Genomic DNA, 57,294 nt, shown 5'->3' with positions numbered 1-57,294 from the left:
TCAGTGTTCCGCGAAGGTGACCAGGGCGACCAGCTGTACTTCATCGTTTCAGGCAAGATCAAGCTGGGACGTACGTCTGCTGATGGCCGTGAAAACCTGATCGCCGTGCTCGGCCCAGGCGAGCTGTTCGGCGAAATGGCACTATTCGACCCGCACCCACGCAATGCCACGGCCACTGCGGTATCCGAGACCCGGCTCGCTGGCCTGCGTCACGAGAACCTGCGCCGTGCGATCCTGAATTCTCCGGAAGTCTCCATCCAGTTGCTTCAGGCCCTGGCTGCACGCCTGCGCCGCACCAATGAGTCGCTGGCTGACCTTGTCTTCTCGGACGTTCCAGGCCGCGTGGCCAAGGCGCTGTTGGATCTGGCCGACCGTTTCGGTCGTCCAGCAACCGACGGCATCCTGGTAGCCCACGAACTGACCCAGGAAGAACTGGCCCAGTTGGTTGGCGCTTCACGCGAAACCGTAAACAAGGCCCTGGCCGAGTTCGTCCAGCGTGGCTGGCTGCGTCTGGAAGCACGCGCCGTGGTCATCCTGGACATCCAGCGTTTGCGTCAGCGCTCGCGCTAGTACCCCACGAGAACAAGGGACCCGGTCACCGTGCGGTGACCGGGTCCCTTGTTTTCTCTGGCACCTTGCCTCATAGCCGCCGGGTGAAGTCGGCGTCGTCCTCACTGGAAACGATTTCCAACAGATAGCGTCCGTCGCGTTCGAGCAGGTTGGGGTGCTGCAGGCCCAGGTTACGTACCCTGGACAGGTAGGCGATTGCCCCGTTGGCCTGTGCCATCCGTTCCAGGATCAGCTCCACCGCCGGGGTGGTGATCTGGCTCAGCCGCAGGCCCACGGTGTCATGTTGCCCCACCAACTCGCCCAGCCATTGGCTCTGGCGCTTGCCGATCACTTCGCGTGCCGATAGCCAGGCCGCCCATCGCCCCTTGGATCGCAGCAGGCTGGCATGCTGGCCCTGTGGCACGGCGGCACTGAAATACCAGGTGTCGAACCGGCGCAACGCAAAGTTGGGGCTGAGCCAATGGGCAATGGGCCGCAAGAGGTCGGTGCGCACGCCCAGACCACGACGGGCCAGGAAGGTGCTGAATCCGATATCCTGGCCGGCGATCGACTCGCGCATCGACATCCATTCCTGGTCGTCGTTGATTTCGGCCACGGATTGTTCGTCGGTACCGGCCAACAGGATTCCGGTTTCCTCAAAAAGCTCGCGAATCGCGCAAATAATGTAGGAGCGGACCATTTTCTGGTCCAGGATGCCCAGTTTTCGGGCCCACACCCGCAGCGACGGGCCGAACCAGCGCACGTCGGTGCCGTCCTCGTGTTCCATGCTTCCCCCGGGGAAGGCGACGCTGCCCAGGGGCGAGTCTCCCGGCCGGTAGCCAAGATAGGTCTGCACTCCGGCGGCGTCCTCACGCACCAGGCACACCGAGGCGGCACGCATGGCGCTGCGCGGGTCCCTGCTACCGAAGGCCACCCAATTCTCGGCCGCGGAAACCTGAGCCGGTGGTAGTTCAAAGACCCGCCGGTGCACGCCGATGGACGGGTGTGCGGAAAGCTTTCCGCCCACCCGTCCATCACGCGTGGGAAACCGGTTACTCAAACTCGGCGATAACCTCGACCTCAACCGGTGCGTTCAGCGGAAGCGAGGCGACCCCCACGGCGGAGCGGGCGTGCAGCCCGGCATCGCCAAGAACCTCGCCGAAGAATTCCGAGGCACCGTTGATCACGGCAGGCTGACCGGTGAAGGCCGGGTCCGAGGATACGAATCCGACGACCTTGACGATCCGCTTGATCCGGTCCAGATCACCGATTTCGGCCTTGATCGCCGCCAATGCGTTCAGTGCACACACCTGCGCCTGCTTGGCCGCATCCTCGGCGGACACCTCGGCGCCAACCTTTCCGACAGCTGTGAGTTCACCCTGAATTAGCGGTAGCTGCCCCGAGGTGTAGACGTAGTTCCCGGTGGTGATCGCCGGCAGATAGGCCGCCACCGGCTTGGCCACCTGTGGCAGGGTGAAGCCCAGCTCGCTCAGGCGGGCTTCAACACGCGAAGAATTCGCTTCTTGCATGGGGTTTTGCTCCTTAATCAGTTAGCCCTTCGGGCGCTTGAGGTAGGCGACTGGCGAGGTCCCGTTCGGGCCGGGAACGACGGCGACCAGCTCCCAGCCGTCATCTCCCCACTGGTCCAGAATCTGCTTGGTCGCATGGATAACAAGTGGCAATGTTGCGTACTCCCATTTAGTCATACTCGATACGTTATCGCGTCCTTGTAAACTAGTAGGCATGGCAGCTAAGAAGTCCCCCTTTTTTGATACAGCTACCACCCTTGGCAAAATCGTTGCATTCCTCGGAATCAGTGCCTTGTGTGGTGTGCTCGCAGCAGGGATGCTCATCCCCGTCGCAGCGATGGCTAAATCCGGTATGACCACTGGAAACAACATCCTCAACGCGCTCCCTGCGTCCTTTGACAAGCTCCCGATCCCGCAGCCTTCCACGGTGCTGGATAGCAAGGGAAAGGTCATTGCGACGTTCTATGAGCAGAACCGCGATCCGGTGAAACTTGAGGACATCTCCCCGTACATGCGCAAGGCGATCGTGTCGGTGGAAGATGAGCGCTTCTACGAGCACAGCGGTGTCGACCCGCGCGGCATCGCCCGTGCCGCTATGTCAAATATCACCTCGACCTCCCGTCAGGGTGCTTCCACGTTGACCCAGCAGTATGTGAACAATCTGCTGATCAACAACCAGGAACTGACCGGCTCGGAGGACAGCACGGTTCCCGGTAACAAGGACTACGCGGACAAGATCCGCGAGATCCGCTATTCGGTGGCTATCGAAAATGAGATGACCAAGGACGAGATCCTGGAAGGCTACCTGAACCTGGTGCTCTTCTCGGGCCGTGAGTATGGCGTGCAGGCTGCCGCGCAGCGCTTCTACTCCGTTGATGCCAAGGACCTCAACCTGCAGCAGTCGGCCATGCTGGCCGGCATGGTGCAGCTGCCGAATGTGTACAACCCGCTCACCAACCCCGAGCGTTCCAAGGATCGTCGCGATAAGGTGCTGGGCAATATGCTGCGCGCCGGGGCCATCACCCGCGAGGAATACGACGAGGCCGTGGCCTCGGACCTTGAAACCGATCCGAGCGTGGCCCAGTCCGGTTGTATCGCGGCCGGGGACAGCGGTCATTTCTGCGACTACGTGTCCCGTCTGATCACCAGCGATGAGGCCTTCGGCAAGACCAAGGAAGACCGCACCAACTTGCTGTACCGTGGCGGCCTGACCATTAAGACCACCCTGGATTCCAGCGCACAGAAGGTCGCTGCCAAGGAAGCCCGCAAGATGGTCGATCCGAGTGATGACTCCAACTTGGGTACCGCCATCGTCTCGGTGGAACCGGGCACGGGCAACATCCTGGCCATGGCGCAGAACAAGTATTACAACCCCGAAGTGTCTGATGAGAACTCCGAGTTTAATTTCTCGGTATCCCGTGCCTTGGGCGGTTCCGGCGGCTTCCAGGGCGGATCCACCCTGAAGCCGTACACCACACTGGCGTGGCTGCACGAGGGCCACAACATGTGGGACAAGGTAGATACTAGCCTGCGCGCGTACAGCACCAGCTATAACTGGAAAGCCTCGTGTCTGCCCGGCGGCTCCACTCGAGTCGGCTCTCCTTGGACACCGCAAAATGCGGTCAAATACCCCAACTCGATGACCGTGGCCGATGGCCTGTACTGGTCGGTAAACTCCGCCACAATTCGCGAAGCATCGCAGGTGGATCTGTGCACCATCACCGATTACCTGACCAAGCTCGGAGTTTTGAACCACGAGCCATACAAGAATGAGGACGGGGAGACAGTCTACGAGCCCCGCCCGATTTCCCCACAGTATCCTTCGTTCGTGATCGGTGGTTCGGGCCAGATCACCCCGCTGTCCCAGGCAGCGGCCTTTGCGGCATTCGCCAACAAGGGAAAATACTGCGAGCCTCGGGCCCTGACATCGGTCACCGATGCGGACGGCACCGAATACAAGGTCAAGGGCGAGTCCTGCGAACAGGTCATCGATGAACAGATCGTTGCCGACATGAACGGTACCCTGCAGAAGATCGCCACCCAACGTGTTTCCAAGGGCCGGGTTCCCGGACCGATCGCGGGTAAGACCGGTACCAACAACAAGGCAACCTCGACGTGGTTCGTTGGCTACACCACGGGCATGTCCACCGCCGCATGGGTCGGCCGCCACAAGGACCAGGGCCTTGATGTCCGGAATACCACCGTCAATGGCCAACGCTACGGCTGGGTGGACTCGGCCACGTTCGCCGCACCGCTGTGGACCAACTACATGTCCCAGGTCGCCGGCAACTACGAACGCGAGTCGTTCGGCAATGCGCGTTCGGCTCCGAAGCCCAAGCCGTCGCCAAAGCCGCAGGAATCCGACGATTCGGATGACTCATCGCCGTCCAGCTCTCCGAGCGCGTCGGCCAACCCCCAGGAATCGGACAACGATTCCGGTGGGAACAGCTCCGAACGACCGGAGGCTGACCAGCAGGGTTCGCCGTCGGACGAGGACGAAGACTAAACTGAAGGCCGTGGTCACCAGCTGGTGGCCACGGCCCTCGTGTATCCGGCGGCATCGGAATTTTGATTGACACGCTTCTGCGTCGAAAGGACGTTGACGGTCCCCTTATGGCATCACACAGCGATTTCTCCCAGGCCCTGGCCAAGACTGCCCGCAACACCGCACTGTTGGCCGGTTCAGCCTTGGCGCTGGGCACCGCCATGATCGGCTACGGCATGTACGAGACGCAGAAGTTCACGCTACGCCGTGAAACCCTGCCGCTGTTGCCCGCTGGTGCGGATGACATCCGCATCCTGCACCTGTCGGATATCCATATGGTCCCCGGCCAGCAGCTCAAACGCCGTTGGCTGCAGGGGCTCGCGGCCCTGCAACCGGATTTCGTCATCAACACCGGAGACAACCTCAGCCACCCCCGAGGCGTTCCCGCCTTGGTCGAGGCCCTTGAACCGCTCATGGCCTACCCCGGGGCTTTTGTTCCCGGATCCAACTGCTACTTCGCGCCACAGCTGAAGAACCCTTTGCGCTACCTGCAAAGGAACCGCTCCACGCCACGCAATTCCCCACGTAATGCACTCCCCCATGAGCAGATGCACCAGGCCTTCGGTGCAGCCGGCTGGGTCAACATGACCAACCGCAACCTGTCCGTTCCGCTTAAAGGCATCAGGCTCGATCTGAGCGGGGTGGATGACGCGCATATCGATCGCGACAGCTTCGCCGGCTGGCCTTCGGGCTCGGCCAGCGCGTTGCGCTCACCCCATGTCAAGATCGCGCTGGCCCATGCCCCCTACCAGCGGGTACTCGATGAATTCACCCGGACCGGGGCGGATGTCATCTTTGCCGGCCACACCCACGGCGGACAGGTATGCATCCCTGGATACGGTGCCCTGGTCACCAACTGCGACCTGCCCACCTGGCGGGCCAGCGGCCTGACCAATTGGGAACTGGATGGACGCAGCGTTCCGCTGAACGTCTCGGCCGGGATCGGCAATTCCCGTTTCGTCCCGATTCGTATTGCCTGCCGGCCCGAAGCCATCCTGGTGACCCTCACCGCCAAGGACGAATAATCCCGGAGCACAGCGTCCACCTGCTCCAACGCCAAAGGCCGGCACTGTTCGCGGTGCCGGCCTTTGGCATCGGCCGGGCCGGTGCACCGGGATCGCCAGCCACACCCCGAATGATTGATATTAGTCAACCACTCCGCTACCCTATAGTGAGGTCACATCAGCATTTGGGGAGAATCACGAGGTTGGAATCACCGTGCCGGCAATGAAAAGCATGAGGGGCACAGCCCCGGACACCTCACTCAGAACCACCCTGCGGCGACTAGGGCCCTTCGTCCGGCCGATCCTCCCCCGGTTGTTGGTCGGCTTCCTCTGCGCCCTCAGCGCCGGCCTGGTCGCCCTGGCCATCCCCCAAGTGCTGTCCTGGCTGGTCAACACCGTCATCGCCCGGGACGGCGCCAGCACGCAAGTCTGGATGGCCGCCGGCATTCTGACCGCACTTGGCTTCCTTGAGGCATTGCTCTTCTTCCTGCGCCGGCAGTTCGTACTGGCCCCGGCCGCGCGGCTCGAAACCCAGATGCGCATCCGTTTCTACACCCATTTGCAGCATCTTCCCATGGCCTTCCACGAACGCTGGGGGTCTGGCCAACTGCTGTCCCGCTCCATGTCGGACCTCTCGCTGTTGCGTCGCTGGCTGGCCTTTGGGGCCATGATGCTGGTGGTCGATACGGTCACCGTGGTCGTGGGAATCGGCCTGATGGTCTACCACAGTCCTTGGCTGGCCCTGCTCTACCTGATCGGTGCCATCCCGATCAGCTTCCGTGCCTTCAAGTTCCGCAACAACTTCCGTGCGGTCAGCCGCCTGAGCCAGGACCAGGCCGGCGACCTGGCCACGGCGGTGGAGGAATCGGTCCACGGTATCCGTGTCATCAAGGCCTTCGGCCGTGGCCCGCACGTGTACGAGGGCTTCAAGAACCAGGCCGAGGCCCTGCGCACCACCGAGCTGTCCAAGGCACGCACCCTCTCCGGGTTCCTGACCACCGTGGTGGCCGTTCCCGAGACCTTCCTGGGCATGGGGCTGGTCCTGGGTCTGGCGCTTTGCGCCAACGGTTCACTGACCGTCGGCTCACTGGTGGCGTATTTCGCCACCGCAGCGGTTTTGGCCCGTCCCGTGGAAGGCATGGGCATGCTGCTGGGCATGACCCTGACCACCAAGACCGCCCTGGATCGCCACTTCGAGGTGATGGACGCGAAGAACCATCTCACCAGCCCACAGAACCCTGGAACCCCGCCGGGCCCGGCAGGAACCGTGGAGCTGCGTCATGTGCGTTTCACCTACCCCGATGAGACCGGCAATGCCCGCCCGGTCCTGGCCGATATCAACCTCAGCCTGCGTCCAGGCGAAACCATGGCCCTGGTGGGGATGACCGGTTGCGGCAAGTCCACCCTGTTGAACCTGATCCCGCGGCTGCACGATGTCAATGGCGGCTCGGTACTGGTTGACGGCCTGGATGTGCGCGAATGGGATCTGGAGGCGCTGCGCACCGCCATGGCGGTGGCCTTTGAGGACACCACCTTGTTCTCCACCTCGGTACGCGACAACGTGCTGCTCGGTGCGGATGAGGAACTGGACCAGGGCAGGCGTGATGCCCTGCTGGAATCGGCCCTGGATGTTGCCCAGGCGCAGTTCGCCCACGAGCTGCCCGATGGGGTGGACACGCTGATCGGCGAGGAAGGGCTCTCGCTGTCCGGTGGCCAACGCCAACGGCTGGCTTTGGCCCGTGCTATCGCCGCCCAGCCGCGCATCCTGATCATGGATGACCCGCTCTCCGCACTGGATGTGCGTACCGAGGAGGCTGTCACCGCGAAACTGCGCACCGTGCTGGAAGGCACCACAACCCTGGTGGTGGCCCACCGTCCCTCGACGGTGATGCTGGCCGACCGGGTGGCCCTGATGCGTGATGGACGGATCGAATCCGTGGGACGGCATTCGGACCTGTTGGCCACCAGTGAGCACTACCGATATGTCATCGCGTCCCTGGAGGACGAGGACGCTGAAATGGATGCGGAGATCCGGCCATGAAGAAATCCACTGCATCGGTTCACCACGGGGTAGCCAACGAGGATGCGATCACCCTCTCCGGTGTCGAACGCACCGCGGTGCGCCGGCGCTCCTTCCAGCTGCTGGCCGCATTGGCAGGACCCCAGAAGAAGACCCTGGCGCTGACCGTCGCGTTGGTGCTGGCATCGAACGCGGCACGGGTGGCGCTGCCGGTGATCATCGCCTTCGCGATCGACAGCAGCCTGCCCCAGGTGCGCGAAGGCAACTGGGGTGCACTCGGGGTCGTGGGGATCGGCTACATCGTCTGCGCCGTTCTCGGTGGCATCCTGCTGGGCTGGTATATCCGTACCGCTGCCCGGATCTCCCAGGCCATGCTCCTTGACCTGCGCCAGCAGGTGTTCCGGCATACCCAGCGGCTGAGCCTGGAATTCCACGAGAACTACACCTCTGGACGGATCATCTCGCGGCAGACCTCGGATCTGGAGACGCTGCGCGAACTGCTCGACCAGGGCATCAGCGAACTGGCCTCGGCCGTGGTCTTCGTGGTGTTCACCCTGGCCACGATCTTCCTCTTGGATTGGCGCAGTGGCCTGGTGGTGTGCGCCGCTTTCATCCCGGTGATCCTGATCTTCCGCTGGTACCAGTCGCGCTCGGAGGTGCTGTACCGCGAATCCCGGGTGGTCTCCGCCAAGGTGATCTCCAGTTTCGTGGAAACCATGACCGGGATGCGTGCGGTCAAGGCCTTCCGCCGCGAGGCGGCCAACGACCGTTCCTACACCACCGTGGCGGAGGACTACCGCGACAATACCGTCAAGGCATTGAACCTCAACGGCATCCTGCAGCCGGGCCTGATGTTGATCGGCAACCTCACGGTAGCCACGGTGCTGGCCTACGGCGGGTTCCGGATACTTGATGGCACCCTGGCCGTGGGTGTGCTGGTGGCCCTGCTGCTGGCCTCCAAGCGGGTCTTCCAGCCGATGGAAGGCATTGCGATGTTCTATTCCTCATTGCAGTCCGCCACCGCGGCCCTGGAGAAGATCTCCGGGCTGTTGGCCGAGGAACCGAGCCTGCGTGAACCCCGGCAGCCGCGAAGCATCGAAAAGGTCGCCGGGCATATCGAGTTCACCGATGCCGTCTTCGGCTACGGCAACGGGCCGGTGGTCATGGACAAGTTCAACCTGGATATCCCGGCAGGACAAACCGTGGCGGTGGTCGGCCAGACCGGTGCCGGTAAATCCACCCTGGCCAAGCTCATCGCCCGCTTCTACGACCTGCGTGAGGGTTCGCTCACCCTGGATTCGGTCCCGGTAAACCAGCTGGCCAACACCGAGTTGCGCCGCCACGTGGTGATGGTGACCCAGGAGGCGTTCCTTTTCTCCGGTTCGGTGGCCGAGAACATCGCCTTGGGCCGACCCGGGGCCAGTGACGAGGACATCGAGGCGGCAGCCCGGGCCGTGGGAGCCCACGAGTTCATCCTGAAACTGCCCGAAGGCTACGACACCGATGTGAACAAGCGTGGCGGCCGGGTTTCGGCCGGCCAACGCCAGCTGATCTCCTTCGCCCGGGCCTTCCTGGCCGATCCGGCCGTGCTGATCCTGGACGAGGCCACCAGTTCACTGGACATTCCCTCGGAACGTGCGGTGCAGGCCGGGCTGCAGAAGCTCTTGGGCAACCGGACCGCGCTGATTATCGCGCACCGGCTGTCCACCGTCCGGATCGCGGACCGGGTGCTGGTGGTCCATGACGGGAAGATCGTGGAAGACGGCAGCCCCGAGGAGCTGATAGCTTCCGAGGGCCGTTTCGCCTCGCTGCACAAGGCCTGGCGCGACTCGTTGGTCTAGGCACAGCACAAAGCCTCGCACCGGGAAGCGTATTCCTGGTGCGAGGCTTTTTCATCTGCCGGTAACTAGGCGTTGAAGACCTGTCCGGTCAACCGTTCGTAGGCCTCGATATAGCGTGCCCGGGTCTTGGAGACGATCTGCTCGGGCAGCGCCGGCGGCTCGTCACCGGAGTTCTTGTCCCAACCCGATGCGGCGGAGGTCAGCCAGTCGCGCACGAACTGCTTGTCGAAACTGGCCTGCGCCTTGCCCGGTGCGTAGTCCTCCGCGTCCCAGAATCTCGAGGAGTCGGGGGTCAGCACCTCATCGCCCAGGGTGATCACCCCGGTGGCCGGGTCGGCCCCGAATTCCACCTTGGTATCGGCCAGGATGATCCCGCGCTGCCGGGCGATCAGTTCGGCCTGTTCGTAGAGGGCCACGGTCTGCTCACGCAGGGCCTCGGCCACCTCCTGGCCCACCCGCTCGACCGTCTGCGCGAAGGAGATGTTCTCATCATGTTCACCCACCTCGGCCTTGGCCGAAGGGGTGAACAGGGCCGGGGTCAGCTTGGACCCGTCGACCAGGCCTTCAGGTAGCGGCAGCTCGCACACGGTGCTCGAGGCCTTGTACTCAACCAGCCCGGAACCGGTCAGGTAGCCGCGGGCGATGCACTCGATCGGGTACATGTCCAGCTTCTTGCAGACCATGGCCCGCCCGGCCACCTCGGCCGGCACATCGGTGGAAATCACGTGGTTGGCGAAGTCCGAGAGCTGCCCGAACCACCACAGGCTCAACTGCGTGAGCACCTTGCCCTTGTCCGGGATCTGTGTGGTCAGCACGTAGTCGAAGGCGCTGATCCGGTCCGAGGCGACCACCAGCACCCGGTCGGTATCCTCGAAGCTGTGCCCGGCCGGGATATACAGGTCGCGGACCTTGCCCGAGTAGAAGTGGTCCCAGCCGTCCAGGGTGGTTACTTCGGTTTGGAAGCCGGCCATATCAGTTGCTCTCCTGGTTCACTACGATCTCGCCGCGTTCGGCCTTCAAACCAATGTCGCTGCGCGACTGGGCCCCGGGCCAGGAAATCTTGGCTACCCCCTCGTAGGCTGCCCTGCGGGCCGCCGCGAGGTCATCGCCCAGCGCCACCACGGCAAGGACGCGGCCGCCGGCCACGGTGATATTGCCTTCGGCGTCGGTTGCGGTCCCGGCGTGGGCCACATGGACGTTCTCGATGGCGTTGGCTTCATCCAGGCCCTGGATGGTGGCTCCCTTGACCGGGGCGTCCGGATAGTTCTCGGCGGCGATCACCACGTCCACGGCGGTCTGCGGATGCCAGTGCAGCTGTTCGGCGTCATCCAGCTCCCCCTTGGCGGCGGCCAGCAGCAGGGAACCCAACGGGGTCTTGAGCCGGGCCAGCACGGCCTGGGTTTCCGGATCGCCGAAGCGCGCGTTGAACTCGATGACACGGATGCCGCGGCGGGTGATGGCCAGGCCGCAGTAGAGCACACCGGTGAACGGGGTACCGCGCTTTTCCATTTCACGCAGGGTCGGGTAGGCCACGCGTTCCATGACCTGTTCGGTGAACCCCTCGGGTAGCCATGGAAGCGGCGAGTAGGCTCCCATGCCGCCGGTGTTCGGTCCCTGGTCGTTGTCGAAGATGCGCTTGAAGTCCTGCGCCGGGGACAATGGCACCGCGTGCTTGCCGTCGCAGATGACGAAGAGCGAGACTTCCGGGCCATCCAGGAACTCCTCGATGACCACGGTTCCGCCGGCCTCGAAGCAGAGCTCGGCATGGGCCAGCGCCTCGGCACGGTCATTGGTGACCACCACGCCCTTGCCCGCTGCCAGCCCGTCATCCTTGACCACGTGCGGCGCCCCGAAGGCGTCCAGCGCCGCGGCGGCTTCCTCGGTATTGGTCGCCACCCGTGCCATGGCGGTGGGCACCTCGGCCTCGGCCATGATCTCCTTGGCGAAGGCCTTGGATGCTTCGAGCTGGGCTGCGGCCCGGGTGGGGCCGAAGACCGGGATGCCCGCGGCGATCAGCGCGTCGGCCACACCGGCTGCCAGGGGCGCCTCGGGGCCCACGACGACCAGCTCGCTGGCCAGTTCCCGCGCCAGGGCCACCACTGCCTCGGGGTCCTGTGCGTCGATGGGGTGGACCGGTACATCACGGGCGATTCCGGCGTTGCCGGGGGCGCAATGAACCTCTTCCACATAGGGGTCTGCAGCTAGTGCACGGACAATTGCATGCTCGCGGCCGCCGGGGCCAATAACCAGTACCTTCACAGGCCAAGAGTTTACCGGACGGGACACCACGGTGACCGGTGTGTGACCCCACCATGAATCCCTCGGCTCGATTGGTGGCCGGCGCTGCGCCGCTTGGGCTTGCGGACCGGACCTCAGGCCACCACGAGCGCGCCACCGGGCGGGAAAGCGCCATGGTGCCGCTACCGGCGGGATCCGACCGGGCCATCATTCCCCTTCGGGGCATCGGGAACCCCTGCGCCATCCTCCGTTCCCCGCACGAAGGTTCAGCAGATGCCCAGTGCGGATTCCGCCGGACAGTAAATGTGATTAACCAAACGCGGCCCTGCCGGCACCCGCGCACTGGGCGTCCGGTTCCTTCGAAGAATATGGGCGCAGCGCCCCCTCGGGTCGGTGCCTCCGGCTATACACTGGATGGCTGGCAGAGTTGGCGGAACCCGCAGGAGGTACAGCGTGGCTATCAAGCGCAAAATCGACCCAGTGGCCGGTGCATCGGCACTTCGGCAGTGGAGTGATGAAGCCGCCACGGGAACCGTCCCCGCGCGTCAGGTACGGGCCACCGCAGTGCGCTTTGCGTTGGAGGAGCTCGCGGAACGCGCCGAAGGCAATTCGGTGGAGGTGCGTGTACCGCCCTTCGGTGTGACCCAATGCATCGCCGGACCCCGGCATACCCGTGGAACTCCGCCAAATGTCGTGGAAATGCCCGATGACATCTTCTTGTCCCTAGTCACCGGGAAGATCTCCTGGGACCAGGCAATAACCGACGGCGCCTTGCAGGCCTCCGGGCTAAGGGCCGACTTGTCTGCGCATCTGCCGCTCTTTGAGTAGGCTTAACCCCATGGAGCAAAACCCCTCTCGTCCCCACGTCTCCCCGCAAGGCGGCGGGCAGCCGTTCGAAGTTGATGTCCACTCCTCCCCCAAGCTCTGGCCGATGCTGATCACCGGCGGTGTGACCGGGGCGCTGGCTGGCGCTGTCATCGCCCTGTTGGGTGAGCCCTCGGCCAACTACACCGTCGCCGCCACCCTGGGCTTCTTTGCAGCCATGTGCGCCGCCATCGGGCTAGCCGTGGCCGCCGTGGTCTATCTGGTGATCGACAGGGTCACCGCCAAACGCACCACCCGCAAGGTCGCCGTACCCCTACCCGAGTCCGGGCAACCGGGTCGCGGCACCATCACCGAGGGCGAATAACCCGAGAACTACCGACCATTTCCGGATGTTCTTTCATCTCCGGGATGGCCGTAACGAACCACACTTTTGGCCGACGACGGCCCGGATACATGAGAGAATATTGACATGGCGCGTGGCGATGGAAAACTGAATCATGACCTTCTTCCCAACGAGAAGGGACCCCAGGACGAATGCGGCGTATTCGGTGTCTGGGCACCGGGCGAAGAGGTCGCCAAACTGACCTACTACGGCCTGTACTCCCTGCAGCACCGCGGTCAGGAGTCAGCGGGTATCGCAACCAGCGATGGTGAGCGGATCAACGTCTACAAGGACATGGGTCTGGTCTCCCAGGTCTTTGACGAGAACACCCTGAATTCCATGTCCGGCCACCTGGCCATTGGCCACTGCCGCTACTCGACCACCGGGTCCAGCCACTGGGCCAATGCCCAGCCGACCCTGGGTCCCACCAAATCCGGGACCGTGGCGCTGGCCCACAACGGCAACCTGACCAACTCCGCCGACCTGGCCGAACTGGTCCGCGCCAAGATCGACGCCGAGGGCGGCAAGGTCACCGGCGAGCTCGCCCAGGGCAACACCACCGATACCGCCCTGGTCACCTCGCTGCTCAACGGCAACGAAGGGCTGACCCTGGAGGAAACCGCCATGGGTCTGCTGCCGAAGATCGAAGGTGCCTTCTGCTTCGTCTTCATGGATGAGAACACCTTGTATGCCGCACGTGACCCGCACGGCGTACGACCACTGGTCCTGGGACGCCTGGACCGTGGCTGGGTGGTGGCTTCCGAACAGCCCGCCCTGGCCACCGTTGGCGCCTCCTTCATCCGCGAAATCGAACCGGGCGAACTCATCGCCATCGACGAGGCCGGGGTCCGCTCCCAGCGTTTCGCCGAATCGACCCCGGCAGGCTGCGTTTTCGAGTACGTCTACCTGGCCCGTCCCGATGCATCCATTGCCGGCCGCTCGGTCTACGAGGCCCGGGTGGAAATGGGTCGCCAGCTGGCCCGCGAAAACAGCTCCGAGACCGACATCGTCATCCCCGTACCCGAGTCCGGAACTCCTGCGGCCATCGGCTACGCCGAGGAATCGGGTGTGCCCTTCACCCACGGGTTCGTGAAGAACTCCTATGTGGGCCGTACCTTCATCCAGCCCAGCCAGACCCTGCGCCAGCTGGGTATCAAGCTCAAGCTCAACGCCCTGGAGACCGTTCTGAAGGGCAAGCGCGTCGCGGTGGTTGACGACTCGATCGTGCGCGGCAACACCCAGCGCGCCGTGGTGCGGATGCTGCGTGAAGCCGGTGCCGCCGAGGTCCATGTGAAGATCTCCTCCCCACCGGTGAAATGGCCGTGCTTCTACGGCATCGACTTCGCCACCCGGGCCGAGCTGATCGCCAACGGTGCCGCCGTGGATGAGATCGCCAAGTCCATCGGTGCCGATTCCCTGGCCTATATCTCGGAGGACGGGATGATCGAGGCCACCAACCAGCCCCGGGCCAAGCTGTGCACCGCTTGTTTCACCGGTGAGTACCCGATTCCGCTGCCGGATACCGGACGCCGCGGCAAGAACCTGCTTGAACAGGCCAACCAGTCCGGCTGCGAGCCGGGACCGGACGCCGATCTCGAGATCACCCTCTAGGCCAAGCGCCCTGACTTCCCCACAAATCCGCGCCGGAATCCGTGCGCGGGTGTTCACGACAGAAAAGGACCCATCTGCCATGAGCGGCACGCAAGAGCAGCCAACCTCCATCACCTATGCCGGTGCCGGCGTCGACGTCGAGGCCGGTGACCGTGCCGTCGAGTTGATGAAGGGTGCGATCAAGGCCACCCATACCGATGGGGTCATCGGCGGGGTCGGCGGTTTCGCCGGCCTGTTCGACGTCTCCTTCCTCACCGGGTACAAGAAGCCCTACCTGGCCACTTCCACCGACGGTGTGGGGACCAAGGTCGCGATCGCCCAGAAGCTGGACATCCACCACACCATCGGCCAGGACCTGGTCGGCATGGTGGTTGACGACATCGTCGTGGTGGGTGCCAAGCCGCTGTTCATGACCGACTACATCGCCTGCGGCAAGGTTGTTCCCGAGCGGATCGCCGATATCGTGCGTGGCATCGCCGAGGGCTGCAAGCTGGCCGGCACCGCGCTGGTGGGCGGGGAAACCGCCGAACACCCGGGCCTGCTGGCCGAGGACGAATACGATGTGGCCGGCGCCGCCACCGGTGTCATCGAAGCCGACCAGCTGCTGGGTCCGGATCGGGTGAAGGCCGGCGACGTGGTCATCGGCATGGCCTCCTCCGGCATCCACTCCAACGGATATTCGCTGGTGCGCCGGGTGATCGCGCACGCCAAGTGGGAGCTGGAACGCCAGGTGGCCGAGTTCGGCCGCACCCTGGGTGAGGAACTGCTTGAACCCACCCGCATCTACACCTCCGCTTGCCTTGACCTGGTCAACGAGCTGAACCAGGACGGGACCTTCGGTGTGCACGGTTTCAGCCACGTCACCGGTGGCGGCCTGGCCGCCAACCTGGCCCGGGTGCTGCCCCAGGGGCTGATGGCCACCGTGGACCGCTCCACCTGGTCGCTACCTGCGGTGTTCCAGACCATCGGCGAGTTGGGCAATGTGCCGCAGGCCGATCTGGAACGCACCCTGAACCTGGGGGTGGGCATGGTGGCCGTGGTGGATGCCGCCGTGGCGGACCGCGCCGTGCAGCTGCTGAACGCGCAGAACATGGGTGCCTGGGTCATGGGCGGTATCCAGGATCTGGATCCTTCCGCATCCTCCGCCGGTCTGGACTTCGTGCAGGGCGCCAAGGGCGTGGACGGTGGCGCGGTTCTGCTCACCGGCAACTACGCTTCCTAGACCCGCAGAACACTTACCGATGCGCCGCTCCGCTTGGGGCGGCGCATCGCCTTTAACCACTGGTTTATCCTCTCGTATCGTTTGCACGCAGAAGAACCAGTGGCGCCGCTGGCAGCCGGGAACAGGCAAGAGGCAACCGGTCTATGGGTAATTCCACCCATAGGCCGGCGCACATGGGCGATCCTCCCGATGCGCAGGGTGCATCCGTAACCGTAACGTGAATATCCCAACGGTTCGGGCCAGCCCGCAATGCGGCCCGGCTGCCGGTCCGTCGGTACACCATTTGCACATTCGGAGGCAATCATGATTCCTGCGAACCAGCCGGATCCCTACCCGAGCGGACCCAGTGAGATCGACACGTTGATCATTGGCGGCGGCCAGGCGGGACTGTCCTGCGCCAGGCAGCTGCAGCAGAAGGACTGCCCCTGCCTCGTGCTGGAGGCAGCAGCCCACATAGGTGACCAATGGCGGCACCAATACGACTCCTTGCGGTTATTCACCAGCAACCGGGTCAACGGCCTGCCCGGCATGAGGTTCCCCGGCCCGCCCGCCGGCTTCGCCAGCAAGGATGAGGTGTCCGATTTCCTACAGGCCTATGCCGATAAGCACGCGCTGCCCGTGCAGTGCGCTACCCGGGTCACTGCGGTTTGCCGACATCCCTCTGGCTTCCGGGTCCAGAGTACGGCCGGTGAGTTCCTGGCCCGGAACATCATCGTGGCGACGTCCCCCTTCGGCGGGCGGCCAGCCCTACCGGCAGCTGCCGACCAGCTGGACCAATCGATCCTGCAACTGCATTCAAGCCAGTACCGGCGGCCGGGACAGCTACGTCCTGGACCGGTTCTGGTGGTCGGCGCCGGCCACTCGGGATGTGATATCGCTCGTGAGCTCGCCCTCTCGCACCCGACGTTCCTCTGTGGCCGCGACACCGGTGAAGTCCCGGTGCCTTTCGATAGACAGGTCGTCCATCTGGTGATTCCGCTGGTCATGTTTTCCCATGCCCACCTGCATACGCGCAGGACCAGCCGTGGCCGGGCCGAACGCCTGAACGTCCTGGCCCATGGTGCGCCGCGGCTGCGGGTCAAGCGCCGGGACTTGCTCGATGCCGGGGTCATCTGGAATGAGCACCGATTCGACCGGGTACGCCATGGACAACCGGTTCTGGCCGATGGAACCGAGTTGAGCGTATCCAATGTGGTCTGGGCCACCGGATTCCGGCATGACTACTCATGGCTTGACCTGCCGGTCTTCGACCAACGAGGATGGCCACGCGAGTACCGCGGGGTATCCACCGATGTTCCCGGACTGTACTTCTGCGGGTTGGCCTACCAGTACTCCATGGCCTCGATGAACTTCTACGGCGTCGGTCCGGATTCGCGCTACATCGCCCGACGGATCGCCGCAGGGGTGCGGCAGCAGACGGGGAGCAGGACGATTGTCTAATTGCACTATGTCGGCGTACTCTCGAAGTGGAGGCGTTGGCCATGGATGCAGCCACAATCGAAGATCCCGGGGATCGAATACCCGGGGCCCTGTCACCGGACCAGCTGCTGTCGCAAGGTACGGCGGCGTACCTTGCTGGTGATCCTCGGCTGGCGGTACCCATGCTATATCGGGCCTTTATCACCTACATCGATTCGGGTCATCGGGCATCAGGGTTTCAGGCCGCCTTCCGGTTGGCCATGGTCTACGGCACGACTGGACAGCTTTCCTTGTTTAACGGCTGGTTGGCCAGGTCGCGGAACCTGCTGGCTGAATTCTCCAGGGAGAACGGTTCGGATCCGACAGAGCTGGAGATCGCTGCCGGATATGTGAAAGTCATGGAAATCCATCGGCTCCTGGCAAACAGCGGCTTTTCCACGGTGGCCGAACCTGCTGGCCAAGTCCTGGCTATCGGGCGACAACACCATTGCCCTGACCTGCTGGCCCTGGGCTTGGTGGCCCTGGGACGGGCGAGGATTTATGGCGGGCAGGTAGGTCCCGGTCTGGACATGCTTGATGAGGGCATGGCGCTGGTACTTGCCGGTGAGTGCACCGAGATTCCCAATGGATTGGCCTGGTGCGCTGCCATCGAGGCCTGCCAGGAGATAGGGGCCATCGAGCGAGTCGCGGAATGGACCAGGGCGTTGGCCGATTGGCGGGGATCACACCCGAAGATGACCGCCTTCGGTGGTGAATGTTCCTTACATACCGGACAGCTGTTGGCACTACATGGTGCCTGGCGTGAAGCCATCGCCGAATTCAATGCGGCCCGCACCCGATTCGAGCACAATGCCCAGGTTTACGCCGCCGGCGCGGCCGAGCGCGAGCGTGGAGATCTGCTGCGGATCCAGGGCAAGCACACCGCGGCAGAGAGCGCCTACCAATCGGCGGCCGAATACGGCTGTGATCCGCAGCCCGGTCTGGCCTTGCTGTGGTTCCAGTCGGGTTCGCTACGCCCGGCGGTCGCTGCCCTGGAGCGTTGCCTTGCCGAGCACACCTTGCAGGCGCAGCGGGCGGTGTACCTGCCAGCGGCTATTCTCCTGAACCTGGAACACGGAGATCGCCCCAGGGCCCAGGAACTGATTGCGGAACTGGACGCGCTGGCGGAGCTCACCGGTTGCCCTACCGCGCACGCCGAAGCGGCTGCGGTCCACGCAATGGTGGCGCTGAGGAACAATGACCCGTCCGCTGCCCTCGCCTACGCGCGGAAGGCCGGGCAGATCTGGACCGAACTGGACTCGCCCTACCGTTCGGCCCAGGCAAGGGTGCTGCTGGGAAAGGCTCTCGGGGAGCTTGGTGATACGGAATCCGCCCACGCTGAGCTGTCCGCCGCACGGACGGCGTTCACGGCCCTGGGCGCGTCACCGGATGAGGGTGGGGTCCAGCGCCTGCTCCAGAGCCTGGCCGCCCCTCCAGGGCGCCCCGCACCCTGCGGCTTGACGGCGCGCGAGGTACAGGTCCTGCGATTGGTCTCCGCCGGTAACAGCAACCGGCAAATCGCCACGGCCTTGTTCCTCAGTGAGAAAACCGTGGCCCGGCATCTGAGCAACATCTTCGGCAAGGTCAACGTCGGCTCCCGCACCGCTGCCGCGGCGTGGGCCCATGAACACCGGCTCCAGCAATACCTTGAATAGCCGGCCGGAAACCGCCTACACCAGCTGCGCCAGCGCCTCGGTCAGGGGCACCCGCCAACGCCAGGTCGCTTTTTCCTCCCCGCGTACGTGCCCGTTGGTCACCAGGGCCACCGGTAACTCACGCTTCACGAAATCCAGCAGGATCCGGTAGCCGCTCATGACCGCCAAGGAGGACCCCATCACCAACAACGCGGTGGAATTCGCTTCGAGTTGCGCGATCCGTTCCTTGCGTTCAGCCGGGACACTTTCGCCGAAATACACCACATCCGGTTTCAATGCCACCGACCCGCACCGCAGGCAAGGCACCATCACGAAATCCTTGACCAGGTGCGCGGGCAGGTCCACATCCCCGTCGGGATTCACCGCCGCCGGCTCAAGCTCCACGCGCTCGACATAGCCTGGATTCGCGGCCAGTAGCCGCTGGTCCAGTGCCCGGCGGTCCTCGCTGTTTCCGCAGTCCAGGCAATTCACGATCGACAAGTTCCCGTGCACCGGCACCACGGCACGTGACCCGGCTGCCTGGTGCAAACCATCCACGTTCTGGGTCACGATCCCGCTGATGCGCCCCTCGTTTTCCCAACGAACCAGCCGGTGGTGGATGGCGTTGGGTTCGGCGCTGAACATCTGACGCCAACCGATGAAGCTGCGGGCCCAGTACCGCTGCCGGGCATCCGGGCGATACCGGAATTCCTGATAGGTCATCGGGCGGTGCCGCTGCAGTGATCCATTGGGGCCGCGGTAATCCGGAATTCCGGAGTCGGTGGACACCCCTGCACCGGTGACCACCAGCACATTGCCGGTATCCAGCAGGTGCTGTACCCCGGCCCGGGCCTCATCCGGGTCATGTGGTTCGGCACTTTGTTCCACGATCCGCTGCATGGAACGGATCGCCGAATGATGTGCCATCTGGATCGATAACGAATGGTGGTCTTCCACTAATGGCCTTTCGCGCTGGCTTCCGGACACGACAAATGCCGCAACGAGCTAGGGCTAAATTTAGCCTAGTTGTTGCGGCTTGTCCTGTGATGTGTACTGAAGGGTCAGACTTTTCCGATACGGAGAGATGCCGGGTTCATCACCACCCGAAACCCGACGGTCTAATGCTTACCGTCGCCCTCCGGGTCATCGGAATATTTCTTGGCCAGATCTTCGTACTCCGAATAATCTTCTTCGTACGCCGATTCGACTGGCTCAGGTGCATGAGTGTATCGCTCGGTGCGTACACCGAGTTCACGCTCTAGTGCGGTCAGATCGGTTGCGGGCGAGTAGTACTTGATGTCTCGCGCCTGACGCTGTGCTTTAGCCTTTTGACGGCCGCGCCCCATGGCGTGACCCCCTCTTTTCAGTAGAGTCGGGAGGTGGTCCACCGCTAAACGGCGAAGGCCCCCGAATATGTGATCAGTTCTTTCGTAATTCAAGGTTAACACGATTCCACGGCGAGCGCTCATCGCAACACGTGCCCGAACCGCTAGACTGACGGCAAGCCCTATGAACAATTGCCCGCAACCCAAATCCATGTGAAGGAGTTCACATCGGTGGCCGATAGCAATCTCCCCTCGCCGCAGGCGGCCTTGCCGCCGTTGAAGCCCGAGCCGGAGCCGGAGAAGAGGCGTACCGGCCAGTGGATTCTGCTTGCAATAGCCTTCCTGGCCTTGGCGGCGGCAGCGGTGTTCATCGTCCTGCGTTTCATCGCACCAGCCCCGGGGCCGGTGGGTGCCGAGGTTGAACGCAATCCGAACCCGGGGCTGGACGGGGTCATTGCCCAGGGGATGGCCCCGGAGCACCTGGAAGTGGGCGAATGCCTGCGCGGCTTCACCTCTCCCCTGGATCCGCAGACCGTGGTCACCTGCGAGTCGGCCCACAATGCCCAGCTGATCGGCACCTTCGAGTTGGAAGGCGAGGAATTCCCCGGGGCCGATACCTTGCTCAATGAGGCCGAAAACCTGTGCAAATCCATCTCGTTGGATCCCAGCTCTCCACTGGACTCCAGCTGGACCTACCATTTCTCACGGCCCAGCCAGGGCACCTGGTCCCAGGGTGACCGCCTGGTTTCCTGTTTCCTCTCGCTGAGCGACGGGAATATCCGTGGCTCGTTGCTGCTACCGCCCGAGGAAAGCTGATATCGCAGGGAAGGGGCCGCACCACCTGGTGCGGCCCCTTCCCTTGTTAACCGACCCCCTGCGTGGTTATGCCGGGGCAACCGTCAGCTGGTTGCCCTCGACGTCCAGGCCCACCTTGACGGTGTTGCCGTCCTGGATGGTCCCGGCGAGGATCTCGCGGGCCAGCCGGTCGCCGATCTCACGCTGCACCAACCGGCGCAGCGGACGGGCACCGTAGGCCGGATCGTAGCCGGAGATGGCCAGCCAGTCGCAGGCCGCGTCATCCACGTCCAGGGTCAGCCGGCGTTCGGCCAGCCGGGTGGAGAGCGAGTCGATCTGCAGCTGAACGATATGGGCCAGTTGCTGCACACTCAGCGCATCAAACAGGATCACCTCATCCAGCCGGTTCAGGAACTCCGGCTTGAACGAGGAATTGACCACGTTCATCACCGCGTCGTGTTTCGCAGCGGGTTCCAGGTTCTGGTCCACCAGGAACTGGCTGCCCAGGTTCGAGGTGAGGATCAGGATGGTGTTCCTGAAGTCCACGGTGCGCCCCTGCCCGTCGGTGAGCCGCCCGTCATCAAGCACCTGCAACAGGATGTCGAAGACCTCGGGGTGGGCCTTTTCCACCTCGTCCAGCAGGATCACCGAGTAGGGGCGGCGGCGTACCGCCTCGGTCAGCTGGCCGCCCTCCTCGTAGCCCACGTACCCCGGAGGGGCACCGACCAGACGGGAGACCGCATGCTTCTCCGAGTACTCGGACATGTCGATGCGCACCATCGCGCGTGGGTCATCGAACAGGAAGTCCGCCAGGGACTTGGCCAGCTCGGTCTTGCCCACGCCGGTGGGACCCAGGAACAGGAACGACCCGGTGGGACGGTCCGGATCGGCGATCCCGGCCCGGGAACGGCGCACCGCGTCGGAAACAGCGGCCACGGCCTTCTCCTGGCCGATCAGCCGCTGGCCGATGACGCTTTCCATCTCCAGCAGCTTCTGACTTTCACCCTGCAGCATCCGCCCGGCCGGGATCCCGGTCCAGGCGGAGATCACCTCGGCGATGTCATCCGCGGTCACCTGTTCGGCCACCATCAACTCGCGCTCCCCCTCAGTGGCCTCGGCCGCGGCGGCGGCCTCCAGTTCCTGTTGCAGGCCCGGGATCTGTCCGTACAGCAACCGGGAGGCGTTCTCCAGGTCACCTTCGCGCTGGTACTTCTCGGCCTGGCTGCGCAGGTCGTCCAATTGCGCCTTGAGGTCACCCACCCGGTTCAGACCGGCCTTCTCGGCCTCCCAGCGCGAGTTCAGTGCGTCGAGCTGCTCCCTCTTGTCGGCCATGTCCTTACGCAGCGCCTCGAGCCGTTCCACCGAAGCGGGGTCGGTCTCGGTGGACAGGGCCAGTTCCTCCATGGTCAGCCGGTCCACATCGCGGCGCAGCTCATCGATTTCCTCGGGGGCCGAGTCGATTTCCATACGCAGCCGGCTGGCGGCCTCATCCACCAGGTCAATGGCCTTGTCAGGCAGCTGACGCCCGGAGATGTACCGGTTGGAAAGCGCCGCGGCGGCCACCAGCGCGCTGTCGGCGATCGCCACCTTGTGGTGCGCCTCGTAGCGTTCCTTCAGGCCGCGCAGGATCGCGATGGTGTCATCCACACTCGGCTCACCCACATAGACCTGGGCGAACCGGCGTTCCAGGGCCGGGTCCTTTTCGATGTTCTCGCGGTACTCGTCCAGCGTCGTTGCACCGATCAGCCGCAGTTCCCCACGGGCCAGCATCGGCTTGAGCATATTGCCGGCATCCATCGCGCCTTCGGAGGCACCGGCGCCGACCACGGTGTGGATCTCGTCGATGAAGGTGACCACCTGTCCGTCGGAGGCCTTGATCTCTTCCAGCACGGCCTTCAGCCGTTCCTCGAACTCGCCGCGGTACTTGGCCCCGGCCACCATGGCACCCAGATCCAACGAGATCAGCGTCTTGCCGCGCAGGGATTCGGGTACATCCCCGGCCACCATGCGCTGGGCCAGTCCTTCGACCACGGCGGTCTTGCCAACGCCCGGTTCGCCGATGAGCACCGGGTTGTTCTTGGTACGGCGCGAGAGCACCTGTACCACGCGACGGATTTCCTTGTCCCGGCCGATCACCGGGTCCAGTTTTCCGGCGCGGGCCAGCGCCGTCATGTCGGTGCCGAACTTCTCCAGCGACTGGAAGGTCCCCTCGGGGTCGGGACTATCCACCTTGCGGTCCCCCCGGATCGAGGGCAAGGTGGCGGCCAGCAACTCACGGGTCGCCCCGGCCTCACGCATGGCCTCACCGGCCTTGGTCACATCCGAGGCCAGGGCGATGGCCAGGTGCTCGGTGGACACGTAGCTGTCCCCCAACTCGGTGGCCAGCTCCTGGGCGGCATTCACCGTTTGGAGCAACTGGCGGGAAAACTGGGCCTGGGCCACGGATGAGCCCGAGCCTGTGGGCAGGTTCTTGATGACGGAGCTGGCCTTGACCGACAGCCCGTCCACATCGATGCCGGCGGTCTTCAGCAGCGCGACAGCCACCGAATCACGTTGGTCCAGCAGCGCTTTGAGCAGGTGGGCCGGTTCGATCTGCGGGTTGCCTGCGGTAGAGGCATTCATGCCGGCAGCAGACAGTGCTTCCTGGCTCTTGGTCGTGAGTTTGGTATCCACGCGAGTCCTCTCTCTGAATCAAACACCTTGTAAACTTGAGTGTACTTAACTCAACTTCAATTTGGGGGTAACTATTCCGAACTTCACAAGAATTTTTCGCAGGATTTGCCGGCCCGTTAAACGCCGCATCGCGTGTACCCCGTTGGGAAGTACACGCGATGCGGTTGTCCACCGGCTACCGGCTACCGGCTACCGGCTACGCATGGTGCCGATGTAGTAGTCGGAGGGGACAATCACCTTGCCCAGCGGCATCAGCGACACCGGGATCATCTTCAGGTTCGCGATCCCCAGCGGGATGCCCACGATCGATACGAACATCGGGATAGCGGTCACCACATGTCCGATGGCGATCCAGATCCCGGCGACCACCAGCCAGATCACATTGCCCAGCGTGGAGAAGGCACCCACCGGACCGCGGTCAACCACGGTGCGGCCGAATGGCCAAAGCGCATATCCGGCAATCCTGAACGAGGCGATCCCGAAGGGAATCGTGATGATCAGGATGCAGCAGATGATGCCGGCAAGGATGTAGCCCAGGGCCAACCACAGCCCACCGAAAACCAGCCAAATAATGTTGAGCACCGCACGCAAGAGATTCATGTTCCCATCCTTGCGCATCCCGGGCACATCACACCATCCGGGAAGACCCTGAAAGTTCCCCCGTCCACCCGCGTTCACAGCGACGGTTCTCACCCCGGACCGACCCGGCAACGCACCCGAAGCTCGGCTAGGATAAAACATCATGAGCGACAGTAGCGTGAGCCCCGATCCAACCACCGACCCCGATTACCGCGACCCGGAACTGTACCGAAACGAACCGGTATCTTTCGTCCGTCGCGGCAACCGCCTGCAGGGTCGGCGGGCCAAGGCGTGGGAACGCAACGCGGATCGCTACATCATCGAACCGGACCGCAAGCGTGCCGACACCTCGGTGGCCGAGGACCAGCATCTTGATCTGTACTCGACATTCGGGCGCCAGGCCCCGCTCATCGTGGAAATCGGCACAGGGCTTGGCGAATGCATCGCCAATGCCGCCAAGGAGGACCCCGCCAGCAACTACCTGGCCGTGGAGGTCTACCGCCCGGGCCTGGCCCAGCTGATGCTGAAGGTCGAGTCCTTCGGTTTGGAGAACGTCCGCGCGATCCAGGCCAATGCCCCCGAGGTGCTGGATGTCATGTTGGAAGAGGGCAGCGCCGATGAGATCTGGATCTTCTTCTCCGATCCGTGGCATAAGACCCGCCACCACAAGCGCCGCCTGATCAAGGCCGGCTTCCTGGACAAGGTGGCCCGTGCCCTCAAACCGGGCGGCACGCTGCGGTTGGCCACCGACTGGTCGAACTATGCCGAGCAGATGCGCGAATTGCTTGAATCGCACGAGTCCTTCGAGAACCAGTACCCGGGGCATCTGGCCGGCGAGGAAAGCAACCTGACCCGAGTGCGCCGCGGTGGCCTGGAAAACCATGAGAAGGAACCGGACTTCGTGGATGAGACCGGAGGCTGGGCGCCACGTTTCGATCGCCGGATCCTGACCAGTTTCGAGGGCAAGGCGTTGAAGGCCGGGCGGCTTGTCTTCGACCTGGCCTACACCCGCATAGCCTAGTTCCGGTTCGGAGCCAACGGGGACGGCACACAGGTCCCCAGGTGCGGACGGTGACTCCGTGATCCAAGTGGGGTGGTCTTGGAAATTGCGCGTGTTCGCGCTCCTCCGGGTGGATGTCGGTGGGCTCCCCGAACACGCGGCCCAGCGTGGGCGCACCCGAGCGCTCCAAGACCACCGATGAACGACCTGTCACGTCATCCGGAATCGGCCACGAACCGGGGCCATTCATTGGGGTAAGGGTCGGGTCCACCGGGAGCGGCTCCAGCGCCGTGGTTTCGGCAGGCAGCGAAGGGAATCCGGGCGTTGGGTAGGCATCCGAACTGAAACCCGTCACCCGCCCTTTCTGCTGGATCGATGCTGACGGGTTCGAAGCAGCTGGATCCCGACCAATAGGGCGCTCATCACGAGCATCAGGTGGAGTGAGGAATCGTTGCTCGCCTTGACCAGCCAGCCCTGCCACCCCGGAAGTGCGCCGTCGGCAACGCTGAGCAGGGAGTCCCCACCCTGGATATTGGCGAAGGTGTAGATCAGCAATGCAACGGTACAGGCCAGGAAGCTGCTACTGATCGCGATCCGCTCCGGCACGGGGCGGTGGCGCGGCGCAGAGGCCACGGCGTAGGCGGCCAGCAGTGCTCCCCCTACGATTGCGGACATTTGCCAGTACGGAATGCTCGGTGGTTGCACCCCGACGACGATGTTGTCCAGGTCGAGGACTGCCCCGGCGCGGGCAGCCAGCGCCTGCACGGAAAGCAGGCCAACCGCAGCCGTGTAGCCTAACGACACCCCGATTCCTGCCAAGACATATAACCCGACTCTCAGGTAGCGCATCACGGATCCCCGTCGCCTCATGGAACAAGTGGTTTCTGCCCGATGTACCCAATCGGCCCAGCGCGGGCCCCGCTCCAGGATGGCGCAGGGCCCACGAACGGCTGTTTCTCGGCCTCTGCCCGGGCCATCCGCCGGCTGGTTCCAAGAGCAGCAACTGCACGTTCGCAGTACGGCACACCTGGAGTTCGTCGGCACACAAACCATCCCCGTGGAATGCCGCACCGCATTCCGGATCGGTTCCCGGGTGTCCGCCACCCGTTAACCGGTGCTACACGTAATGTACAAGTATGGATTTTTCTTCGTGCCCGACACTGGAAGCCGGAGGCGTCCGGCTTGAGCAGCTTTCCCTGTCGCATGCCCCGGATCTGCGCGCGGTGATGGACAAGGACCGGCTGGATCGGGTGTGGTTCGCCAAGACCCCCTCGGCAGCCGGCATGGAAGCCGAGATCGAGCGTCGCCTGGGACTGCAGGGCGCGGGGACCATGGCACCCTTCGCCATCATCAGCCAGGACACCGGGCGTGCGGTGGGGGCAACCACCTACATGAATATCGATCCGGTGAACCGACGCCTGGAGATCGGTTCCACGTTCCTGGCCGTTGCCGCCCAGGGTACCGGGATCAACCCTGCGGCAAAGTACCTGCTGCTCACCCGGGCGTTCGAGGAGCTGGAATGCATCGCCGTCGAATTCCGCACCCATTGGCATAACCAGGCCTCACGCGAAGCCATCTCCCGGCTGGGAGCGAAACAGGATGGGGTGCTTCGCAACCACATGTTTGATCCGGTGAGCGGGACCTTGCGTGACACCGTGGTGTTCTCGATCCTGCCCCACGAATGGCCCGCGGTGCGGACCCAGTTGCTGGCCCGGCTCGAACGCCACGGACGGGCGGTTTAGCGCCCGATCGCGCGTTGCATGGTGAAGATCCCGAACGCCGTTTCACGGCGCACCGGGCGCATGCCGCGGGCCAAGCTGACCACATCCCCGGCCGTGGTCCCGGCGGCGAAGACCCGGGTTTGGTTGTTGCGCAGTTGCTGCACCTCGCTGGACAGGAGCTGGACCTCTCCACGAAGACGGTCGACCTCGGCCTGCAATTGCAGTATCCGGCGGATGCCCTCCAGCGATACGCCTTCCTTACTCAACTGCTGCACCTGACGCAGGAGCTGGACGTCCCGCTGCGAATACCTGCGTTGTTTCCCCGCCTGACGGCTGGGGGAAACCAACCCCATGCGGTCATATTGGCGCAGTGTCTGCGGGTGCATATCCGCCAGCTGGGCGGCGACCGAGATGACAAAAACCGGACGGATGAAGTCCCCGGTCATGTTCACCAACCACCTTTCCTGGGTCGATTCCCGTCAATACGAGTTTAGTGCCGGCCACCTGCCCTATCGGCAGGTGGCCGGCATGTTGCTACAGGCGCGCTTTGGCCGCCAGATCGGTGCGTGGGTCTTCCCCTGCGGTGGCCGCGGCGAAGTCCTCGATGGCCTGCTTGGCCGCCGGACTCAGGTTCTGCGGCACCACCACGTCCAGGACGATCAACAGGTCCCCGGTGGTCTTGGAGGTCTTGACCCCGCGCCCCTTCAACCGCAGGGTGCGGCCGGCATTGGAGCCGGCAGGTACCTTCACGGTGACCTGCTCACCGTCCAGGGTAGGGACCTGGATCCGGGCGCCCAGAACGGCCTCATCGAAGCTGACCGGCACGTGGATCCGGATGTTGTTCTCCTCGCGCTTGAAGAACGGGTGCTCGGCTACCTTGACCTTGACCAGCAGGTCCCCGCTGCCGGCGGCACCGGGCTGACCCTTGCCGCGCACGCGCACCGACTGCCCGTCCTTGATCCCGGCCGGGATGCGCACGTCGATGACCTCGCCATTGGGCTCGCGCAGCCCGATGGTGGTGCCGCTGATCGACCCGGCGAAGGAGATCGAGGTGCTCGCGGTGCGGTCGGCACCCTTCTGCGGCGGGGCCTGGCGACCGAAGCCGCCGAAACCTCCGCCACCGCCGAAGCCCGGTCCGCTGCCACCGAACAGGTCGGCGAATTCCGGGGGTACCTGGCTACCGCGGCCGGGGCCGGGGCCACCACCGAAGAGGTTGGAGAAGATGTCCTCGAAGCCGGCGCCACCGGCACCACCCTGGCCGCCGGAGGTGAACCGGGCGCCGGACCCCATGGCGCGGATGGCATCGTACTGTTTGCGTTCCTCCGGGTCGGAGAGCACCGAGTTGGCCTCGGAGATGTCCTTGAACCTCTGTTCCGCCTTCTCATCACCGGAGTTGGTGTCCGGGTGGTACTGGCGGGCCAATTTCCGGTAGGCCTTTTTAATATCCGCGTCGCTGGCGTCCTTGGAGACACCGAGGATCGCGTAGAAATCCTTTTCGATCCAATCCTGACTTGCCATCAGGCGTCCAACCTTTCATCGGCCGATTCGACACTGCCCACTGTCGAAACTCGGCAGTGGGCAGTGTCGGTGTGTACTTTATTCGGCGACTACTCGCCGGTGGATACCATCACTTGGGCGGCGCGCAGGATGCGCTCCCCCTTCTTGTATCCAATGCGCAGGATCGCTCCGACGTGCTCGGCATCGATCCCCTCAACGGCCTGGCGCAGCAGCGCCTCGTGCACGTTGGGGTCGAATTCCACGCCTGGCTCGTCGATGCGTTCCAGTCCGTGGGACTGGAGCACACCGTCGAGCTTGTTGGCGATGGCCGCGAACGGCCCGTCGGCCAGATCCCCGTGCTTGCGTGCCGCGTCGATGTCATCGAGCACCGGCAGCAAGGTGGAGAGCACCGACTGCACCGCGTTGTCGCGCACGACCTCGCGGTCGCGTTCCACGCGCTTGCGGTAGTTCACGTACTCGGCCTGCAGGCGCAGCAGGTCGTTGCGCAGTTCGGTGACCACCTCACCGACCTCGTCCTGCTCAGTCTCGACGGACTCGCCGGCTTCGTTCAGGATCGCCTCGGCCTGACCCAAAGCGTCGGCGTTCGGCTGCTGGTCGGCGGCCTCCTGCTGGTTCTCCGGCTCCTGGCCGGAGTTGGCGTTCTGGTCCTGTGCCTCGGACATGATTACCTGACTCCCTACTTCTTCTCGGCTTCGTCTTCGTCGATGACCTCGGCGTCGACGATGTCTTCCTCAGGTTCCGGGCTCTGGCCTTCGCCTTCGGTGGCCGCCTCGGCCTGGGCGTTGGCGTAGATGGCCTCACCCAGTTTGGTCTGCGAAGCCTGCAGCTTCTCGAACGCGGCCTTGACCTCGTCGTCGTTGTCCTGCTTCTCCAAGGTGGCCTTCAGCGCATCAACGTCGGCCTGGACCTCGGTCTTGACCTCTTCGGGCAGCTTGTCCTCGTTGTCCTTGATCAGCTTGTCCACCGAGTAGGCTGCCTGCTCGGCGGCGTTGCGGGTTTCGGCGGCCTCGCGGCGCTTCTTGTCCTCTTCGGCGTGGGCCTCGGCCTCCTGCACCATGCGCTCGATGTCCTCCTTGGACAGCGAGGTGCCGCCGGTGATGGTCATCGACTGCTCGGTGCCGGTGCCCTTGTCCTTCGCCGAGACGTGCACGATGCCGTTGGCGTCGATGTCGAAGGTGACCTCGACCTGCGGGATGCCGCGTGGGGCCGGGGCGATACCGGTCAGCTCGAAGGTTCCCAGCGCCTGGTTGTCGCGGGTGAACTCGCGTTCGCCCTGGAAGACCTGGATGGACACCGATGGCTGGTTGTCCTCGGCCGTGGTGAAGGTCTCCGAACGCTTGGTCGGGATCGCGGTGTTGCGCTCGATCAGCTTGGTCATCACCCCGCCCTTGGTCTCGATACCCAGGGACAGCGGGGTGACGTCGATGAGCAGCACGTCCTTGCGCTCGCCCTTGAGCACGCCGGCCTGCAGCGCCGCGCCCACGGCGACAACCTCATCCGGGTTCACGCCCTTGTTCGCTTCCTTGCCTGCCATTTCCTTGACCAGATCGGCCACGGCAGGCATGCGGGTGGAGCCGCCAACCAGGATCACGTGGGCGATATCCGAGACCTTCACGCCGGCTTCGCGGATGACGTCCTGGAAAGGCTTCTTGGTGCGCTCGAGCAGGTCTGCGGTTAGTTCCTGGAACTTGGCACGCGAGAGGTGCTCATCGAGGTGCACCGGGCCGTCGGCGGTGACCGAGAGGTACTGCAGCGAGATGTTGGTGGAGGTTGCGCTGGACAGTTCCTTCTTGGCCTGTTCGGCGGCTTCCTTCAGGCGCTGCAGGGCGATCTTGTCCTTGGACAGGTCGGCGCCCTTCTGCTTGGCCTGGGCCAGCAGCCAGTCAACGATGCGCTGGTCCCAGTCGTCGCCGCCCAGGCGGTTGTCACCGGCGGTGGCGCGGACCTGGATGGTGGAGAATTCGTCCTCGTCCTTGCCCACTTCCAGCAGGGAGACGTCGAAGGTACCGCCACCGAGGTCGAAGACCAGGATGAGTTCGTCTTCCTTGCCCTTTTCCAGTCCGTAGGCCAGGGCGGCCGCGGTCGGCTCGTTGACGATGCGCAGGACGTTCAGGCCTGCGATCTCACCGGCTTCCTTGGTGGCCTGGCGCTCGGCGTCGTTGAAGTAGGCCGGCACGGTGATGACCGCGTCGGTGACCTTTTCACCCAGGTACGATTCGGCGTCGTTCTTCAGCTTCATCAGGGTACGGGCCGAGATTTCCTGGGCGGTGTACTTCTTGTCGTCGATGTTGACGTCCCAGTGGGTGCCCATGTGGCGCTTCACCGAGGCGATGGTGCGATCGATGTTGTTCACGGCCTGGCGCTTGGCGATATCGCCAACCAGGACCTCGCCGCCCTTCGAGAAGGCGACGATCGACGGGGTGGTGCGATTGCCTTCCGCGTTGGCGATAACGGTTGGCTCCCCGCCTTCCAGAACGGAAACGACGGAGTTGGTGGTTCCGAGGTCGATACCTACGGCACGCGACATAATGGCTCTCCTTTGCCTTGGTGAAAATTACCTAACGCCGGGACAAATGCCCCAGTTGAGCGTTCCGCACTCAAGTTTACTCTCGAGTGTTCCACTGTCAAATCAAACCTGAGTGATAGTGACTCAACTTTGCGTTCTGTCTTGTTCAACGGGTGCCGGGGGTGAATAATTCCCGGGTTCCGGATATCTTTTAAGTCCGGCTTCGACAAGGGACTTTTCCGCTCGGCCGGGGGCCAGGGAGGGCAAGATGAACACGAAACGAAAATTTTCCGAACTGTCGCGACGGGAGCGGATCGGCATTGCCTGCGGCGCCGCAGTGCAGCTGGTGTTGCTGGGTGCGGCGCTGCGTGACCTGTCCCGACGGGCACCGGATGAAATCCGGGGGTCCAAGGGCCTCTGGGCGGCCGCAAGCTTCGTGAACTTCATCGGCCCCTTGGCCTACTTCGCCTTCGGCCGCAGGAAACCGGCGAACTAGGAATCCACCGAACAGCACAACGCACCCTGCGAATGCCTTCGCAGGGTGCGTTGCTCCGGGCAGCGATCGGTTACAGCGAACGCAGGACAGGTATGCCCAGGCCGGCCAGGATGCCGAAGAGCACACCCCAGAGCACAATCGAGATCAGCTGCCAGAAGATGACCTTCTGCTTGCCCGCCCCAAAGGACACCAGTGCCGCCGAGGTGATTTGGGATGGCAGGATGGTCTGCCCCAGCAGGCTCACGCCGGCGATGCCGTACTTGTCGAAGGCATTGTGCAATTTCTCGTACTTGCGCGCCTTCTTCTCTTCCTGGCCCTTTCGCACCCTGGCCCGCACCGCATGGGCGCTGTTGACGAAGAGCAACATCGATATGGCGTTGCCGATCACCGCAACGAGGATGGCCACCACTGCGGGCAGTCCCAGGATCACGCCGATCACCGCACCGCCATAGGACTCGACGAAGGGGATCGCGGCCAGCAGCCCGATCGCGATCCATTGGACGGGTTCGGGGAAGGATTCGGCAAAGTTCTGTAGCGATGTCAGCATGACTCGTCTTCCTGGTACTGGATTCTCCGTGAATTATCTCGAATCAATTCTATGTTTTGCCATGTCATCACCGGCTCATCCGCATGGGCTAAACTTTCGGACCAGCACTGTAGGCCTCGGGTTGCCGGAGAACAAAAAAAATCCTTCGTCGCGGGCGACTGGCCCGGGACGAAGGATTCCCTGTCTGGTAATTCGGTTCGGCCCTACCGGCTACGGGTGGCCGGGCTGGTCGCCCGACGTGGACCGCGCGAACGCCCCGAGTTGGACGAAGCCGATGCCGGCGCGCCCTCACGCGAGCCGGAGCGTGCCGTCCGGTTGCCGGTGGCCGGACGTTCGGAATTGGCGCTGCGGCCACCACGGGCTGGACGATCCGCGCTCCCCTGGGCTGCGCGCTCGGAGCGACGGCCGCTGGTGCCGCGCTGCTGTCCCTCGGCTGCGGGCCTGCCGCCGCGGCCCTGGCGTCCGCCACGGCTACCACGGGATCCTCCGGCTTCGCCGGTGGTGCTGCGGCTGGAGGTGCGCTTGGGCTGCTGCTTCACCGGGGCGGCATACGTCACCAGCTCGGCAATCTCGCCGACCACTTCGGCAACGGCCGGGGAATCGCGGTTGACCTTCTCGAAGGGGACCTTCAGTCCGGCCTGCTTCAGCAGTTGGGCGACATCCCCCTGCTGGTCGGGGGTGACGATGGTGACCACGGTGCCATCAGAACCGGCACGCGCAGTCCGTCCCGAACGGTGCAGGTAGGCCTTGTGCTCTGCCGGCGGATCGACATGCACCACCAACTCGACCCCGTCCACGTGCACACCGCGGGCTGCCACGTCGGTGGCCACCAGGACCTTGGCCGAACCTTCGGAGAAGGCGGCCAGGTTGCGGTCACGGGCGTTCTGGCTCAGGTTGCCGTGCAGGTCCACGGCCGGAATCCCGGATTTGGACAGCCACAGGGCCATCTTCTTGGCGTGGTGCTTGGTGCGCATGAACATGATGCGCCGGCCGGTCCCGCTGGCCAGGGTGCGCACCAATTCCTTCTTCTCATCGGCACCCACGATGAACACGTGGTGTTCCATGGTGTTCACGGCAGCCTGCGGGGCATCGACGGAGTGCACGGTCGGATTATGCAGGTAGCGCTTGACCACCTTGTCCACCCCGTTGTCCAGGGTGGCGGAAAACAGCAGGTGCTGGATACCGGAAGGGGTGCGGTCAAGGATCCGGCGCACCACCGGCAGGAAGCCCATATCGGCCATGTGATCAGCCTCATCCAGCACCGAGACCTCGACCAGGGACAGGTCAACGAGCTTCTGCTTCATCAGGTCATCGAGGCGGCCTGGGCAGGCGATGACGATATCCACGCCGTCATTCAGGGCCTTTTCCTGGCGGCTTTGGGCGACTCCACCGTAGATCACGGTGGTGCGCAATCCGGCGGCTTCCGCGAGCGGTTCGGTGGTCTTGGCGATCTGGGTGGCCAATTCACGGGTGGGGGCCATGATCAATGCGCGGGGGAACCTGGCCTTGCGGCGCTGCGGGTTGGCGGCCAAGCGGGTGACCACCGGGATGGAGAAGGCCAGGGTCTTGCCCGAGCCGGTCTGCCCGCGACCCAGGACGTCCCCACCGGACAGGGTGGAGGGAAGGGTGGCTTCCTGGATCGGGAAGGGGCTGCTGATCCCCTGCGACTTCAGGACGGATACCAGCTTTTCGGGCACGCCAAGGGCGCTAAAAGTTTTAGTCATTGACGAACTTCCTCTTCAAGAGCTTGTACGCCGATTCTCGGCGCACCGGGTCGCCGAAAGCTGGAGAAAGTCCGCAGCCGCGCCCGATCCAGGTTCTGGTTCGGATTATGTACGCGTGGCCGCGCGGGCGCAAAAGCCCCGAGACCTGAGGGAAATCTTTGTCAGTCGACGCATGCAGTCATCCGGGCGGCGGCGGGTGATCCGCGTCCAGCCGGGGTTGCACATTAATGATTCTATCAGCGCGCGGGCCGTTTTCCGGTGGTACAGGCCACCATAAACCCGCCGGGGCAGGAGACTTGCGCCACCTGCGGCCCGGGATCAGCGACCGGCCCGAGCCAATTTGCTCGGCCACCACACGGTGCGCCCGACCTCGTGGACCAGGGCCGGGACCAGCAGCGAACGGACGATCAGGGTGTCGAGCAGCACGCCGAAGGCCACGATGAATCCCAGCTGGACCAGGAACATGATCGGGATGATGGCCAGCGCGGCAAAGGTCGCGGCCAGCACCACCCCGGCCGAGGTGATCACCCCGCCGGTGACCTTCAGCCCGCGTGTTACGCCCTGGATGGTGCCGTGCCTCAAGGCCTCCTCGCGCACCCGGGTCATCAGGAAGATGTTGTAGTCCACCCCCAGTGCCACCAGGAACACGAACCCGAACAGCGGCACCGCAGGGTCTGCCCCGGGGAATTCGAAGAGATGGTTGAAGACCAGTGCGCTGACACCCATGGCGGTGCCGTAGGACAGGACGGTGGTCGCCACCAGCAGCACCGGGGCGAGGATCGAACGCAGCAACAGCATCAGGATCACCAGGATCGCCAGCAGGATCAACGGGATGATCTTGAACAGGTCCGCAATCGCCGTGGCCGCGGTATCGATTTGCGTGGCGGTGGTTCCGCCGACCAGTCCCCCGGGGTCCTGCGCATGGACCAGTTCCCGCAGTTCGCTCACGGTGCCCTTGGCACCCTCGGAATCCGCGGCATCGGCCAGGGTGATGGAAATCAGCGACCGGCCCTGGACCACCTGGGGCTCGGCTCCTCGTTCGGCCATGGCCGGTCCACCGTCCGCGGCCTGCAGGTAGGCGGAGTCCACGCCGGGCAGCGCCTCGACCTGCGGTAGCAGGTCGGCTGCGGCTTCCTCGTGCACGACGGCCACGGCCGGGGAGCCGGAGCCGCCGGGGAAATGCTCGCCCAGGGCAATCTGCCCGTCCCGGGCCTCGGATGGGGCGGTGACCAGCTCGCTTTGCGGCACCCCGGTGGCCTTCAGCTGCGTCATCCCCAGCGCCCCGGCCACCAGCACCAGCGTGGTCAGGATCCAGACCATCCGGCTGTGGCCGGCCACGAAGTTCGCGATCCTGCCCCACAACCCGTCACGCACCGTGGCATGCGCAGCCTGCGTTTCCGGTTTGGGGGCATAAGGCCAATAGGCGGCACGGCCGAGCAGTCCGAGCACCGCAGGCAGGAAGCTCAGTGCGGCAATGATCGAGAAGATGATCCCGCTGGCGGCGATCGGCCCCAGCGCCTTGTTGGAGTTCAGGTCGGAGAAGAGCAGGCATAGCAGGCCCACGGTCACCGTGCCGCCGGAGGCAAGAATCGGTTCAAAGGAACCACGCCATGCCGTGGCCACGGCTTGCCATCGACCCTGCCCCTCGGCGAGCGCCTCCTTGTGACGGGCCACCAACAGCAGCGAATAATCGGTGGCCGCGCCGATCACCAGGATCGAAAGGATGCCCTGGGACTGCCCGTCCAAACGGATCCACCCGGCATCGGCCATGTAGTAGACCACGACGATAGCGGCGCACAGCGCCATCACGCTGGTGAGCAGCACGGTAAAGGGCAACAGCGCCGAGCGGTAGACCAACAGCAGGATCAGCAGCACCGCGGCCAGGGCCACCGAGAGCAGGATCCCGTCGATCCCGCCGAAGGCCTCGATCAAATCGGCGCTGAACCCGGCCGGACCGGTGACATAGCCGGCAGCTCCCTCGGGTAGCACCTGCTGCAGCAACGCGCGCAGGGCTTCGACACCTTCATCGGCCTTGACCTCGTCACTGATCGGAACCAGCAGTTGCACCGCCAGCTCGTCCTGGGCCAGGAAGGGACCGGTCACCTGCCCGTCCAGGTATTCGAAGACCGCCAGATCCTCGGCCAGTGCCGTGGCAGCGGCCTGGTCGAATCCGGCGGGCGACGTCACCAGCACCACGGCCGGGATCGCCTCCGAATCACGGAACCTGTCCTGCCATTCCAACGCCTCGGTGGCTTCGGCCGTGGCCGGCAGGAAGGAGGCCTGGTCGTTGGTCTGCACCCCGGAGAGCTTGCCGAACGTCGGGCCGCCCACGCCGGCCACCGCAACCCAGACCAGGATCAGCACGCAGGCCAGCACCACACGCAGCACCGTCGCCTGCCCCGGGCGTTTACCGGATGTCTTCGCCTTGTGTTCAGCCACGGGGTTCCTTCTTGGTGGGGGCCGGTCGGCGGCAGAAATGGTTCCGGCCCGAATGACCCAACGGTAAAAATAGTTCCATCATCGAACTATATCACCGACGAATAGGATTGCAGCTATGGAATCAAGCCCGTCCCTTGAACTGGTCCACCTGCTGCAGCGCTTCGCCCAGGCCTCGGACCGTTACGTGGAATCCACCGGTACGCTGCATGGCACACATCGCACCGACATGAATGCGCTGGCCGTCATCCTGGGCTTTGAGCGGGAAGGCTCGGCACCGACCCCGGGGGATCTGTCCCGGGCATTGCAGCTCAGCGCCCCGGCCACCACGGCCCTGCTCGACCGGCTTCAGCGGCTGGGCTACATCCAACGACAGCGCACGGACAAGGACCGGCGCGTGGTGTGCATCACCTTGACCGATCGGGCACGCAGCGACGGACGGGCCATGTTCATGCCGCTGGGCGAACAAATGCTCAAGCTCATTTCCCGGTATACCCCGGAGCAGATCGAGTTCCTGGGCGAATTCATGAGCCAGGCCATTTCCGGGGTGGATGCCGCACGTGAAGCAAACGAGTCACAGAAGCACTAGCCGAATCGCGGGCGCCGTCAGGACTGGACTAGGCTGTTGCGGTGACCCTTCCCCTTTGGCTTTCGCTGCTCGGCGCCTCCGTGGTCATCAGCTTCACCCCCGGAGCCGGCGCGATCAACACCATGAGCAACTCGATCCGGATGGGCTGGCGCGGCTCCATCTGGGGAATCATCGGCCAGCAGATCGCCCTGCTCGTCCACGTGGCAATCGTCGCCGCAGGTGTCGGGCTGCTGGTCACCAATTCGCCCACCACCTTCGAAGTCATCCGCTACGCCGGTGCCGCCTACCTGGTGTACCTGGGTATCCGGATGCTGACCGCCCGGCCGGAACCCGGTGAACTGAGCGCGCAGCGCACCAACGGCCGATGGCGCATGGTTCGCCAGGGCGTTCTGGTGAACCTGCTGAACCCCAAGGCCATCGTCTTCTTCCTGGCACTGACCCCGCAGTTCGTCCGACCGGACCAACCGCAGCTGCCGCAGTACCTGCTGTTCATCGGCACGATCGTCGTGGTGGATATCCTGGTGATGTTCTTCTTCTTTGCCGCCACCGCACGAAGTTTCCATCGCTTTGCCGCCACGGCCCGGGGAGCGCGGATCCAGAACATCACCTTCGGGACCCTGTTCATATTTGTCGCCGTCCTGCTGCTCCTGGCACGCTAGGCCGGCCACCGGCAGATAATCGTTGCCGATTCGTTGCCCCAGATCAGCGCGTAGACCTCGAATGTGATCGAGGTTTCAATCTAGACTTAAGACATGTTCCGGATTATGACCGTGTGCACGGGAAACATTTGCCGCTCGCCAATGGCCGAATTCATGCTCAAGAACGCCCTGGAGGATGCCGGGATCACCGATGTCCAGGTCATATCCCGCGCCGTCGGTGACGGCGAGAGCGGAAATCCCATCGACCAACGGGCCGAAGCGCTGCTGCGGGCCCACGGCCTGTCCGGCGAGGAGCATGTCGCCACCCAGATCACCGCCGGGGAAATGGCCACCATGGACCTGGTGCTGGCCATGGACACCGATCACTTCGAGGCCCTCATCCCGGAGCTGACACAAATCGACCAGGACAAGCGCCCCCAGCTGCGGATGTTGCGTTCCTTCGATCCGGTGAGCGCCGCCAAACCCCATGAACAGCAGGGGATCTACGACCCCTGGTACGGGGATGCCGGGGACTTCCGCGAAACCTGGAAACTGATCGGTGCCTGCCTACCCGCCCTCGTTGAATACGTACGGAGCAATATCGCCTCTCGTGGAAACCGTTAAACCACTCATCATCGCCCTGGACGGGCGGTCCGGAGCAGGTAAGACGTCGCTGGCCAACGCCCTGGCCCAGATTCTGGGTTCCTCGCGGGTTGCGCTCTTGCATGTCGAGGACCTCTACCGGGGCTGGCAGTCGCTGGCCGCCACCGGTCGGCGTCTGGCCGGGCTGCTGGAAACCCTCCGCTCCGGACACCAGGCGACCTGGACCACCTGGGATTGGGCCGCAAACACCCCGGGCACCGGGCAACGGTGCCTGGCGCCACGGGAGATCGTCATCGTCGAGGGCGTGGGCAGCCTGCATGCCGCCGGGCGCCCCCACATTGATTTGGGCATCTGGCTCGATGCCGACGACGAACTGCGCAAGACCCGCGCCCTGGGCCGCGATGGCGACACCTTTATCCCGCACTGGCAGCTCTGGGCCGAGCAGGAGCAAGAGTACCTGGACACCGAGCACCCCCGTGAGGCGGCCGACCTGTTGCTGGACGCCGAGAGCCCGGACAGCCCGCTGGAACAGTTCCGGCGCCTGGCGCGGTTCCTGCCCCCGGCTATCGGGCAGGGGTTGCCCGTGGGCGGGGGCACCGATCGGGTTCTCGAATCCGTCCAGCTGCCGGCCCCCGAATGCGCTGCCTCGCTTTTCGAGGCGCTCTCGGCCGGATGCCGTGATGCCGCGCTGCTCGAATCCACCAGCCACGGATTCGAAGATCCGCTGGGCCGAAACCGCTACACCATACTGGCCCTGGCCCAACGGTCCACCTCACCCCGGCTGACCACCATCGGCCAGCAGACCACGCTGGATTCCGGGGCGGGCAGCCTGCGCCTGGGCACCGGGTTCTTCGACGCCCTCGGCGGGATCTGGCCGGCCACGGAGCAGCAGGAGACGCCAGCAGCGGACCCTGCACCGTTGCCGCAATGGGTCGGCTACCTGGGGTACGAACTCAAACGGGAACTCGGGGCCCGGGACCTGGCCGCGTACCTGCCCGACGGTTCGGTGCGGGCCGATGCCCGGTTCTTCGAACCCGATACCCTGCTGGTCATCGACCACCAACAGCGGACCCTGGTGCTGAAGGCCCCGGCATCACTGCTGGAATCCACGGAGCACCGGGTGCGCCAGCTGCTGGGCACCCGGCGGAAACCGGCTCACTTGGAAGCCCCGGTGTTCAGCTGCCCCGATTCGGCGGCCGGGTACCGGCAAAAGGTTCGTGCGGCCAAGGAGCAGATCAGGGAAGGCAACACCTACGAGGTGTGCCTGACCACGGAACTGCAGGCGGTGGTCGACAACTTTTCACCCTTTGAGGCCTATTGCCGGTTGCGTGTCTCCTCCCCTGCACCCTTCGCCCACTACCTGCGGCTCGGGCAATTGGAGGTGGCCAGCATCTCTCCCGAACGTTTTGTCAGCATCTCGCCCACCGGCAAGCTGCGCGCCGAACCGATCAAGGGCACCCGGCCGCGGGGTATTGACGAACAAACCGACCTGGCGCTGCGCCACGACCTGGCCACGCATCCCAAGGACCGGGCCGAGAACATCATGATCGTGGATCTGCTGCGCAATGACCTCTCGCATTACGCGGTGCCCGGTTCTCTGGCGGTCACCCGGTTGTGCGCGGTGGAGACCTACGCGACCGTGCACCAGATGGTCTCGACCATTGACGCGCAATTACGCGACCGTTCACTGGCCGCGGCCGCCCTGCGGGAGACCTTCCCCCCGGGGTCGATGACCGGTGCCCCGAAACTATCCACCATGAATATTCTCGATCACCTGGAGGAGGGCCGCTCGCGCGGGCTGTACTCCGGGGCCGTGGGCTATCTGGGGGCCGATGGCAGTGCCGACCTCGCGGTGGTGATCCGGACCCTGGTCTGCGACCATCTGGCGGACGGCCGTTGGCGCCTGGGTCTGGGATTGGGTGGGGCGATCACCGCCGACTCCGATCCGCAGGAGGAGTGGGACGAGGTGCGTACCAAGTCGGTGGGGGTGCTTGGCGCCCTGGGTTCGGCCTTCCCCGTGCCGTTGCACCGTTAGCCGTGCCGGAAGCTGCCTGATTCCCACCTAGACTTCATCTCATGAAAAGCATCGGGAAAACCGGCCGGGACCTGTGGTTGACCGGCGCCCTGGCAACCGCCGTCTGGATGGTTTGCACCCTGGGCCATGTGCTGCTGACCCGCACGGCGCAACTGCCGACCCAGTTCGTTGACCTGCTGGTCCCCTCCCCCTGGGGCCATCGGCTGCAGACCATGGCCCAACCCTGGCCGGTGCTATCCGCTGTACTATGCGCCGTGGCGGTGGGGGTGCTCGCGGTCATGCTGCTGCATGCAGTGCACTCACGTACCGGGGCCGGGCCGGGATTCGCCGCCAGCTGGATCTGCGTGGCGGTGGCGGCCCTGGCCGCCACCGGCCTGGCCGGGTTGGGCCTGGTCATCGCCGATTGGCCACCGGCCAGGCTCGCTTGGATCGTCCAGGACCTGCAACCCATGCTCGGCACCGCGGCCTACTGGGCCTTCATCTGGGGCTGGATACCGGGTCTGGGTCTGCGGCTTCTCACGGCCCGGCGCGCCGGACAGCATCGGGCTCCGGACGCCATGGCGCCGGTGCTCCTCGTCTCGGTGCTCGTCTCGTTGCTGCTGGTCACCACGGTGGTGCAGGCACGGCAGGCCAGCCTCACCGCAACCCAGACACCACCCACCGCCCCGGAGCCGGTGCCGGTCCCGAGCCCCGTGGCCTATGGCTGGCCCGAGGTGTCCGATGCCACCGTGGAGGCCGGGGTGAACTGGTGCACGGGCGAGCAGGTCGAGATCAGCTGGGGGCAGACCGAAGCGGCGACCGGCCACCGGGCGCTGGCGATCGGATTGGAAAACACCTCGCAGACCAGCTGTGAACTGCAGGCCTATCCGGACGTCGTCTTCAACGACACCACCGGTAACGCGATGGAGGTGCTGCTGGTCCATGGCGGTTCCTTCATGACCCGGGATTCGGGACCGGGAGGGGTCAATCTGGCCGCGGGCGGGCATGCCGTGGCCTACCTGGGATGGAATGCCATGGCGGCCGCCGGGGACACCAGCGTGGGCAGCATGCTCGTTGCGCCCTACCCGGGGGCGGTACGGCAACAGGCACCGGCCGCACTGGATATCGTCCATGGGGGCGCCGTAGCCGTCACGGCCTGGGAGCAGGCCCCGGATGGTGCTCAGGGCACGGAACAGCAAACGCCGCGGCCCTGAACCGGATGCCGGCGCCTACTGCAAGGTCGCGGTGAGCCGGGCGGCGTTATCCACCCAGCGTTGCAACCGGGGACGCTTCTGCCATTGGGCCAGGGTCAGTTCCCGGGAAATGCTGCGGTAGTGTGCCTGCACCTGGTTGACCTGGTCGACAATGTCCTGGCCCAACAGCATCACCGAGATCTCCATGTTCAGGCTGAAGGACCGCATGTCCATATTCGAGGAGCCCACCACGGCCACTTCGTCATCCACGGTGAAGCACTTGGCGTGCAGCACCATGGGCGCCGGGTAACGGTAGATCCGCACCCCGGCTTCCAGCAGGGTCTGGTAGTAGGACTGTTGCGCATGGTGCACCAGGAACTGGTCCCCGGTTTCGCAGACGAACAGGTCCACCTCGATACCGCGCTGTGCGGCGGTGGTGATCGCGTACAACAGCGAGTCGTCGGGGACAAAATACGGGCTGGTGATCTGCAACCGTTCGGAGGCCGAGTAGATCAGCGTATTGAACAGCCGCAAGTTGTTCTCGTCCTCGTACCCCGGCCCGCTGGGAACCACCTGGGCCACGATGTCACCGGGCACATCCCTGATCTGCATGGGATACGGGGCATCGGTCAGATCCTGCAGGACATCCTCGGTTTCGGCTTCCTGCCACCAATCGGTGGCAAAGACCACGTCCAGCGAACGCACCAGCGGCCCGCGCACCCGGATCATCAGTTCCACCCATTCGCGACCGACTTTGTGCGCACTGGCCCGCTTGTACCCCGGCTCGATCAGGTTCTGGCTTCCGGTGAACGCCACCTGCCCGTCCACGACCAGGATCTTGCGGTGGTTGCGCAGGTCCGGCCGGCGCCACCGGCGACGGAAGAGGTCCACCGGCAGCATCCGTTTCCATTCGATCCCCGAGGCATCCAGGCGCTTCTTCAACGCACCGTACCCGTTGACCCGGGCGGTACCAAGGTGGTCGAAGAGCAGGCGGACCACCACACCGCGCCGGGAGGCGTTTTCCAGGGATTCCAGGACCGGTCCCACATAGTCCGGGTCATCGCCCATGATGTAGAACTGGATGTGCACGAACTTCTGTGCCGCGTCGATTTCCTTGCGCATGGCATCCAATGACGCCCGGTAATCGGAAATCACCTCGACGTGGTTGCCGCCTTCCAGCGGCATCGCCCCCAGCGTGCGGTTCAGCACCGCTGCCGATTCGATCCATTCCTCGTCGCTGTGGAACTCCACCGGGGATTCCATATGGGCGGTGGCTTCCAGGATGGCCTCGTTGGCGCGGCGTTGCTTTTCCAGCCGCCGCCGGGACAGCCGCGGGTTGGCGAAGAGCAGGTACAGTGTCAGCCCGACCAGCGGGATAAAGAAGATCGCCAGCAGCCAGGCCATCGCGGTAGTCGGGCGCCGGTTGCCCGGGACAATACCCACCATCAGGACACGGACCACGATATCCAGAGCCACCGCGCTGGCCCACACGATCGGTCCCAGCTCTCGCAAAAAGTTCTCGCCAATGATCATGCAGTCGCCTCCTGTCGTTCGCTGGTGCCCGACGATGACGACTTTGGTGCAGTCAACCGAAGGTTTCCCTACCCACAGCCTACCCAATCCCCGGGCAGATCACCGACTACTTTGTGCCCCGGTATCAGGGATCGGTCGCAAATTCGATAACCTAGTGCCTATGAGCTCATTGGTTTTCCTCGACCCGTCCTATCCGGCCGGTCGAATGGCGGATATCACCGCACCTCAATTACCCGTTACGGCCCAGGGCATCGCGCGTGGGGACGGGATCTTTGAATCGATGCTCTACAAACAGCAAAGCGTGCGCAAGATCGACGCGCATCTGGCCCGGCTGCAGTCCTCGGCCGTGTTGTGTGAGTTGGAGATTCCGGACGAGAACCGCTGGCGTGCCGCGATCGACACCGCGATCGCCGACTTCGATGCCACCGGTGGAGCCGAGGAGGCCGTGGTTAAACTGGTTGCGGCCCGCGGCGATGCGGATTCGGACCCGGCCCTGTGCTGGGTGACGGTGACCCCGGCCCCGACATTGGGCCAGGCCCAGCGGAATTCGGGTGTTGACGTCCTGCTGCTGGATCGCGGCTACGATTCGAAAATCGCCGAACGCGCCCCGTGGCTGTTGATGGGTGCCAAGACCCTGTCCTATGCGGTGAACATGGCCGCCTTGCGTTATGCCCGCGCCCATGGGGCGCACGATGTCATCTTCACTTCCTCGGACGGGGCGATCCTGGAAGGCCCGACCTCCACTGTGCTCATGGCCCAGCGCGATGGGGACACCAAACGGCTGATTACCCCCTTGCTGGAGACCGGGATCCTGCCGGGCACCACCCAGGCGGCCCTCTTCGCCGTTGCCGCGGAGGCCGGCTGGGAGCTGGGGTACGGCCCGTTGCGGCCCGAGGACCTCTACCAGGCCGATGTGCTGTGGCTGGTCTCCTCGATCCGGCTGCTCACCCCGGTGAATTCACTGGATGCCAAGCCATTGCGCTTCGATGCCCAACTGCATGACGAGCTGAGCGAACTGGCCGAGAACATCATCTAGCCGGTCACGAAACGGATAAGGGATCCGGCCCACAAGGCCGGATCCCTTATCCGTTAACAAATCCCCGGCTCAGCTCCAGACCAGGTTCCAGTGGCCGGTCCACACCGCGATCATGGCCGCCATGGTGGCCACGGCCAGGCCCACGCCGATCACCAGCACATCCCGCCATCCGAAGTGCGGGGTATGCAGCCAGCTGCGTGGCCCCACCCCGAAGCCCTTGGCTTCCATGGTGGTGGCCAGTCGCCCGGCGCGCCGGATCGCCTGGACCAGCAAGGCCAGCACCTGGCCGAGATTGGCTTTCAATCGTTGCACCGGTGAACCGAAATTCCCCACCCCACGGGCCCGTCGGGCCAACTTCAACGTGGTGAATTCCTCCGCCAACAGGCCCAGCAAACGCATACCGGCCAGGGCGCCGAGCACGAACCGGTGCGGCACCCGCAGCTGCTGCGACAGGGCCGAGCCCAGGTCGCTGGGGCTGGTGGTGCTCAGGATCAGCACCATCGGGATGGCCATGCCCAGGGCACGCATACCGGTGGCGAATCCCCCGGCCAACGACCCCTCGGTGATGGTGAACACCCCGAGGGTCAGCAGCGTGCGCCCCGCATCCTCACCCACCAACGCGATCCCCCAGGCGGCAACCACCCCGGCCAGCACCAGCGGCCAGGCCCGTTTCAGGAACCGGCCGATCCCCAGGTTGGCCAGGGGCAGCATCAGCAGTGTGGCCACGATGACCACGGCGCCGGAAACCGGATCGATCGTGGCGATCAGCGGAACGGTGATGGCGATAATGGCTGCCAACTTGGCCAGCGGATTGCGTCGGGCCAACCAGCTGTCGGGAACCGCCGCAGCGATCGGGCCCTCCTGCCGGGGTGACCCCGGTGGGGCTGCGACAGCTTCCAGGTGGATTTGCTCCGCACCCAGTGCACGGGCGAAATGCTCATCATGGGTTACCGCGATGACCGCGGCCCCGTCCAGCAGCACTTCGCCCAGCAGTTCGACCACTTCCCGCCAGGTGTTGGCATCCTGCCCGAAGGTCGGTTCATCCAGGATCAACACGTCCGGGCGGGCGGCCAATACGGTGGCCACCGACAGCCGGCGCTTCTCGCCGCCGGAGAGGGTGTAGGGATTGGCCTGCGCCAGGTGCAGCAATCCCAGCCGTTCAAGCAGTTCACCGGTACGCTGCTCAATGAATTCCTGGCTGAACCCGGCGTCGGGATCGGCTGCCTGGGCCCGGCGTGGACCATAGGCCAGTTCCTCGGCGACGGTCTGCGCCACGAACTGGTGCTCCGGCTCCTGGAACACACTGCCGATCCTGGCCACCAGCTGGCCGGCCTTCCAACGGAACGGGGTGCTTCCCGCGTCCCCTGCCAACACGTCGCTGGCGTGCAACACACCGGCGGCCGGTTCAAGTAGTCCGCCCAGGGTCAGTGCCAGCGTCGTCTTGCCCGCCCCATTGGCCCCGCGGATCACCGTGGCGCTACCGGCCTTGATCTCCAGGTCCACCGCTTCTCCCGCCCGGGCTGCGGACGCACGGCGGGCTTGCAAGCTGTCGGCCGTGAGCAGCGTGGCACCCGGGTTGCGTGTGAAGGCGGAGGTGGCCGGCAGGTAGTCGGGGATCCAGATCCCCGCCGTGGCCAGTTCGCTGCGCAGGTGCAGATCCTCGCGCAGTGCCCGCGGTGCCACGTCGTGGCTGATCCCCCCTCCGGGGGCCAGGACCAGGACCCGGTCCATGGCATCAAGCCAACGCTCCACCCGGTGTTCCACGACCACCAGTGTGGCACCGCTGTCGGAAGCCGCTTGCAGCACCGCCTGGCGCAACAGGCCGGCCCCCTCGGGATCGATATTGGCTGTGGGTTCATCCAGCAACATCACCGACGGACGCATGGCCAGGATCCCGGCCAGGGCCAGACGTTGTTTCTGCCCTCCGGAGAGTTGTTGGGTCGGGTGCTCGGCCGACAGGTCGGATAGTCCGACCGCAGCCAGGGCCGGGGTGATCCGCGCGGCGATCTGAGCCGGGTCCACCCCCAGGTTCTCGGCACCGAAGGCCACATCGTCGCCCACCTTGGCTTGAACAATCTGCGTTTCCGGGTCCTGCTGCATCAAGCCGACGGTCGCGGTATGCGCAAAGGCGCTGTGGTCACCAATACTCAGCGTGCCGCTGCTGGTTGTTGTCTCATCATGGTGCAGCACCCCGGCCATGGCGTGCAGCAGGGTGGACTTCCCGGCTCCGGATGGCCCCAGCAACAGCACCTTCTGCCCCGGCGGAATCCGGAAATTCAGCTGGCTGAAGGCCGCCTGCTCCCGGTCGGTATGCTGCCAACTGAAATTCTCGGCCGTGATCGCCAGCGCGCGGGTTCCGCCTTCCAGGCCGTTGCGGTGCCCGGTATGCGCGGTTCTCATGGGCGCACCGTGCCGAAGACCGGCTCCAGGTTGGCCCGCCGGCTCGGCAGGGCGGACAGTGCCCCGGTCCGGGCCAGCGCCCGGGTGGCCACGAAGCTGAGGATCCCGGCGATGACCAGACCCGAGAGGCTCATGGCCACAACGTGGAAGATCTTCATCCCGGCGGTGTATTCAACGAAGTAGGCCAGGATGTATGCCTCGGTCACGGCCCCGAAAAGCCCTGCGAAGGTGCCGGCAAGCATGGCGGCAGGCAGGTTCCACAACCGGTAGCGCAGGGCGGCGAAGATGACTTCGGCACCCAGGCCCTGGACCAGGCCGGAGATGAGTACCGCGATCCCCCACTGGGATCCGAGCAATGCGGATATGACTGCGGCCAACAGTTCGCAGTAGAGCGCGGCACCGGGCTTGCGGATGATCAGGGCTCCGAGCACTGCCGGGAAGAGCCACATGCCGCTGACGAAGGCCGAAGCCGGGGGGAAGGCCACGAAGGCCAGGGACACGAAGCCGTAGCTGGCATTCCATCCCCAGAAAACCACCCCGGAAGCCACGGCAATCACCGAGGCGACGACGATGTCTGCCACGCGCCAGGTGGAGGTTCGGCGTAGTGGTGTAGTTGTCAAAAGATATTCCTCCTGAATCAGGAGGGGAGCTGCACGCGCACCTGAAAAAGCATGGCCGCGTATCTGAGATTCTCGACTTCCTTCGCCGGTACTAGCCGGAGCAGGTTCGAGGGTCTGCGATCTATCGCACTCTCAGCGCCTTTTATCAGCTGTGTCGCCACCCGGTTATCGGGCGGACAGTCCAGCGATACGACGCTCCCCTGTCGGTTATTTGTCTGCACAGCCACCATACATCAAGATAGGCTCTAGACAGAACGTGATGAAGCCACACGAAATGGAGACCAGAGAATGAACATGCTCATGAAGCTGCTTGCCACCGGAATTTCGTTGGGAGCAGGGTTTCTTGGAAGCAAGCTAGTGGACCGGTTGTGGACCGGGTTCACAGGTAATGAGCCTCCACGCCATGGCAAGGAAGCCGAAGCCGAGGCCTCGATGCGACAGGCCCTGGCCTTTGCCGTGTTCTCTTCCGTGGTGGCCGCGATCATCCAGGTCCTGGCGGACCGGGGCGCGCGCAATGCCCTGGCCAAACTGAACAAGTAGACGACCACAGGGGCAATGGGCGGCTCCCCTTGGAGGGGAGCCGCCCATTGCCCCTGTGCTTCTGCTATCCGCGTCAGTCCTTGTCGTCGCTGCGGCTGGCGTTCTCCACCACGGTGCGCAGCTCGTCGCTGTACAGGCTTTCGCGTTTGACGTGCTTGGTCCGGTAGCCTGAGCGTCCGATCATGTGGGCCGAGACCGGGGCGGTGAGCAACTGCACACCCCAGGCCAGGGCCAGCACCGGCACCAGCGCCCAGGAACGCAGGTGGATGGCCAACCCGATGAAGATCAGCAGGAATCCGAGCACCTGGGGTTTGGTGGCCGCATGCATGCGGGTGAGCAGATCGGGGAAGGTCAACAGGCCGACCCCGGCGATCAGGGACATCAGCGAGCCAGTAACCAGCAGAACCGCGACAATGATTTCCAGGAACAATTCCATCAGGCATTCCTCTGATCTGACACGAAACGTGAAACGGTCACCGAACCGATGAACCCGATGGCGCAGGCGATCACCACGAACAGGATGCTGTTGTTGTGTTCGTTCAGGTACATCTCCAGGCACAGGGCCGCGGAAATGATCAGCAGCATCACATCCAGGGCCAGCACCCGGTCCAGGATCGAGGGACCCTTGGCAACACGGATCAGGCAGGCCACCGCACCGATGGCCAGGAGCGTTCCGGCAATGGCGACAACGATGTAGGTCATTGTTCCTCCCCCGTCTCGCCCCTGCCCCGTTGGCGGTCGACGATCTCTGTCCGGATCTTCCTCACTGCCTCGTATTCCTCCCTACTGCCGATCGCCATGATCACCCGGCGTTCGATCTCGTGGATCTTGGCCCGTGACCGCGCGACCTTGATCGCGTTGGTGGCGTTGAGGTAGTGCAGGTACAACGTGGAGGTCCGGCGGTCCACCTCCACCACGAAGGATCCGGGGATCAGGGTCAGCACGTGGCCGACCGCGGTGACGATCAAATCGGAATCGGTATGCAGCCTCACCGCGATGATCGAGGAGCGGGTCTTCTTGCGCCGGAAGAAGGCCAGGTAGGCGACTTCGACACTGGCTGCCACCACTTGCAGAATGAACCAGCCCAGCAGCAGGAAGCAATACCAGAGGTTGATCCGCCCGGAGAGCACCACCGGCGGCAGCGGGAACAGGGCCACGACCAGCAGGGCCAGCAAGGCACCGAAGATCAGGTTCCCTGCCGAGAAGTCCTGCCACAAGGCACCCCACATGAGCACCAGGAAGATCAGTAGCGGCCATTCCTGTTTCAGGGTGGGACGATTCCGTTTACCCGAGGCTTCATCCAGCGCGTCGTCGATGCGCTGGTCACGAGGTTGTTCAGTACGTTTTGACATGCTTCCTTCCTCCTAGCCTGGCGGGAGTACCGCAGTGATGTATGGTTCGCGGGCCAAAAGCTCCACGGCCACGCGCTGGCAGAAGGCGAACAGCGGTCCGGCGAAAACCGTCAAGGCGATGCCCGCCGCCACCAGCACCCCGGTGGAGTAGCGCATCCCCCATGGAAGATGGCCTGCTTCCATCCGCCGGGCCAGTTTGGCCCCAAGCAGCGGACCGGAGTTCCCGCCGGCCTGCACCACGGAAGTCAGTTCCTTGGATTCGGCGACCAGGGTCTCGGTGGGGTTCTCGGCATCCGCGGCCCGGCGCCAGAAGGCACGGGCCCAGACCCGGACAATCGCCAGCAGGGTCAGCAGGCTGGTGAGCAGGCCTGCGGCAATGACCAGCCAGGTCAGCACGCCACCTTGCTCGGCCGCCGCGTGCAGCAGACCGAACTTGCCCATGAAGCCCGAGAACGGTGGTATGCCGCCGAGGTTGATGGCCGGGATGAAGAACAGGATCGCCAACGCCGGGGAGAGCTTGGCCAGGGAGCCCAGCTCGGTCAGGTTCGCGCTTCCGGCTCGCCGTTCAATCAGGCCCGCCACCATGAACAGGCTGGTCTGCACGATGATGTGGTGCCCCACGTAGTAGATTGTCGCGGCCATGGCGACCTCGGTGCCCACTGCGATGCCGAAGATCAGGTACCCGATATGGCTGGTGAGCGTGAAGGAGAGCATGCGCTTGAAGTCCGCCTGGGCCAACGCACCGAAGATCCCGATCACCATGGTCGCTGCGGCCACGATCAGCAACGCCGAATTGACCCTGCCTTCGGGAAACAACAACGTTTCGGTACGTACGATCGCGTAGACGCCCACCTTGGTCAGCAGCCCGGCGAACACCGCGGTCACCGGGGCCGGAGCCGTCGGGTAGGAGTCAGGCAGCCAGAGCGAGAGCGGGAAGACCGCGGCCTTGATGCCGAAGGCGATCAGCAGGAACGAGTGCAGGATCAGCTGGGTTCCCGCGTCCAGTTCGCCCAGTTTCACCGACAGGTCGGCCATGTTCACGGTACCGGTCGCCGCGTAGATCAGGGCGATCGCGGTCAGGAACAGGATCGAGGAGACCACCGAGACCACCACGTAGGTGATACCCGACCGGATGCGTTCGGCCGTACCGCCCAGGGTCAGCAGCACGTAGCTTGCGGTCAGGAAGATCTCGAAGCCGACGTAGAGGTTGAACAGGTCCGCGGCCATGAAGGCATTGGACACGCCGGCCAGCAGGATCAGGTAGGCCGGATGGAAAATCGAGACCGGACCGTGTTCGTCACCGTCGGCCAGCCCCTGGCTGGTGGCGAAGAGCAGCACCGCGAGCGAGACGATTGTGGAGATCAGCAGCATGAAGGCGCTGAAGCCGTCCACCACCAGCGCGATCCCGAAGGGTGCATCCCACCCGGCGATGGAGATGGCGTAGGTCTGGCCGTTCCAGGTCGCGGCGACCATGCCGATTTCCAGCAACATGGTCAGGCACAGCACACCGATGGTGATGATGCGTTGCCAGCGCACCTTGCGGCGAACCACGAAGGTGGCACCGGCCCCCAGGATCGGCAGGATGACCGCCAGCGGGGACAGAGACATGAAATCCATTTATTCCTCGCCCTCTCGAATCGGTCGGCCTTCTTCATCCACGAACTCCGTGGTGTCTTCCTCCACCGGGGCGTCTTCTTCCTCATCGTAGGCACTGGCCTGCGATACGCGGATGTCTTCTTCGTCATCGCGCACGGTATCGGCGTTGGTCAGCGACCAGGAACGATAGATCATGGCCAGCAGGAACGCGGTCACCGCAAAGGTGATGACGATGGCGGTCAGGATCAGGGCCTGCGGCAACGGATCGGAGTATTCGTCCGGGGCCACCTCCGGGCTGAACAGGGGCGCCTGGCCCATCCGGCCACCGGCCGTGAGGATCAGCAGGTTCACCGCATTGCCCAGTACCACGATGCCCAGCAGGACCCTGGTCAGGGTGCGTTCAAGCACCAGGTAGTAGCCCACGGCCAATAGCACGCCGGTGATGGCCAGGAAGGTGATATTGACGCTCATCGTCCCACTCCCCTTCGGTAGCCGGCCACCACGTCATGTCGGGCAACCGGTGATCGTCCCTCGGAAAGCACGTCGATCTCGCTTCCCAGGGATCGCAGTACGTCCTGCACCAGGCCCAGTACCACTAGATAGACTCCAATGTCGAAGAATGTTGAGGTGACAAATTTGTGTTCCCCGAAGATCGGCAGCGCGAATTCCCACACATAGGTGCTGAACACCGGATCGCCAAGCAACAGCGGGAAGATCCCGGAGAACCCGGCGACGGCCAGACCGCCACCGAGCAGGATATTCGGCGAGACACGCATCGATTCGGCCAGTTCCACCCGGCCACCGGCCAGGTAGCGCACGGTCAGGGCCAGACCGGCCAGCAGGCCACCGGCGAAACCGCCGCCAGGGGTGTTATGCCCGGTGATCAGCGTGAAGATCGAGAGCATCAGGATCGCGTGGAATATCACCCGGGTAACCACTTCGAAGATGATCGAACGACGTTCGGCCACCAGGGTATGCCCGGCGATCAGCCAGTCCTTGTTGTTCGAACGGGCGAACTGGCGGGCGATATCGAGCCCGGCTTGGCTGAATTCACCGGTGGATATCGCCTCTGAGCCGTGGTCGATCGAACCGGACTTGATCTCCCCGGCACGCAGGCGCCGGGCGACCGGGGTGGCAACGAAAATCAGCGAGGCCACCCCGGTGGCGGCGGCGGCCAGCACCGTGATTTCCCCGAAGGTATCCCAGACACGCAGGTCCACCAGGGTCACGTTGACGATATTCGCCCCGTACCCCTCGTAGTAGGCCAGATCCGGGAAGGCCAGCGAAATACGCGACTCGTTCCGGGCAGCCATCATGCCGATGGCAACATACACGGTCATCGCGGCCAGTGCGGTGGCCAGCAGGGCGCGGGCCGGCTTCACCTTGGAGATCCCCACCCACAGCCGCTTGGGCAGCGCACGCAGGGCCAGCACGAAGGCAACCAGCACAATCGTTTCAACCAGCAACTGGGTCAAAGCCAGGTCCGGGGCGCCCTGCAGGGCGAAGATCGCCACCATCCCGTAACCGGTCACCGAGACCATCAGCACGGCCATGAAACGTTTGGCCGCGCGAATCGCCGCCAGGGCGCCGACGATCATGATGGCGCCGATGATCATCTGCGCCGGGTGATCGGCGATCACCCAGTGGGTGGGCCATGGGGTCGGCACGGTCAGCGCGATCGACAGCGGCACCACCAGGGCCACCGCCAGGATCACCCCGAGGTAGAAGGACAGGGAACCACGCTGGGTACGACCGGTGACCCAAATCGCCAGCTCGTCCACCGCGTTGACCAGGCCGCGGTAGATCTCCTCCGCGGAGAGCACCTTACGGCGCAGCGGCACCCCGGTGTCGGTCCTGGCCCGCAGGATGTAGAACGCGACGCCGACCAGCAAGGCCACCGCGCTCAGGCCCAGCGCAGGGGTGAAACCGGCCCAGACCGCCAGGTGGACTTCCGGGTCCTGCGGGTACAGGGTCGCGGCGTGCTTGACCAACGGTTCCACGAACCCGGGCAGCAGACCCAGCAGCACGGTGCCCACGGTCAGCACCAGCAGGGGAGCCAGGAAGATCAGCGACGGACGGTAGCATTCGACCGGTGCCACCTCGGCTTTGCTGCCGAAGGCGCCGATGACGAAACGCAGCGAGTAGGCCATGGTCAGGGCGGCGCCCAAGACCACGCCGACAAGCGGCACCCAAGCCAGTTCTCCGTCCAGATGCAGCAGGGCGTCGAACACTGATTCCTTGGCCACGAACCCGTACAACGGCGGGATGCCGGCCATGGAGGCGGCGGCGATCGTGGTGGCGATGGCCAGCAGCGGCATCTTCCGGCCCAGCCCCGAGAGCTTGCGGATGTCGCGGGTACCGGTGTTGTGGTCGATGATGCCCACGGCCAGGAACAGGGTTGCCTTGAACAGCCCGTGGGCCAGGGTCAGGGCCAGGGCGGCAAAGGCCGCGTCGGCGTTGCCCAGCCCGAAGATGGCGATGATGAATCCCAGCTGGGAGACCGTACCGAAGGCCAGGATCAGTTTCAGGTCGTATTGCTTCAGGGCCCGGTAGCCGCCGATGATCATCGTGGCAATACCGATCCCGACCGCCAGGGGTGCCCAGAACGCGGTATCGGCGAATCCCGGGGCCAGCCGGGCCACCAGGTAGACGCCGGCCTTGACCATCGCCGCGGCGTGCAGGTAGGCCGAAACCGGGGTGGGCGCGGCCATTGCCCCGGGAAGCCAGAAGTGGAAGGGAACCAGCGCGGACTTGGACAACGCGCCGATCAGCACCAGGCCGATGGCCACATCGATATGCATGCCCATGCTGCTCAGTTGCGGGGCGGCGGCGATGATGTCCGAGAGCCGGTAGCTGCCGGTGGAGGTTCCCAGGATCAGCAGGCCGGCCAACATGGCCAGGCCGCCGAAGGTCGTGACGATCAAGGCGTTCATGGCCGAACGGCGGGCGGTGATCAGCGCCTGGCTGAAACCGATCAGCAGGTAGGACAGCACCGAGGTGATTTCCCAGAAGATGAACATGATGATGACGTCATCGGCGGTGACCAGGCCGATCATGGCCCCGGCAAAGGCCACCAGCTTCGCGGCAAACGCGCCGACGCCCATGTCATCGTTCTTGAAGTAGCGCCCGCAGTAGACCAGGACCAGCGCACCCACACCCAGGATCAGCAGCAGCAGTACCGCGGCCAGGGTGTCGAGTCGGAAGTCGAGGTTGACCAGGAAACCGTCGATCCAGGTGTATTCGATGCTCGGCGGGGCGTTGGGTTGGCCATTGGCCGAATCCAGCTGGGAGGAAAGGATGGCGGGAAACTGTGTCAGCAGCCACGCGAATCCCACTGCAGGAACTGCGGCGACAATATAAAACCCGTTGCGTCGGAAATACCTGAAGATCAACGGGCAAAGCGCAGCAGTTGCGAAAAGCGCAATGAGAATAATTAACACACGTCTCCTCTGTCGAATTGAACATGGGCAGAGTCCGACGATTTACACCGACCGGTTTTTTTATTTTATCAGTCCAGACGGCACTTTTACCGAACGGTAACAGTGGCGAATCTCCCTTCGGTGCACCGCCGATGGCAAACCCGGGGATCCAGCGAATTTCCTAGCCAACCTAAATTCATGTTCTGATCACTGTTTACAGGCTACGATTCCCACATGGAGAGCAATCTGGCACGAGGTCTGGTCGAACCGAAAAAATCATGGCTTAATAGTGCGACGCTGGCGTGGGCGAGCTGGGACTGGGGACAGGCCGCGATCAACGCCGTGATGACCACGTTTGTCTTCACCGTCTACCTGACCAGTGAACTGTTCGGCTCCACCGACCACGCATCGGTGGTGCTTGGCCAGGCGCTGACCTACGCCGGGATCGCGATCGTGTTGCTGGTGCCGGTCACCGGGATGCGTTCGGATGCGGCCGGGCGGCGCAAATTGTGGCTGACCGTGAATTCGTTGGCCGTGGTGGCCCTGACCGCCGCCTGCGTTTTCGTGGCACCGGATCCCAAGTACCTGTGGCTGGGGGCCGGGTTGATCGCCGCCGCGTCGGTGTTCTCCGAATTCGCCTCGGTGAACTACAACGCGGTGCTCACCCAGATCTCCACTCCTTCCACCATCGGCAAGGTCTCGGGCTTCGGCTGGGGTATGGGATATGTCGGCGGCATCCTGGCCCTGGCACTGGTGCTCTTCGGGTTCGTTGATCCGCTGTTCGACTGGCCGGGTGCCAATACCGAGGACTCGTGGAATCTGCGGTGGGTCGCGGTCTTCAGCGCCCTCTGGTTCCTGGTTTTCGCCCTGCCGATCTTCTTCAGGATCCCCGAGGCCCCACCCCAGCTCAACCGGAGGATTCCTCTGGCCAGCTCCTACAAGGTGCTGTTCGGGCGGATCGTCTCGCTGTGGAAGGAGGACCGGAATCTGGTGTTCTTCCTCGGTTCCTCGGCGGTTTTCCGTGACGGGCTGGCCGCGATCTTCACCTTCGGCGGGGTGATTGCCGCCGGAACCTTCGGTTTCGCCCTCAGCGAGGTGATCATCTTCGCGATCGTGGGCAATGTGGTCGCCGCGATTGGCGCCATCGTGGGTGGCTGGCTGGATGATTACGTGGGTCCCAAATGGGTGATCACCGTGTCCCTGGTCGGGTTGCTGGTGGCCGGTGCCGGGGTGTTCTTCTCCCCGGATGCCTTGGGATTCTGGCTCTTCGGGCTGCTGTTGTGCCTGTTTGTCGGGCCCGCGCAATCCGCCGCGCGTTCACTGCTGGCACGGATGGCCCCGGCAGGGCGTGAAGGCGAAATGTTCGGCCTGTACGCCACCACCGGCCGAGCTGTCAGCTTCCTGGCCCCCATGCTGTTCACCACGGCCATCGCGATTGCCGCCACCCAGGTGGCCGAAGGGCAGGCGCAACGCTACGGCATCCTGGGCATCCTGCTGGTGTTGCTGATCGGGCTGGTCCTGCTGCTACCCATCCGCACCCCGAAGGGCGCGGCCCGCCGTTAGTTTTCCAGGGTGGTGCGGTGGAAGTTCAGGTGGCTGCGTGAGGCGGTGGGACCGCGCTGGCCCTGGTAGCGGTTGCCGTACGGGCCGGACCCGTACGGGTGCTCGGCCTCCGAGGTCAACTGGAAGAAGCACAGCTGCCCGATCTTCGATCCCGGCCACAGCTTGATCGGCAAGGTGGCCATATTCGACAACTCCAGGGTCACGTGCCCTGAGAAACCCGGGTCGATGAAACCGGCCGTCGAGTGGGTCAGCAGGCCCAGCCGGCCCAGCGAGCTCTTGCCTTCCAGGCGGGCGGCGACCCCATGACCCAGGGTGACCTTCTCATAGGTCGCGCCGAGCACGAATTCGCCGGGGTGCAGGATAAAGGGCTCCTCCGGTTCCACCTCCACCAGACGGGTCAGCTCGGGCTGATCGGTGGAAGGGTCGATATGCGCGTACTTATGGTTGTCGAACAACCTGAAGAAACGGTCCAACCGCACATCGACCGAGGCCGGCTGGACCATCTCGCCCGCATAGGGTTCCAGGGCAATCTGCCCGTTGGCAATCGAACGACGAATGTCACCATCTGAATACAACACGCCACTAAATTTATCCTGCCGCACGCCGTCCTCCTAACCCACGGCCGATTGTGGCGCCACGACGTGTGACCGCGCGCGGCCGGCGAGTCCGGCAACACATGGTTCCCAAGACCGACAGGCAGTATTCTTGAAGGCAATACCACCGCACTGACTTCCAAGGATGGCAATTGACCAGCATGCGCTTCATGACCCGCGCCGCAAGCGTGATACTTGCATCACTGCTGTTGGCCGCCGGTGCACCCGGCGCGAACGCCGCCCCCACCGCAGAACTGCCTCCGGTAAGCTCCGAAGAGCTCAGCAGTAGCGACAGCATGCTGGCCTTGATCAACCCCAGCATCCAGCTGTCCACCGCCGATTACCACCCGACCGACCTGCGCACCGTGGCCGGCAGCAGCCACCAGTTGCGTGAGGAGGCCGCCGATGCGGTGGAGGAACTGCTGGTTGCCGCCCGCCAGGCCGGCCACAGCCTGCAGCTGATCAGCGCCTTCCGTTCCTATGAACGCCAGCGCGTGTTGTTCAACCAGTATGAAAGCCAGTACGGCGCCGCGTACGCCGAGCGGATCTCGGCCCGCCCCGGAACCAGCGAACACCAGCTGGGTCTGGCCGCGGATGTGGGCTATGCCGGGGGCAACTGCCAGTTGCGTATCTGCTTTGGCGACACCGCCGCCGGAAAATGGCTGGCCCAGCACTCCGCCGAATACGGGCTGATCATCCGTTACCCTGCCGGACAGGAAGAGGTCACCGGCTACAGCTACGAGCCGTGGCATCTGCGCTACATCGGCATCGACCATGCCCAGGCCATGCAGGATGCCGACGTCGCCACCTACGAGCAGTACTACAACCTGCTGCTTGACCAGGCCGAAGAAGCCCCGGCCGAGCCCACCGAGAACGCGGTGGAAACCACCCCGGCCGCCGAGTCCAGCCCGTGGGGCAGCTCCCCGGAGCCCGAGGCCTCCGCGGATTCCTCCGATGACCTGGTGGTGCTACGGTTCCTGCCACCCTTCCGCGATTGGTCCTTCGGGCTGAGCCGGTAGCACCGCTTCCACGACACCGGTCGGAATCAACGCTTAAAGACCGTGGCAGGGCCGCGAACCAGTACTGGTTCGTGACCCTGCCACGGTTGGCCCGGCTTCCGCCTGTGCGACTAGCTGGCGCGAACCGGGATACCGGTGAAGGTGGGCTTTGAGGTGGCCTCGAAGAAGTCGTTGCCCTTGTCATCGACCACGATGAACGCGGGGAAGTCCTCGACCTCGATCCTCCAGACCGCTTCCATGCCCAGTTCCTCGTATTCGATGACCTCGACCTTCTTGATGCAGTCCTGGGCCAGACGGGCGGCCGGGCCGCCGATGGAGCCCAGGTAGAACCCGCCGTGGGCGTTGCACGCGTCGGTGACCTGTGAGGAGCGGTTGCCCTTGGCCAGCATGATCTTCGAGCCGCCAGCA

The 57,294-nt window shown here is 64.3% G+C and carries 52 protein-coding genes and 1 riboswitch (2 of these 53 cut by a window edge); of the genes, 24 read left to right on the top strand and 28 right to left on the bottom strand.

Annotation, left to right across the window (positions count from 1 at the left end):
* Positions 1–570, top strand: the 3' portion of a protein-coding gene (locus OK351_RS00520) for a Crp/Fnr family transcriptional regulator (RefSeq protein ID WP_265155373.1). Its footprint begins 108 nt before the window's first position; only the last 570 of its 678 coding nucleotides appear in the window; its start codon lies off the left edge, out of view; the stop codon is at positions 568–570.
* A 70-nt stretch (positions 571–640) separates the two neighbouring features.
* Here OK351_RS00520 and OK351_RS00515 read toward each other — a convergent pair whose 3' ends face one another.
* The 3 genes from OK351_RS00515 to OK351_RS00505 are packed head-to-tail and all read right to left on the bottom strand — an operon-like array spanning position 641 to position 2,255.
* On the bottom strand, positions 641–1,576 hold the full coding sequence (locus OK351_RS00515) for an NUDIX hydrolase (RefSeq protein ID WP_265155372.1): 936 nt from the start codon (positions 1,574–1,576) through the stop codon (positions 641–643).
* A gap of 25 nt (positions 1,577–1,601) precedes the next feature.
* Positions 1,602–2,078, bottom strand: coding sequence for a RidA family protein (locus OK351_RS00510; RefSeq protein ID WP_265155371.1), 477 nt, complete (start codon positions 2,076–2,078; stop codon positions 1,602–1,604).
* Positions 2,079–2,099: 21 nt separating this feature from the next.
* Positions 2,100–2,255: a Sp36 family protein gene (locus OK351_RS00505; protein WP_265155370.1), complete on the bottom strand. Its 156-nt coding sequence runs from the start codon at positions 2,253–2,255 to the stop codon at positions 2,100–2,102.
* A 175-nt stretch (positions 2,256–2,430) separates the two neighbouring features.
* Here OK351_RS00505 and OK351_RS00500 point away from each other — a divergent pair, with 175 nt between their 5' ends.
* From OK351_RS00500 to OK351_RS00485, 4 genes are all read left to right on the top strand, one after another.
* On the top strand, positions 2,431–4,584 hold the full coding sequence (locus tag OK351_RS00500) for a transglycosylase domain-containing protein (protein WP_265155369.1): 2,154 nt from the start codon (positions 2,431–2,433) through the stop codon (positions 4,582–4,584).
* A 107-nt stretch (positions 4,585–4,691) separates the two neighbouring features.
* Positions 4,692–5,648, top strand: a complete 957-nt coding sequence (locus OK351_RS00495; protein ID WP_265155368.1) for a metallophosphoesterase — start codon at positions 4,692–4,694, stop codon at positions 5,646–5,648.
* Positions 5,649–5,859: 211 nt separating this feature from the next.
* A complete protein-coding gene (locus OK351_RS00490; RefSeq protein WP_265155367.1) occupies positions 5,860–7,668 on the top strand; it encodes an ABC transporter ATP-binding protein in 1,809 nt (602 codons plus the stop codon).
* Positions 7,665–9,488 carry an ABC transporter ATP-binding protein gene (locus tag OK351_RS00485; protein WP_265155366.1) on the top strand — a complete coding sequence of 608 codons (1,824 nt, stop codon included), beginning with the start codon at positions 7,665–7,667 and terminating at the stop codon, positions 9,486–9,488. The genes OK351_RS00490 and OK351_RS00485 overlap by 4 nt, the downstream gene beginning before the upstream one ends.
* Positions 9,489–9,553: 65 nt before the next feature.
* Here the strand turns inward: OK351_RS00485 and OK351_RS00480 are convergent, their stop codons facing one another.
* Both OK351_RS00480 and purD read right to left on the bottom strand, forming a co-directional pair.
* The gene (locus OK351_RS00480; protein ID WP_265155365.1) at positions 9,554–10,459 is read right to left on the bottom strand and encodes a phosphoribosylaminoimidazolesuccinocarboxamide synthase; all 906 of its coding nucleotides are present in this window, start codon (positions 10,457–10,459) and stop codon (positions 9,554–9,556) included.
* Between the two features lies 1 nt (position 10,460).
* Positions 10,461–11,747, bottom strand: a complete 1,287-nt coding sequence (purD, locus tag OK351_RS00475; protein ID WP_265155364.1) for a phosphoribosylamine--glycine ligase — start codon at positions 11,745–11,747, stop codon at positions 10,461–10,463.
* Between the two features lie 432 nt (positions 11,748–12,179).
* Between purD and OK351_RS00470 the strand changes: the two genes are divergently transcribed.
* The 6 genes from OK351_RS00470 to OK351_RS00445 all read left to right on the top strand — a co-directional run bounded on the left by OK351_RS00470 (position 12,180) and on the right by OK351_RS00445 (position 18,879).
* Entirely contained in the window at positions 12,180–12,554 is a 375-nt protein-coding gene (locus OK351_RS00470; RefSeq protein ID WP_265155363.1) for a sterol carrier family protein, read from the top strand.
* A gap of 10 nt (positions 12,555–12,564) precedes the next feature.
* The gene (locus tag OK351_RS00465; protein ID WP_265155361.1) at positions 12,565–12,915 is read left to right on the top strand and encodes a DUF3482 domain-containing protein; all 351 of its coding nucleotides are present in this window, start codon (positions 12,565–12,567) and stop codon (positions 12,913–12,915) included.
* 105 nt (positions 12,916–13,020) lie between these two features.
* Positions 13,021–14,544 carry an amidophosphoribosyltransferase gene (purF, locus tag OK351_RS00460; protein ID WP_265155360.1) on the top strand — a complete coding sequence of 508 codons (1,524 nt, stop codon included), beginning with the start codon at positions 13,021–13,023 and terminating at the stop codon, positions 14,542–14,544.
* A 79-nt stretch (positions 14,545–14,623) separates the two neighbouring features.
* Positions 14,624–15,766: a phosphoribosylformylglycinamidine cyclo-ligase gene (gene purM, locus OK351_RS00455; RefSeq protein ID WP_265155359.1), complete on the top strand. Its 1,143-nt coding sequence runs from the start codon at positions 14,624–14,626 to the stop codon at positions 15,764–15,766.
* A gap of 303 nt (positions 15,767–16,069) precedes the next feature.
* A complete protein-coding gene (locus tag OK351_RS00450; protein ID WP_265155358.1) occupies positions 16,070–17,206 on the top strand; it encodes a flavin-containing monooxygenase in 1,137 nt (378 codons plus the stop codon).
* Between the two features lie 41 nt (positions 17,207–17,247).
* The gene (locus OK351_RS00445; RefSeq protein WP_265155356.1) at positions 17,248–18,879 is read left to right on the top strand and encodes a helix-turn-helix transcriptional regulator; all 1,632 of its coding nucleotides are present in this window, start codon (positions 17,248–17,250) and stop codon (positions 18,877–18,879) included.
* Positions 18,880–18,894: 15 nt separating this feature from the next.
* Here the strand turns inward: OK351_RS00445 and OK351_RS00440 are convergent, their stop codons facing one another.
* Positions 18,895–19,785, bottom strand: coding sequence for a Sir2 family NAD-dependent protein deacetylase (locus OK351_RS00440; protein WP_265155355.1), 891 nt, complete (start codon positions 19,783–19,785; stop codon positions 18,895–18,897).
* 191 nt (positions 19,786–19,976) lie between these two features.
* The gene (locus tag OK351_RS00435; RefSeq protein ID WP_265155354.1) at positions 19,977–20,204 is read right to left on the bottom strand and encodes a DUF3073 domain-containing protein; all 228 of its coding nucleotides are present in this window, start codon (positions 20,202–20,204) and stop codon (positions 19,977–19,979) included.
* A gap of 210 nt (positions 20,205–20,414) precedes the next feature.
* Here OK351_RS00435 and OK351_RS00430 point away from each other — a divergent pair, with 210 nt between their 5' ends.
* Entirely contained in the window at positions 20,415–20,999 is a 585-nt protein-coding gene (locus OK351_RS00430) for a septum formation family protein (RefSeq protein ID WP_265155353.1), read from the top strand.
* Positions 21,000–21,065: 66 nt separating this feature from the next.
* Here OK351_RS00430 and clpB read toward each other — a convergent pair whose 3' ends face one another.
* Together clpB and OK351_RS00420 are read right to left on the bottom strand one after the other, a co-directional pair.
* Positions 21,066–23,651 carry an ATP-dependent chaperone ClpB gene (clpB, locus tag OK351_RS00425; RefSeq protein ID WP_265155352.1) on the bottom strand — a complete coding sequence of 862 codons (2,586 nt, stop codon included), beginning with the start codon at positions 23,649–23,651 and terminating at the stop codon, positions 21,066–21,068.
* A gap of 189 nt (positions 23,652–23,840) precedes the next feature.
* Positions 23,841–24,251: a YccF domain-containing protein gene (locus OK351_RS00420; protein WP_371931357.1), complete on the bottom strand. Its 411-nt coding sequence runs from the start codon at positions 24,249–24,251 to the stop codon at positions 23,841–23,843.
* Between the two features lie 142 nt (positions 24,252–24,393).
* On the opposite strand from OK351_RS00420, the gene trmB reads away from it, so the two are divergent.
* On the top strand, positions 24,394–25,251 hold the full coding sequence (gene trmB / locus OK351_RS00415) for a tRNA (guanosine(46)-N7)-methyltransferase TrmB (protein WP_265155351.1): 858 nt from the start codon (positions 24,394–24,396) through the stop codon (positions 25,249–25,251).
* Positions 25,252–25,581: 330 nt separating this feature from the next.
* Here the strand turns inward: trmB and OK351_RS00410 are convergent, their stop codons facing one another.
* The gene (locus OK351_RS00410; RefSeq protein WP_265155349.1) at positions 25,582–26,034 is read right to left on the bottom strand and encodes a hypothetical protein; all 453 of its coding nucleotides are present in this window, start codon (positions 26,032–26,034) and stop codon (positions 25,582–25,584) included.
* A gap of 332 nt (positions 26,035–26,366) precedes the next feature.
* Here OK351_RS00410 and OK351_RS00405 point away from each other — a divergent pair, with 332 nt between their 5' ends.
* A complete protein-coding gene (locus tag OK351_RS00405; RefSeq protein ID WP_265155348.1) occupies positions 26,367–26,972 on the top strand; it encodes a GNAT family N-acetyltransferase in 606 nt (201 codons plus the stop codon).
* Here the strand turns inward: OK351_RS00405 and OK351_RS00400 are convergent.
* The 4 genes from OK351_RS00400 to dnaK all read right to left on the bottom strand — a co-directional run bounded on the left by OK351_RS00400 (position 26,969) and on the right by dnaK (position 30,996).
* Complete coding sequence (locus tag OK351_RS00400) at positions 26,969–27,397, bottom strand: heat shock protein transcriptional repressor HspR (protein ID WP_265155347.1); 429 nt, start codon at positions 27,395–27,397, stop codon at positions 26,969–26,971. The two genes, OK351_RS00405 and OK351_RS00400, sit on opposite strands and share 4 nt — an antisense overlap.
* A gap of 88 nt (positions 27,398–27,485) precedes the next feature.
* Positions 27,486–28,469: a DnaJ C-terminal domain-containing protein gene (locus tag OK351_RS00395; protein ID WP_265155346.1), complete on the bottom strand. Its 984-nt coding sequence runs from the start codon at positions 28,467–28,469 to the stop codon at positions 27,486–27,488.
* Positions 28,470–28,558: 89 nt separating this feature from the next.
* Complete coding sequence (locus OK351_RS00390) at positions 28,559–29,131, bottom strand: nucleotide exchange factor GrpE (RefSeq protein ID WP_265155345.1); 573 nt, start codon at positions 29,129–29,131, stop codon at positions 28,559–28,561.
* A 14-nt stretch (positions 29,132–29,145) separates the two neighbouring features.
* The gene (dnaK, locus tag OK351_RS00385; RefSeq protein ID WP_265155344.1) at positions 29,146–30,996 is read right to left on the bottom strand and encodes a molecular chaperone DnaK; all 1,851 of its coding nucleotides are present in this window, start codon (positions 30,994–30,996) and stop codon (positions 29,146–29,148) included.
* A 247-nt stretch (positions 30,997–31,243) separates the two neighbouring features.
* Between dnaK and OK351_RS00380 the strand changes: the two genes are divergently transcribed.
* Positions 31,244–31,471, top strand: a complete 228-nt coding sequence (locus tag OK351_RS00380) for a PLDc N-terminal domain-containing protein (protein WP_265155343.1) — start codon at positions 31,244–31,246, stop codon at positions 31,469–31,471.
* Positions 31,472–31,541: 70 nt separating this feature from the next.
* Here OK351_RS00380 and OK351_RS00375 read toward each other — a convergent pair whose 3' ends face one another.
* The 3 genes from OK351_RS00375 to OK351_RS00365 form a co-directional block, all read right to left on the bottom strand.
* Positions 31,542–32,018, bottom strand: coding sequence for a small multi-drug export protein (locus OK351_RS00375; RefSeq protein WP_265155342.1), 477 nt, complete (start codon positions 32,016–32,018; stop codon positions 31,542–31,544).
* A gap of 203 nt (positions 32,019–32,221) precedes the next feature.
* Complete coding sequence (locus OK351_RS00370) at positions 32,222–33,742, bottom strand: DEAD/DEAH box helicase (protein ID WP_265155341.1); 1,521 nt, start codon at positions 33,740–33,742, stop codon at positions 32,222–32,224.
* A 318-nt stretch (positions 33,743–34,060) separates the two neighbouring features.
* Positions 34,061–36,181: an MMPL family transporter gene (locus OK351_RS00365; protein ID WP_265155340.1), complete on the bottom strand. Its 2,121-nt coding sequence runs from the start codon at positions 36,179–36,181 to the stop codon at positions 34,061–34,063.
* A gap of 115 nt (positions 36,182–36,296) precedes the next feature.
* Here OK351_RS00365 and OK351_RS00360 point away from each other — a divergent pair, with 115 nt between their 5' ends.
* The 5 genes from OK351_RS00360 (at position 36,297) to OK351_RS00340 (ending at position 41,236) form a co-directional block, all read left to right on the top strand.
* The gene (locus OK351_RS00360) at positions 36,297–36,767 is read left to right on the top strand and encodes a MarR family winged helix-turn-helix transcriptional regulator (protein WP_265155339.1); all 471 of its coding nucleotides are present in this window, start codon (positions 36,297–36,299) and stop codon (positions 36,765–36,767) included.
* A gap of 41 nt (positions 36,768–36,808) precedes the next feature.
* A complete protein-coding gene (locus tag OK351_RS00355; protein ID WP_265155338.1) occupies positions 36,809–37,426 on the top strand; it encodes a LysE family transporter in 618 nt (205 codons plus the stop codon).
* 93 nt (positions 37,427–37,519) lie between these two features.
* Positions 37,520–38,029: a low molecular weight protein-tyrosine-phosphatase gene (locus OK351_RS00350; RefSeq protein ID WP_265155337.1), complete on the top strand. Its 510-nt coding sequence runs from the start codon at positions 37,520–37,522 to the stop codon at positions 38,027–38,029.
* A complete protein-coding gene (locus tag OK351_RS00345; RefSeq protein ID WP_265155336.1) occupies positions 38,016–40,043 on the top strand; it encodes a chorismate-binding protein in 2,028 nt (675 codons plus the stop codon). Before OK351_RS00350 ends, OK351_RS00345 begins: the two co-directional genes overlap by 14 nt.
* A gap of 41 nt (positions 40,044–40,084) precedes the next feature.
* Positions 40,085–41,236, top strand: coding sequence for a DUF4232 domain-containing protein (locus OK351_RS00340; RefSeq protein WP_265155335.1), 1,152 nt, complete (start codon positions 40,085–40,087; stop codon positions 41,234–41,236).
* 15 nt (positions 41,237–41,251) lie between these two features.
* Here the strand turns inward: OK351_RS00340 and cls are convergent, their stop codons facing one another.
* On the bottom strand, positions 41,252–42,748 hold the full coding sequence (gene cls / locus OK351_RS00335; protein WP_265155333.1) for a cardiolipin synthase: 1,497 nt from the start codon (positions 42,746–42,748) through the stop codon (positions 41,252–41,254).
* 160 nt (positions 42,749–42,908) lie between these two features.
* Here cls and OK351_RS00330 point away from each other — a divergent pair, with 160 nt between their 5' ends.
* Positions 42,909–43,784, top strand: a complete 876-nt coding sequence (locus OK351_RS00330) for an aminodeoxychorismate lyase (RefSeq protein ID WP_265155332.1) — start codon at positions 42,909–42,911, stop codon at positions 43,782–43,784.
* A gap of 69 nt (positions 43,785–43,853) precedes the next feature.
* On the opposite strand, the gene OK351_RS00325 is transcribed toward OK351_RS00330, so the two are convergent.
* Entirely contained in the window at positions 43,854–46,184 is a 2,331-nt protein-coding gene (locus tag OK351_RS00325) for an ATP-binding cassette domain-containing protein (RefSeq protein WP_265155331.1), read from the bottom strand.
* Positions 46,181–46,804, bottom strand: coding sequence for an ECF transporter S component (locus OK351_RS00320; RefSeq protein WP_265155330.1), 624 nt, complete (start codon positions 46,802–46,804; stop codon positions 46,181–46,183). Before OK351_RS00320 ends, OK351_RS00325 begins: the two co-directional genes overlap by 4 nt.
* 60 nt (positions 46,805–46,864) lie before the next feature.
* Positions 46,865–47,016, bottom strand: a riboswitch (TPP riboswitch).
* Positions 47,017–47,092: 76 nt separating this feature from the next.
* Here OK351_RS00320 and OK351_RS00315 point away from each other — a divergent pair.
* Complete coding sequence (locus OK351_RS00315) at positions 47,093–47,344, top strand: DUF4235 domain-containing protein (protein ID WP_265155329.1); 252 nt, start codon at positions 47,093–47,095, stop codon at positions 47,342–47,344.
* A 73-nt stretch (positions 47,345–47,417) separates the two neighbouring features.
* Here the strand turns inward: OK351_RS00315 and mnhG are convergent, their stop codons facing one another.
* Genes mnhG through OK351_RS00285 form a run of 6 tightly spaced genes read right to left on the bottom strand, consistent with a single transcriptional unit; the run spans position 47,418 to position 53,732 of the window.
* Positions 47,418–47,780 (bottom strand): monovalent cation/H(+) antiporter subunit G, encoded by a 363-nt coding sequence (mnhG, locus tag OK351_RS00310; RefSeq protein WP_265155328.1) that lies wholly within the window; start codon positions 47,778–47,780, stop codon positions 47,418–47,420.
* Complete coding sequence (locus OK351_RS00305; RefSeq protein ID WP_265155327.1) at positions 47,780–48,046, bottom strand: MrpF/PhaF family protein; 267 nt, start codon at positions 48,044–48,046, stop codon at positions 47,780–47,782. The genes mnhG and OK351_RS00305 overlap by 1 nt, the downstream gene beginning before the upstream one ends.
* Positions 48,043–48,696 carry a Na+/H+ antiporter subunit E gene (locus OK351_RS00300; RefSeq protein ID WP_265155326.1) on the bottom strand — a complete coding sequence of 218 codons (654 nt, stop codon included), beginning with the start codon at positions 48,694–48,696 and terminating at the stop codon, positions 48,043–48,045. Before OK351_RS00300 ends, OK351_RS00305 begins: the two co-directional genes overlap by 4 nt.
* A gap of 12 nt (positions 48,697–48,708) precedes the next feature.
* Entirely contained in the window at positions 48,709–50,313 is a 1,605-nt protein-coding gene (locus OK351_RS00295; protein WP_265155325.1) for a Na+/H+ antiporter subunit D, read from the bottom strand.
* A complete protein-coding gene (locus OK351_RS00290) occupies positions 50,314–50,763 on the bottom strand; it encodes a Na(+)/H(+) antiporter subunit C (protein WP_265155324.1) in 450 nt (149 codons plus the stop codon).
* Positions 50,760–53,732, bottom strand: a complete 2,973-nt coding sequence (locus OK351_RS00285) for a Na+/H+ antiporter subunit A (RefSeq protein ID WP_265155323.1) — start codon at positions 53,730–53,732, stop codon at positions 50,760–50,762. Before OK351_RS00285 ends, OK351_RS00290 begins: the two co-directional genes overlap by 4 nt.
* Positions 53,733–53,945: 213 nt before the next feature.
* Here OK351_RS00285 and OK351_RS00280 point away from each other — a divergent pair, with 213 nt between their 5' ends.
* Positions 53,946–55,274, top strand: coding sequence for an MFS transporter (locus OK351_RS00280; RefSeq protein ID WP_265155322.1), 1,329 nt, complete (start codon positions 53,946–53,948; stop codon positions 55,272–55,274).
* Here OK351_RS00280 and dcd read toward each other — a convergent pair.
* A complete protein-coding gene (dcd, locus tag OK351_RS00275; protein ID WP_265155321.1) occupies positions 55,271–55,852 on the bottom strand; it encodes a dCTP deaminase in 582 nt (193 codons plus the stop codon). The genes OK351_RS00280 and dcd overlap by 4 nt on opposite strands.
* A gap of 185 nt (positions 55,853–56,037) precedes the next feature.
* Here dcd and OK351_RS00270 point away from each other — a divergent pair, with 185 nt between their 5' ends.
* The gene (locus OK351_RS00270) at positions 56,038–56,886 is read left to right on the top strand and encodes a M15 family metallopeptidase (RefSeq protein ID WP_265155320.1); all 849 of its coding nucleotides are present in this window, start codon (positions 56,038–56,040) and stop codon (positions 56,884–56,886) included.
* A 110-nt stretch (positions 56,887–56,996) separates the two neighbouring features.
* Here OK351_RS00270 and OK351_RS00265 read toward each other — a convergent pair whose 3' ends face one another.
* A protein-coding gene (locus tag OK351_RS00265; protein WP_265155319.1) for a fumarate hydratase crosses the window boundary here: on the bottom strand, positions 56,997–57,294 show its 3' end. Its footprint extends 1,409 nt past the window's final position; 298 of the gene's 1,707 nt are visible here — the last part of the coding sequence; the start codon falls outside the window, past its right edge; it ends in the stop codon at positions 56,997–56,999.

The sequence above is a fragment of the Glutamicibacter sp. MNS18 genome, from assembly GCF_026107515.2.
Taxonomy (GTDB): Bacteria; Actinomycetota; Actinomycetes; order Actinomycetales; family Micrococcaceae; genus Glutamicibacter.
The sequence above is the reverse complement of the archived record's forward strand: the minus strand, read 5'-3'. Positions and strand labels throughout refer to the sequence as shown.

What these genes read in the sequence shown, in the direction of transcription:
- OK351_RS00510 (WP_265155371.1), bottom strand. Translation starts at nt 2,078, where the DNA reads ATGCAAGAAGCGAATTCTTCGCGTGTTGAAGCCCGCCTGAGCGAGCTG.
- OK351_RS00505 (WP_265155370.1), bottom strand. Translation starts at nt 2,255, where the DNA reads ATGACTAAATGGGAGTACGCAACATTGCCACTTGTTATCCATGCGACC.
- OK351_RS00500 (WP_265155369.1), top strand. Translation starts at nt 2,431, where the DNA reads ATGACCACTGGAAACAACATCCTCAACGCGCTCCCTGCGTCCTTTGAC.
- OK351_RS00495 (WP_265155368.1), top strand. Translation starts at nt 4,692, where the DNA reads ATGGCATCACACAGCGATTTCTCCCAGGCCCTGGCCAAGACTGCCCGC.
- OK351_RS00490 (WP_265155367.1), top strand. Translation starts at nt 5,860, where the DNA reads ATGAGGGGCACAGCCCCGGACACCTCACTCAGAACCACCCTGCGGCGA.
- OK351_RS00485 (WP_265155366.1), top strand. Translation starts at nt 7,665, where the DNA reads ATGAAGAAATCCACTGCATCGGTTCACCACGGGGTAGCCAACGAGGAT.
- OK351_RS00480 (WP_265155365.1), bottom strand. Translation starts at nt 10,459, where the DNA reads ATGGCCGGCTTCCAAACCGAAGTAACCACCCTGGACGGCTGGGACCAC.
- OK351_RS00465 (WP_265155361.1), top strand. Translation starts at nt 12,565, where the DNA reads ATGGAGCAAAACCCCTCTCGTCCCCACGTCTCCCCGCAAGGCGGCGGG.
- purF (WP_265155360.1), top strand. Translation starts at nt 13,021, where the DNA reads ATGGCGCGTGGCGATGGAAAACTGAATCATGACCTTCTTCCCAACGAG.
- purM (WP_265155359.1), top strand. Translation starts at nt 14,624, where the DNA reads ATGAGCGGCACGCAAGAGCAGCCAACCTCCATCACCTATGCCGGTGCC.
- OK351_RS00450 (WP_265155358.1), top strand. Translation starts at nt 16,070, where the DNA reads ATGATTCCTGCGAACCAGCCGGATCCCTACCCGAGCGGACCCAGTGAG.
- OK351_RS00445 (WP_265155356.1), top strand. Translation starts at nt 17,248, where the DNA reads ATGGATGCAGCCACAATCGAAGATCCCGGGGATCGAATACCCGGGGCC.
- OK351_RS00440 (WP_265155355.1), bottom strand. Translation starts at nt 19,785, where the DNA reads ATGGCACATCATTCGGCGATCCGTTCCATGCAGCGGATCGTGGAACAA.
- OK351_RS00435 (WP_265155354.1), bottom strand. Translation starts at nt 20,204, where the DNA reads ATGGGGCGCGGCCGTCAAAAGGCTAAAGCACAGCGTCAGGCGCGAGAC.
- OK351_RS00420 (WP_371931357.1), bottom strand. Translation starts at nt 24,251, where the DNA reads ATGAATCTCTTGCGTGCGGTGCTCAACATTATTTGGCTGGTTTTCGGT.
- trmB (WP_265155351.1), top strand. Translation starts at nt 24,394, where the DNA reads ATGAGCGACAGTAGCGTGAGCCCCGATCCAACCACCGACCCCGATTAC.
- OK351_RS00405 (WP_265155348.1), top strand. Translation starts at nt 26,367, where the DNA reads ATGGATTTTTCTTCGTGCCCGACACTGGAAGCCGGAGGCGTCCGGCTT.
- OK351_RS00400 (WP_265155347.1), bottom strand. Translation starts at nt 27,397, where the DNA reads ATGACCGGGGACTTCATCCGTCCGGTTTTTGTCATCTCGGTCGCCGCC.
- OK351_RS00395 (WP_265155346.1), bottom strand. Translation starts at nt 28,469, where the DNA reads ATGGCAAGTCAGGATTGGATCGAAAAGGATTTCTACGCGATCCTCGGT.
- OK351_RS00390 (WP_265155345.1), bottom strand. Translation starts at nt 29,131, where the DNA reads ATGTCCGAGGCACAGGACCAGAACGCCAACTCCGGCCAGGAGCCGGAG.
- dnaK (WP_265155344.1), bottom strand. Translation starts at nt 30,996, where the DNA reads ATGTCGCGTGCCGTAGGTATCGACCTCGGAACCACCAACTCCGTCGTT.
- OK351_RS00380 (WP_265155343.1), top strand. Translation starts at nt 31,244, where the DNA reads ATGAACACGAAACGAAAATTTTCCGAACTGTCGCGACGGGAGCGGATC.
- OK351_RS00375 (WP_265155342.1), bottom strand. Translation starts at nt 32,018, where the DNA reads ATGCTGACATCGCTACAGAACTTTGCCGAATCCTTCCCCGAACCCGTC.
- OK351_RS00370 (WP_265155341.1), bottom strand. Translation starts at nt 33,742, where the DNA reads ATGACTAAAACTTTTAGCGCCCTTGGCGTGCCCGAAAAGCTGGTATCC.
- OK351_RS00360 (WP_265155339.1), top strand. Translation starts at nt 36,297, where the DNA reads ATGGAATCAAGCCCGTCCCTTGAACTGGTCCACCTGCTGCAGCGCTTC.
- OK351_RS00350 (WP_265155337.1), top strand. Translation starts at nt 37,520, where the DNA reads ATGTTCCGGATTATGACCGTGTGCACGGGAAACATTTGCCGCTCGCCA.
- OK351_RS00340 (WP_265155335.1), top strand. Translation starts at nt 40,085, where the DNA reads ATGAAAAGCATCGGGAAAACCGGCCGGGACCTGTGGTTGACCGGCGCC.
- cls (WP_265155333.1), bottom strand. Translation starts at nt 42,748, where the DNA reads ATGATCATTGGCGAGAACTTTTTGCGAGAGCTGGGACCGATCGTGTGG.
- OK351_RS00330 (WP_265155332.1), top strand. Translation starts at nt 42,909, where the DNA reads ATGAGCTCATTGGTTTTCCTCGACCCGTCCTATCCGGCCGGTCGAATG.
- OK351_RS00325 (WP_265155331.1), bottom strand. Translation starts at nt 46,184, where the DNA reads ATGAGAACCGCGCATACCGGGCACCGCAACGGCCTGGAAGGCGGAACC.
- OK351_RS00315 (WP_265155329.1), top strand. Translation starts at nt 47,093, where the DNA reads ATGAACATGCTCATGAAGCTGCTTGCCACCGGAATTTCGTTGGGAGCA.
- mnhG (WP_265155328.1), bottom strand. Translation starts at nt 47,780, where the DNA reads ATGGAATTGTTCCTGGAAATCATTGTCGCGGTTCTGCTGGTTACTGGC.
- OK351_RS00305 (WP_265155327.1), bottom strand. Translation starts at nt 48,046, where the DNA reads ATGACCTACATCGTTGTCGCCATTGCCGGAACGCTCCTGGCCATCGGT.
- OK351_RS00300 (WP_265155326.1), bottom strand. Translation starts at nt 48,696, where the DNA reads ATGTCAAAACGTACTGAACAACCTCGTGACCAGCGCATCGACGACGCG.
- OK351_RS00295 (WP_265155325.1), bottom strand. Translation starts at nt 50,313, where the DNA reads ATGGATTTCATGTCTCTGTCCCCGCTGGCGGTCATCCTGCCGATCCTG.
- OK351_RS00290 (WP_265155324.1), bottom strand. Translation starts at nt 50,763, where the DNA reads ATGAGCGTCAATATCACCTTCCTGGCCATCACCGGCGTGCTATTGGCC.
- OK351_RS00280 (WP_265155322.1), top strand. Translation starts at nt 53,946, where the DNA reads ATGGAGAGCAATCTGGCACGAGGTCTGGTCGAACCGAAAAAATCATGG.
- OK351_RS00270 (WP_265155320.1), top strand. Translation starts at nt 56,038, where the DNA reads ATGACCCGCGCCGCAAGCGTGATACTTGCATCACTGCTGTTGGCCGCC.